At 44.3% G+C, this 54,818-nt stretch carries 66 protein-coding genes and 7 pseudogenes (2 of these 73 cut by a window edge); 20 read left to right on the top strand and 53 right to left on the bottom strand.

Features of this window, described 5'->3' with window-relative positions; all coding sequences use genetic code 11:
• The 3 genes from DJ533_RS01305 to DJ533_RS01295 form a co-directional block, all read right to left on the bottom strand.
• Positions 1 to 110 carry the 5' portion of a hypothetical protein gene (locus tag DJ533_RS01305; RefSeq protein WP_081406141.1) on the bottom strand. Its footprint begins 766 nt before the window's first position, so only the first 110 of its 876 coding nucleotides appear in the window; it begins with the start codon at positions 108 to 110; its stop codon lies beyond the left edge, outside the window.
• Between the two features lie 11 nt (positions 111 to 121).
• Positions 122 to 592 carry a hypothetical protein gene (locus DJ533_RS01300; protein ID WP_065995118.1) on the bottom strand — a complete coding sequence of 157 codons (471 nt, stop codon included), beginning with the start codon at positions 590 to 592 and terminating at the stop codon, positions 122 to 124.
• Between the two features lie 65 nt (positions 593 to 657).
• Positions 658 to 1,065: a hypothetical protein gene (locus DJ533_RS01295; protein WP_005005986.1), complete on the bottom strand. Its 408-nt coding sequence runs from the start codon at positions 1,063 to 1,065 to the stop codon at positions 658 to 660.
• A gap of 221 nt (positions 1,066 to 1,286) precedes the next feature.
• Between DJ533_RS01295 and DJ533_RS01290 the strand changes: the two genes are divergently transcribed.
• Positions 1,287 to 1,580, top strand: coding sequence for a hypothetical protein (locus tag DJ533_RS01290; protein WP_005005987.1), 294 nt, complete (start codon positions 1,287 to 1,289; stop codon positions 1,578 to 1,580).
• 194 nt (positions 1,581 to 1,774) lie between these two features.
• Here DJ533_RS01290 and DJ533_RS01285 read toward each other — a convergent pair whose 3' ends face one another.
• Both DJ533_RS01285 and DJ533_RS01280 read right to left on the bottom strand, forming a co-directional pair.
• On the bottom strand, positions 1,775 to 2,578 hold the full coding sequence (locus tag DJ533_RS01285) for a DUF4942 domain-containing protein (protein WP_005005990.1): 804 nt from the start codon (positions 2,576 to 2,578) through the stop codon (positions 1,775 to 1,777).
• A 317-nt stretch (positions 2,579 to 2,895) separates the two neighbouring features.
• Positions 2,896 to 3,060, bottom strand: a pseudogene (locus DJ533_RS01280) (IS4-like element ISAba33 family transposase); the annotation flags it as partial.
• Positions 3,061 to 3,130: 70 nt separating this feature from the next.
• Here DJ533_RS01280 and sdhC point away from each other — a divergent pair.
• On the top strand, positions 3,131 to 3,505 hold the full coding sequence (gene sdhC / locus DJ533_RS01275; protein WP_005005993.1) for a succinate dehydrogenase, cytochrome b556 subunit: 375 nt from the start codon (positions 3,131 to 3,133) through the stop codon (positions 3,503 to 3,505).
• 860 nt (positions 3,506 to 4,365) lie between these two features.
• Here the strand turns inward: sdhC and DJ533_RS18840 are convergent.
• From DJ533_RS18840 to DJ533_RS01245, 5 genes are all read right to left on the bottom strand, one after another.
• Entirely contained in the window at positions 4,366 to 4,632 is a 267-nt protein-coding gene (locus DJ533_RS18840; protein ID WP_003464988.1) for a hypothetical protein, read from the bottom strand.
• Between the two features lie 169 nt (positions 4,633 to 4,801).
• A complete protein-coding gene (locus tag DJ533_RS01260; protein WP_003464986.1) occupies positions 4,802 to 5,083 on the bottom strand; it encodes a DUF427 domain-containing protein in 282 nt (93 codons plus the stop codon).
• A 67-nt stretch (positions 5,084 to 5,150) separates the two neighbouring features.
• Entirely contained in the window at positions 5,151 to 5,423 is a 273-nt protein-coding gene (grxC, locus tag DJ533_RS01255) for a glutaredoxin 3 (protein WP_005005995.1), read from the bottom strand.
• A gap of 453 nt (positions 5,424 to 5,876) precedes the next feature.
• Entirely contained in the window at positions 5,877 to 6,623 is a 747-nt protein-coding gene (locus DJ533_RS01250; RefSeq protein ID WP_002118292.1) for a ferredoxin reductase, read from the bottom strand.
• Positions 6,616 to 7,218, bottom strand: coding sequence for a sulfite oxidase-like oxidoreductase (locus tag DJ533_RS01245; protein ID WP_033917448.1), 603 nt, complete (start codon positions 7,216 to 7,218; stop codon positions 6,616 to 6,618). Before DJ533_RS01245 ends, DJ533_RS01250 begins: the two co-directional genes overlap by 8 nt.
• Before the next feature lie 467 nt (positions 7,219 to 7,685).
• Here DJ533_RS01245 and DJ533_RS01240 point away from each other — a divergent pair, with 467 nt between their 5' ends.
• On the top strand, positions 7,686 to 8,156 hold the full coding sequence (locus DJ533_RS01240; protein ID WP_003464979.1) for a TlpA family protein disulfide reductase: 471 nt from the start codon (positions 7,686 to 7,688) through the stop codon (positions 8,154 to 8,156).
• 325 nt (positions 8,157 to 8,481) lie between these two features.
• On the opposite strand, the gene DJ533_RS01230 is transcribed toward DJ533_RS01240, so the two are convergent.
• The 9 genes from DJ533_RS01230 to istB all read right to left on the bottom strand — a co-directional run bounded on the left by DJ533_RS01230 (position 8,482) and on the right by istB (position 14,871).
• Positions 8,482 to 8,775, bottom strand: a complete 294-nt coding sequence (locus tag DJ533_RS01230; protein ID WP_010591688.1) for a DUF1330 domain-containing protein — start codon at positions 8,773 to 8,775, stop codon at positions 8,482 to 8,484.
• A 58-nt stretch (positions 8,776 to 8,833) separates the two neighbouring features.
• Positions 8,834 to 9,265, bottom strand: a complete 432-nt coding sequence (locus DJ533_RS01225; RefSeq protein ID WP_005006001.1) for a GlcG/HbpS family heme-binding protein — start codon at positions 9,263 to 9,265, stop codon at positions 8,834 to 8,836.
• Positions 9,266 to 9,337: 72 nt separating this feature from the next.
• Positions 9,338 to 10,351, bottom strand: a complete 1,014-nt coding sequence (locus DJ533_RS01220) for a zinc-binding alcohol dehydrogenase family protein (protein WP_002118279.1) — start codon at positions 10,349 to 10,351, stop codon at positions 9,338 to 9,340.
• 45 nt (positions 10,352 to 10,396) lie between these two features.
• A complete protein-coding gene (locus DJ533_RS01215) occupies positions 10,397 to 10,705 on the bottom strand; it encodes a hypothetical protein (protein ID WP_005006003.1) in 309 nt (102 codons plus the stop codon).
• 91 nt (positions 10,706 to 10,796) lie between these two features.
• Positions 10,797 to 11,765, bottom strand: coding sequence for a magnesium and cobalt transport protein CorA (locus DJ533_RS01210; RefSeq protein ID WP_002118270.1), 969 nt, complete (start codon positions 11,763 to 11,765; stop codon positions 10,797 to 10,799).
• The gene (locus DJ533_RS01205) at positions 11,762 to 12,466 is read right to left on the bottom strand and encodes a glutathione S-transferase N-terminal domain-containing protein (RefSeq protein WP_005006007.1); all 705 of its coding nucleotides are present in this window, start codon (positions 12,464 to 12,466) and stop codon (positions 11,762 to 11,764) included. Before DJ533_RS01205 ends, DJ533_RS01210 begins: the two co-directional genes overlap by 4 nt.
• Before the next feature lie 140 nt (positions 12,467 to 12,606).
• Positions 12,607 to 13,146: a peptide-methionine (S)-S-oxide reductase MsrA gene (msrA, locus tag DJ533_RS01200; RefSeq protein WP_023294902.1), complete on the bottom strand. Its 540-nt coding sequence runs from the start codon at positions 13,144 to 13,146 to the stop codon at positions 12,607 to 12,609.
• Position 13,147: 1 nt separating this feature from the next.
• Entirely contained in the window at positions 13,148 to 13,591 is a 444-nt protein-coding gene (msrB, locus tag DJ533_RS01195) for a peptide-methionine (R)-S-oxide reductase MsrB (RefSeq protein ID WP_003464965.1), read from the bottom strand.
• 521 nt (positions 13,592 to 14,112) lie between these two features.
• Positions 14,113 to 14,871, bottom strand: a complete 759-nt coding sequence (gene istB / locus DJ533_RS01190) for an IS21-like element ISPst3 family helper ATPase IstB (protein ID WP_074964445.1) — start codon at positions 14,869 to 14,871, stop codon at positions 14,113 to 14,115.
• 90 nt (positions 14,872 to 14,961) lie between these two features.
• Here istB and DJ533_RS01185 point away from each other — a divergent pair.
• Positions 14,962 to 16,127, top strand: a protein-coding gene (locus tag DJ533_RS01185) for an IS3-like element ISAba22 family transposase (protein WP_085944217.1) whose coding sequence is annotated in 2 segments (ribosomal slippage) — positions 14,962 to 15,220 and positions 15,220 to 16,127 — 1,167 coding nt in all. Because the reading frame shifts where the segments join, the coding sequence is not laid out codon by codon here.
• A 43-nt stretch (positions 16,128 to 16,170) separates the two neighbouring features.
• Positions 16,171 to 16,899: pseudogene (locus DJ533_RS01180) on the top strand (FAD-dependent oxidoreductase); the annotation flags it as partial.
• A 195-nt stretch (positions 16,900 to 17,094) separates the two neighbouring features.
• Here the strand turns inward: DJ533_RS01180 and DJ533_RS01175 are convergent.
• Positions 17,095 to 18,033 (bottom strand): annotated as a pseudogene (locus DJ533_RS01175) (IS5 family transposase).
• Positions 18,030 to 18,176: a transposase gene (locus DJ533_RS01170; protein WP_005028587.1), complete on the bottom strand. Its 147-nt coding sequence runs from the start codon at positions 18,174 to 18,176 to the stop codon at positions 18,030 to 18,032. Before DJ533_RS01170 ends, DJ533_RS01175 begins: the two are co-directional and overlap by 4 nt.
• A 75-nt stretch (positions 18,177 to 18,251) precedes the next feature.
• Here DJ533_RS01170 and DJ533_RS01165 point away from each other — a divergent pair, with 75 nt between their 5' ends.
• Together DJ533_RS01165 and DJ533_RS01160 are read left to right on the top strand one after the other, a co-directional pair.
• Positions 18,252 to 19,139, top strand: coding sequence for a DNA cytosine methyltransferase (locus DJ533_RS01165; protein WP_052146695.1), 888 nt, complete (start codon positions 18,252 to 18,254; stop codon positions 19,137 to 19,139).
• A gap of 105 nt (positions 19,140 to 19,244) precedes the next feature.
• Positions 19,245 to 19,931, top strand: a pseudogene (locus DJ533_RS01160) (DNA cytosine methyltransferase); the annotation flags it as partial.
• Here the strand turns inward: DJ533_RS01160 and DJ533_RS01155 are convergent.
• From DJ533_RS01155 to DJ533_RS01135, 5 genes and pseudogenes are all read right to left on the bottom strand, one after another.
• Positions 19,929 to 20,039 (bottom strand): annotated as a pseudogene (locus DJ533_RS01155) (peptide-methionine (S)-S-oxide reductase); the annotation flags it as partial. The pseudogenes DJ533_RS01160 and DJ533_RS01155 sit on opposite strands and share 3 nt — an antisense overlap.
• A gap of 110 nt (positions 20,040 to 20,149) precedes the next feature.
• Complete coding sequence (locus DJ533_RS01150; RefSeq protein ID WP_033917524.1) at positions 20,150 to 20,611, bottom strand: META domain-containing protein; 462 nt, start codon at positions 20,609 to 20,611, stop codon at positions 20,150 to 20,152.
• Positions 20,612 to 20,713: 102 nt separating this feature from the next.
• On the bottom strand, positions 20,714 to 21,763 hold the full coding sequence (locus DJ533_RS01145; protein ID WP_077170331.1) for an Lnb N-terminal periplasmic domain-containing protein: 1,050 nt from the start codon (positions 21,761 to 21,763) through the stop codon (positions 20,714 to 20,716).
• 23 nt (positions 21,764 to 21,786) lie between these two features.
• Positions 21,787 to 22,299, bottom strand: coding sequence for a trimethoprim-resistant dihydrofolate reductase DfrA41 (gene dfrA41 / locus DJ533_RS01140; RefSeq protein WP_004729503.1), 513 nt, complete (start codon positions 22,297 to 22,299; stop codon positions 21,787 to 21,789).
• Positions 22,300 to 22,461: 162 nt separating this feature from the next.
• Positions 22,462 to 23,227 (bottom strand): annotated as a pseudogene (locus DJ533_RS01135) (IS5-like element ISAba31 family transposase).
• A 131-nt stretch (positions 23,228 to 23,358) separates the two neighbouring features.
• Here DJ533_RS01135 and DJ533_RS01130 point away from each other — a divergent pair.
• Positions 23,359 to 23,949, top strand: a complete 591-nt coding sequence (locus tag DJ533_RS01130) for a DNA cytosine methyltransferase (RefSeq protein ID WP_227504911.1) — start codon at positions 23,359 to 23,361, stop codon at positions 23,947 to 23,949.
• Between the two features lie 57 nt (positions 23,950 to 24,006).
• On the opposite strand, the gene DJ533_RS01125 is transcribed toward DJ533_RS01130, so the two are convergent.
• Entirely contained in the window at positions 24,007 to 24,444 is a 438-nt protein-coding gene (locus DJ533_RS01125; RefSeq protein ID WP_038350010.1) for a hypothetical protein, read from the bottom strand.
• A 1,007-nt stretch (positions 24,445 to 25,451) separates the two neighbouring features.
• On the opposite strand from DJ533_RS01125, the gene umuD reads away from it, so the two are divergent.
• The gene (gene umuD, locus DJ533_RS01120) at positions 25,452 to 25,970 is read left to right on the top strand and encodes a translesion error-prone DNA polymerase V autoproteolytic subunit (RefSeq protein ID WP_033917549.1); all 519 of its coding nucleotides are present in this window, start codon (positions 25,452 to 25,454) and stop codon (positions 25,968 to 25,970) included.
• Positions 25,967 to 27,256 (top strand): Y-family DNA polymerase, encoded by a 1,290-nt coding sequence (locus DJ533_RS01115; RefSeq protein ID WP_043041780.1) that lies wholly within the window; start codon positions 25,967 to 25,969, stop codon positions 27,254 to 27,256. Before umuD ends, DJ533_RS01115 begins: the two co-directional genes overlap by 4 nt.
• 134 nt (positions 27,257 to 27,390) lie before the next feature.
• Here the strand turns inward: DJ533_RS01115 and DJ533_RS01110 are convergent, their stop codons facing one another.
• The gene (locus tag DJ533_RS01110) at positions 27,391 to 27,639 is read right to left on the bottom strand and encodes a hypothetical protein (protein WP_042893682.1); all 249 of its coding nucleotides are present in this window, start codon (positions 27,637 to 27,639) and stop codon (positions 27,391 to 27,393) included.
• Between the two features lie 686 nt (positions 27,640 to 28,325).
• The gene (gene intI1, locus DJ533_RS01100) at positions 28,326 to 29,339 is read right to left on the bottom strand and encodes a class 1 integron integrase IntI1 (RefSeq protein ID WP_000845054.1); all 1,014 of its coding nucleotides are present in this window, start codon (positions 29,337 to 29,339) and stop codon (positions 28,326 to 28,328) included.
• Between the two features lie 172 nt (positions 29,340 to 29,511).
• On the opposite strand from intI1, the gene DJ533_RS01095 reads away from it, so the two are divergent.
• The 5 genes from DJ533_RS01095 (at position 29,512) to DJ533_RS01070 (ending at position 32,634) form a co-directional block, all read left to right on the top strand.
• A complete protein-coding gene (locus tag DJ533_RS01095) occupies positions 29,512 to 29,964 on the top strand; it encodes an NAD(+)--rifampin ADP-ribosyltransferase Arr-3 (RefSeq protein ID WP_001749986.1) in 453 nt (150 codons plus the stop codon).
• A 105-nt stretch (positions 29,965 to 30,069) separates the two neighbouring features.
• Positions 30,070 to 30,657 carry an AAC(6')-Ib family aminoglycoside 6'-N-acetyltransferase gene (aac(6')-Ib, locus tag DJ533_RS01090; RefSeq protein ID WP_033917551.1) on the top strand — a complete coding sequence of 196 codons (588 nt, stop codon included), beginning with the start codon at positions 30,070 to 30,072 and terminating at the stop codon, positions 30,655 to 30,657.
• Positions 30,658 to 30,825: 168 nt separating this feature from the next.
• Complete coding sequence (locus DJ533_RS01085) at positions 30,826 to 31,173, top strand: quaternary ammonium compound efflux SMR transporter QacE delta 1 (protein WP_000679427.1); 348 nt, start codon at positions 30,826 to 30,828, stop codon at positions 31,171 to 31,173.
• Entirely contained in the window at positions 31,167 to 32,006 is an 840-nt protein-coding gene (sul1, locus tag DJ533_RS01080; RefSeq protein ID WP_000259031.1) for a sulfonamide-resistant dihydropteroate synthase Sul1, read from the top strand. The genes DJ533_RS01085 and sul1 overlap by 7 nt, the downstream gene beginning before the upstream one ends.
• Before the next feature lie 127 nt (positions 32,007 to 32,133).
• A complete protein-coding gene (locus tag DJ533_RS01070) occupies positions 32,134 to 32,634 on the top strand; it encodes a GNAT family N-acetyltransferase (RefSeq protein WP_000376623.1) in 501 nt (166 codons plus the stop codon).
• On the opposite strand, the gene DJ533_RS01065 is transcribed toward DJ533_RS01070, so the two are convergent.
• From DJ533_RS01065 to DJ533_RS01030, 7 genes and pseudogenes are all read right to left on the bottom strand, one after another.
• Entirely contained in the window at positions 32,603 to 33,595 is a 993-nt protein-coding gene (locus DJ533_RS01065) for a TniB family NTP-binding protein (protein WP_001381192.1), read from the bottom strand. The two genes, DJ533_RS01070 and DJ533_RS01065, sit on opposite strands and share 32 nt — an antisense overlap.
• 2 nt (positions 33,596 to 33,597) lie before the next feature.
• Positions 33,598 to 34,005 (bottom strand): annotated as a pseudogene (locus tag DJ533_RS01060) (Mu transposase C-terminal domain-containing protein); the annotation flags it as partial.
• A gap of 411 nt (positions 34,006 to 34,416) precedes the next feature.
• Complete coding sequence (locus tag DJ533_RS01050; protein WP_033917495.1) at positions 34,417 to 34,845, bottom strand: hypothetical protein; 429 nt, start codon at positions 34,843 to 34,845, stop codon at positions 34,417 to 34,419.
• A 22-nt stretch (positions 34,846 to 34,867) separates the two neighbouring features.
• The gene (locus DJ533_RS18835; protein WP_227504909.1) at positions 34,868 to 35,824 is read right to left on the bottom strand and encodes a hypothetical protein; all 957 of its coding nucleotides are present in this window, start codon (positions 35,822 to 35,824) and stop codon (positions 34,868 to 34,870) included.
• A gap of 335 nt (positions 35,825 to 36,159) precedes the next feature.
• A complete protein-coding gene (locus DJ533_RS01040) occupies positions 36,160 to 36,585 on the bottom strand; it encodes a hypothetical protein (protein WP_033917496.1) in 426 nt (141 codons plus the stop codon).
• Positions 36,586 to 36,623: 38 nt separating this feature from the next.
• Positions 36,624 to 36,779: a hypothetical protein gene (locus DJ533_RS01035; RefSeq protein WP_005006030.1), complete on the bottom strand. Its 156-nt coding sequence runs from the start codon at positions 36,777 to 36,779 to the stop codon at positions 36,624 to 36,626.
• Positions 36,780 to 36,962: 183 nt separating this feature from the next.
• Positions 36,963 to 38,111, bottom strand: coding sequence for a hypothetical protein (locus tag DJ533_RS01030; protein WP_058952573.1), 1,149 nt, complete (start codon positions 38,109 to 38,111; stop codon positions 36,963 to 36,965).
• A 339-nt stretch (positions 38,112 to 38,450) separates the two neighbouring features.
• Between DJ533_RS01030 and DJ533_RS01025 the strand changes: the two genes are divergently transcribed.
• The 3 genes from DJ533_RS01025 to DJ533_RS01015 all read left to right on the top strand — a co-directional run bounded on the left by DJ533_RS01025 (position 38,451) and on the right by DJ533_RS01015 (position 41,461).
• Positions 38,451 to 39,476, top strand: coding sequence for an IS30-like element ISAba125 family transposase (locus DJ533_RS01025; RefSeq protein WP_001988464.1), 1,026 nt, complete (start codon positions 38,451 to 38,453; stop codon positions 39,474 to 39,476).
• Positions 39,477 to 39,576: 100 nt separating this feature from the next.
• Positions 39,577 to 40,356 (top strand): aminoglycoside O-phosphotransferase APH(3')-VIa, encoded by a 780-nt coding sequence (locus DJ533_RS01020; protein WP_000422636.1) that lies wholly within the window; start codon positions 39,577 to 39,579, stop codon positions 40,354 to 40,356.
• A 79-nt stretch (positions 40,357 to 40,435) separates the two neighbouring features.
• Positions 40,436 to 41,461: an IS30-like element ISAba125 family transposase gene (locus DJ533_RS01015; RefSeq protein ID WP_001988464.1), complete on the top strand. Its 1,026-nt coding sequence runs from the start codon at positions 40,436 to 40,438 to the stop codon at positions 41,459 to 41,461.
• A 32-nt stretch (positions 41,462 to 41,493) separates the two neighbouring features.
• Here DJ533_RS01015 and DJ533_RS01010 read toward each other — a convergent pair whose 3' ends face one another.
• The 7 genes from DJ533_RS01010 to DJ533_RS00975 form a co-directional block, all read right to left on the bottom strand.
• Entirely contained in the window at positions 41,494 to 42,102 is a 609-nt protein-coding gene (locus tag DJ533_RS01010; protein ID WP_024160765.1) for a hypothetical protein, read from the bottom strand.
• Positions 42,103 to 42,437: 335 nt separating this feature from the next.
• Positions 42,438 to 43,570, bottom strand: a protein-coding gene (locus tag DJ533_RS01000) for an IS3-like element ISAba14 family transposase (RefSeq protein ID WP_223155595.1) whose coding sequence is annotated in 2 segments (ribosomal slippage) — positions 42,438 to 43,318 and positions 43,318 to 43,570 — 1,134 coding nt in all. Because the reading frame shifts where the segments join, the coding sequence is not laid out codon by codon here.
• A gap of 53 nt (positions 43,571 to 43,623) precedes the next feature.
• A complete protein-coding gene (locus DJ533_RS00995) occupies positions 43,624 to 44,253 on the bottom strand; it encodes a hypothetical protein (protein ID WP_228716460.1) in 630 nt (209 codons plus the stop codon).
• A gap of 12 nt (positions 44,254 to 44,265) precedes the next feature.
• Entirely contained in the window at positions 44,266 to 44,907 is a 642-nt protein-coding gene (locus DJ533_RS00990; protein ID WP_024160763.1) for a hypothetical protein, read from the bottom strand.
• 220 nt (positions 44,908 to 45,127) lie between these two features.
• Positions 45,128 to 45,658 (bottom strand): hypothetical protein, encoded by a 531-nt coding sequence (locus tag DJ533_RS00985; protein WP_024160762.1) that lies wholly within the window; start codon positions 45,656 to 45,658, stop codon positions 45,128 to 45,130.
• 200 nt (positions 45,659 to 45,858) lie between these two features.
• Complete coding sequence (locus tag DJ533_RS00980; RefSeq protein ID WP_227504915.1) at positions 45,859 to 46,332, bottom strand: hypothetical protein; 474 nt, start codon at positions 46,330 to 46,332, stop codon at positions 45,859 to 45,861.
• 88 nt (positions 46,333 to 46,420) lie between these two features.
• Complete coding sequence (locus DJ533_RS00975; protein WP_005006045.1) at positions 46,421 to 46,855, bottom strand: DUF6573 family protein; 435 nt, start codon at positions 46,853 to 46,855, stop codon at positions 46,421 to 46,423.
• A 152-nt stretch (positions 46,856 to 47,007) separates the two neighbouring features.
• Here DJ533_RS00975 and DJ533_RS00970 point away from each other — a divergent pair, with 152 nt between their 5' ends.
• Complete coding sequence (locus DJ533_RS00970) at positions 47,008 to 47,505, top strand: cold shock domain-containing protein (RefSeq protein ID WP_024160760.1); 498 nt, start codon at positions 47,008 to 47,010, stop codon at positions 47,503 to 47,505.
• Positions 47,506 to 47,574: 69 nt separating this feature from the next.
• Here DJ533_RS00970 and DJ533_RS00965 read toward each other — a convergent pair whose 3' ends face one another.
• The 9 genes from DJ533_RS00965 to DJ533_RS00925 all read right to left on the bottom strand — a co-directional run bounded on the left by DJ533_RS00965 (position 47,575) and on the right by DJ533_RS00925 (position 53,638).
• Positions 47,575 to 47,913: a hypothetical protein gene (locus tag DJ533_RS00965; protein ID WP_024160759.1), complete on the bottom strand. Its 339-nt coding sequence runs from the start codon at positions 47,911 to 47,913 to the stop codon at positions 47,575 to 47,577.
• A gap of 157 nt (positions 47,914 to 48,070) precedes the next feature.
• Positions 48,071 to 49,168 (bottom strand): adenine nucleotide alpha hydrolase family protein, encoded by a 1,098-nt coding sequence (locus DJ533_RS00960; protein ID WP_024160758.1) that lies wholly within the window; start codon positions 49,166 to 49,168, stop codon positions 48,071 to 48,073.
• Positions 49,169 to 49,344: 176 nt separating this feature from the next.
• On the bottom strand, positions 49,345 to 49,821 hold the full coding sequence (locus DJ533_RS00955; protein WP_065995438.1) for a hypothetical protein: 477 nt from the start codon (positions 49,819 to 49,821) through the stop codon (positions 49,345 to 49,347).
• Positions 49,822 to 49,893: 72 nt separating this feature from the next.
• Positions 49,894 to 50,208 carry a hypothetical protein gene (locus DJ533_RS00950; RefSeq protein WP_024160757.1) on the bottom strand — a complete coding sequence of 105 codons (315 nt, stop codon included), beginning with the start codon at positions 50,206 to 50,208 and terminating at the stop codon, positions 49,894 to 49,896.
• A gap of 12 nt (positions 50,209 to 50,220) precedes the next feature.
• Entirely contained in the window at positions 50,221 to 51,063 is an 843-nt protein-coding gene (locus DJ533_RS00945) for a hypothetical protein (RefSeq protein ID WP_024160756.1), read from the bottom strand.
• Positions 51,064 to 51,315: 252 nt separating this feature from the next.
• A complete protein-coding gene (locus DJ533_RS00940; protein WP_065995439.1) occupies positions 51,316 to 51,846 on the bottom strand; it encodes a hypothetical protein in 531 nt (176 codons plus the stop codon).
• A gap of 43 nt (positions 51,847 to 51,889) precedes the next feature.
• Positions 51,890 to 52,453, bottom strand: coding sequence for a hypothetical protein (locus DJ533_RS00935; RefSeq protein WP_005006063.1), 564 nt, complete (start codon positions 52,451 to 52,453; stop codon positions 51,890 to 51,892).
• A gap of 144 nt (positions 52,454 to 52,597) precedes the next feature.
• Positions 52,598 to 53,356 carry a Fic/DOC family protein gene (locus DJ533_RS00930; protein WP_005006069.1) on the bottom strand — a complete coding sequence of 253 codons (759 nt, stop codon included), beginning with the start codon at positions 53,354 to 53,356 and terminating at the stop codon, positions 52,598 to 52,600.
• Positions 53,357 to 53,425: 69 nt separating this feature from the next.
• Positions 53,426 to 53,638, bottom strand: a complete 213-nt coding sequence (locus tag DJ533_RS00925) for a hypothetical protein (RefSeq protein WP_005006071.1) — start codon at positions 53,636 to 53,638, stop codon at positions 53,426 to 53,428.
• A 197-nt stretch (positions 53,639 to 53,835) separates the two neighbouring features.
• Between DJ533_RS00925 and DJ533_RS00920 the strand changes: the two genes are divergently transcribed.
• Positions 53,836 to 54,291, top strand: a complete 456-nt coding sequence (locus DJ533_RS00920) for a hypothetical protein (protein WP_065995440.1) — start codon at positions 53,836 to 53,838, stop codon at positions 54,289 to 54,291.
• Positions 54,292 to 54,395: 104 nt separating this feature from the next.
• Here DJ533_RS00920 and DJ533_RS00915 read toward each other — a convergent pair whose 3' ends face one another.
• Positions 54,396 to 54,818, bottom strand: the 3' portion of a protein-coding gene (locus DJ533_RS00915; protein ID WP_228716458.1) for a hypothetical protein. 33 nt of this gene lie beyond the right edge of the window; 423 of the gene's 456 nt are visible here — the last part of the coding sequence; its start codon lies beyond the right edge, outside the window; its stop codon occupies positions 54,396 to 54,398.

The following is a 54,818-nucleotide window of genomic DNA, read 5'->3' as shown; positions in this document are numbered from 1 at the left end:
CGACTTTTTTGGTTAATGCGGTCGTTTTGGGTGTAAACATGGATGTTCTTCAGCTCCAACGTTTCACGTTTGAACACGGTCTTTTCAGCGGTAGCAGTAGCGGTCGTCATGGTGAAGTTCCTTATCGGCTTAAATACGTCTGTGCAAAAATTGCTTGCATGGTTTTAAAAATTTGGTCTGTTTCAAAGTAGTCAGAAATTTGCTCTTGGAATGGGCTTTGATGGTTGCGAACCAACGTGCGAATCGCAGAACTATTTAAGGTGTCTGAGTTGGTAAAACCATTTTTTAGTACTTTGATCTCAAAATATGGGCTAGTGGATGCAATCACACTGACAATAATGTTGCCGTCTTGGTCTGTCTTAACTGACAAATCAGCAATTGGGCTTAGCTCATGGCGTAAAAAATACATATTGTCGGGGTTATAGATTGCTTTAAATCTGATTCCGTCTTGGCATATAGCGCAAAACAGTTCATTCACCGACTCAGCAGTAAAGATCGCCCCAAACGTCACAACAACAGGCCCGACATTTTTTTGCTGTTTTTCATCATGTTTGATGGTTAGCTCGCAATGCGCTGTAATTAGGTTTTGCATGGTTTATATCCTCAAATGTGATTCAGTGGCATACGCACGTTATCCGTGCGTATGGGTGAATTGAATTAAGAAAGTTCGCGTGACCAACAATCTTCTATACGGTCGTATGCGTAGCCGTTTTGAGCCATTAACGTGCAAATGTCTTCAAGGTTTTTGCCAAAGATATTTACTGAGGTAACTTGGTCGAGTACTGATGTATGACCAAAGTTTTCTTTTAATGTTGCAACATAGATTTCAACGTCCATGAAGAAGAAATTTGTTTTATCAGCCAATGTCGGCATGTGCTGTTGAAATTGAAGTTGAGCATAGTCACTATCCGCTTGAAGATCCGCAAGGGTTAAATCACAGTTGTTGTCGATGTAATCTGAGATTTCATCAAACAATGTTTCCATGTGAGCACCGCTAAAAGTTTTAGGGAAACCGATGTATAAAGTGCCTTGTAACTGTACTGATTGAGCGTTTAAATTTGACATGCTGTTCACTCCAAGTTTTAAGCTTTCTGCTTTTGATAGTTTCATTTTATGGGAAAACACAACCTGGCAAACCTTTCTCGAAAAATAAGATTTTCAATCTTTTTTTAATCAATTAAAAAACATCGCTTGCGTACTAATATGATTTTTCTATTAGCCGTATCGCCGTAATGCATTAAGAATAATTTAACGAGCAATTAGTTAATTAATTAAGTTTAATTAAATTGTTAAGTTTTAAAACATATGAAGATGAACCAGCTCAAGACCGTCTTGTGCTTGAAAACATCACCATTGCTGAAGCGATGAAGTTAGCTGAAAACAACGGATTCTTTAAAGCAAAGTACCAGGTGCTTAAAGTGATTCAATATTTTGATGTTGAATTGGTACTCACGGCGTCTGATGTTGAGTACTGTGCTGAATTACACCAGTTTAGCGGTGGCTATAACGTGACGGTGCTTGCTGATACACCTGAACAAGATCTTATTGCAATTCTCAATTCATTGGGGATATTGAATTAGAGCCATCTCGTGATAAGAGAATGCAGCTCCGAAAAATGGAGTCTAAATTTAAATCTGCCTTTAAGGGATATGATTTATCCCAAGTATCCATAGTGATATGGTCAGTGTATGTTCACCAGTGGCACGATCGCAAAATTAGTACCGTATATATCTAAAAAAAACCACAATAACAATTGATGGTTTTTTAATGAGCTTTATAAAATGGGTTCATCATACGCACGGCGTTTGTGTTTTACATTTGGATCTATGCCAATTTGATTCGGATATAACAGGTTTAATACCTGGTTAATGCGATCAACTACGCATTGATTAAACAAGATATGACAGTTACCGTTTTCGTAGATCTTAATGCGTAATAAATTATCATCAATGCTATGCCAGATACCACGATCTAACCTGAGTTTATCTAATCTAGTGTGGTCTAAAGGCTTGCCAAATAACTGCCTTGCTATAAAGCGTACTTCTTCCACTAAATTATCTCGTCTGCAATAAGAATGGTAGCTATTGTGATGAATGATCACGCACGGGTTAATACCAGCACCAAGATTGGTTTTGTATTTGCTTGATAATTGGCAAAACAATGAATCAACTTTACGAGCATATGCCATGTGGCGCGTAGACCAGATAGATTCTAAAAATACATTCACGTTATCCATCGTGAAATCTTCAATTTCATGACGAGCAATTTTATCTGACAACGCATCATATTCTTTTTCAGATATAAAGTTTCTAAGATTGATGATCTCAGTTAACTTCCTCCAGAAGCATGACGATATTTGTTTTAAAGCAGATTCTTCAGTATTGAATGATGATGAATATGATTTTCGGGTGATTGCACTCACAATCTGGTAAGCATCAAGTTCAATATCTTTGATGCTTTCATAAATAACCTTTATTGACGATTTTGCTTTTTCGCATTGCAAAATTAGCTTTTCGACTTCAATAAAGTCTAATTCAGATGCTTGCACTTCTCTTTTTATATTTACCAACATATTCATAATTGCCCACCTAATTAGCTTAATTGTCTATATAGATATTTTAATAAAAACCATGGTCATTAATTTTTTTTTAAAATTTATAAGCTAACTTTTTCACTATAATTAAATTAAATAAGCACAACGCTTAAAACTTGGTGTAGTGGAATATGGCTCAACCTTTAAAATTCCTTATTACCTCTACTCATAAATGATGATGTCGATATGCTTATGAAAAAACAACATTCAGTTATGTTCTCAACTGATCGAACAAATACCAATGCTATAAAAATCTGTAATGAGGATATTGTTAAATGAAAAAACTCTGTACACGACAAATTTCACAGAACCCTTATCCTATCAGGATTCTGCCTTCTTAAAATTGCCAAAATTTCCTTAAACTCTTCTTTTTTCCCAAAACCAATTAAACGCTGAATCGCCATTTGAACATAGTCTAAACCATAGCGAAATAAACTCATTGAGAGTCGTCCATGCTTCTTTATTTTTGTTACAGCTGCTATGATGAATGAGATCGAAAACTGAAATCCCCCACTAGAATTGTTGACTGGAGTCAAAATGAATAAAAAGCGGCCGGTTAATCTTGATATTCGAACCATTCAGCTTCCTCTCACGGCGCTTACATCGATTCTGCACCGGATTTCAGGAATTATGCTCTTTATTTTTCTGGGACTGATACTGTATATGCTGAGCAAATCGTTGGAGTCAGAAAAGGGTTTTAATGAAGTCAAGGAGATTTTTTCTTCACCTTTCGGCAAAGTTAGTTTCTGGTTGGTATACTCTTCATTTATTTATCATCTCGTAGCCGGAATTCGACACCTAGTTATGGATGTGGGTGTTGGTCATACTTTGAAAGGCAGCAATCGCGCCTCTACTATTGTTTTAGTAGTGTCGGGTGTTTTAATGGTTGCTGGCGCCGTATGGATTTGGTAGCTGTGGAGTCGTAATGCGTATTTACAAGGACTAAAAGCGTCCTTTAAAGCTAACTTACGAAAGTATTTATAATCGACGGTTCACGCTTAAACGGTTGAATCCTTTCGGGCTTCCGAATAGCTGTTAGCTGAAAGCTATCATGAGCTAAGTTTTCTGTGCATCATCAAATGTGTTAATGGGAGCGCCATAGTACTAGGTACAAATATGGCTCTAGGACAATGTTAGATGTTTTGGATTTTGAGGCGGATCGCTCTTATCGAAGATCGTCTAATTCGCTCTGAAGCGCAGGTTTTTTGAAACTATCACCTGGTTGGCACACTGTGCGAATCAACATCAGATATGAGAAAGCCAATCAGGTGAACACTACCCTCGAGGGCTCATCTGTCCAGTTAAAGCCTCGAGTCTTTCTGGGTGCGCAAAAGACAAGAAGGTTATATGGGAAAATTATGAGGCCTGGATACCATGCGTCATGGGCGTGCCGATGCTGTGAGTGACAGAGCGAGAAGCAAGTGAAAGTCCCTGAAGTAGGGGCGGGATGCGCCCGAGTGGCATTTTTTGTCTTAAGGTAGATCGCGTAGCTGTTCTTCAGAATAATCTTCAGAGCGTTGACGACAGCCATCGCTGTGCATTCCTCAAGAATAGAATGTGTCGGAAGGGTGGCGTCATTGGTGTTAGTCATCGCTTAGGATTTCTCAATCTGGCTTACACGGGCGCCTGTACCGATATCCCCGCGGATGGCGACGTATCGATGTTGAATTCCTCGCCAGACGAAGTGCAATGAGCTGCGGCTATAGGCTTGCGCAGCCTTAGATAGCCGGCCGTCGCAGGCGCGCCGGTTGGCCGGGATCTTCTTCTGCCCGTCAGGTGTCCGGTCGGAACTCCAGCACGAACGCTACGACCTTTTCGGCGGACATTTCGCACGGCTTCAACAATGTCCTATCTGATGTAACGCGGAAGAGGTTGAAGCTGACAATGTCAGTCCCGTCCAACTCCCTGGCGAACAGACTGTTGCGACGTCCGTCCCCAGATCGCCGGACGATCAAGCTGAAACGCCGGCCTTCATAAGTCCCTTCTCTGTATCCCTCCGCAAGCTTCGCGAAAGCGGCATCGAACTCGGAATGCTCCATGTCATCCATCCTTATTGATAGAACAGAGGCGCGGCGGGTGCGAGACCGCCAGTGCCGGGTCGCGCTAAGGTGCCGGGCAGATTCCTGCAGCCGACGAGGCCCGGGGTGGGCAGGATAATTGAGATGTCGGCGCCCGCATGGCTATCAGCGAAGTCGTCCGTCCAGTCTGCTAGGCAACGTCCACGCCTTTCCAGAAAGCGATGTAATCCCGGATACCCTCGGCATCCGGAGTGGGGGCGGGATAGGTCCAAGCGGCGTTCACGTTGAGCGCGTCACCCGCGCGAACATGAAAGAAGCGCGCGGCGCCTTTGATCGGACAGACAGATGTGTGCGGGCTCATCTCAAGCAGGCTCAGGTCGACTCCTGACGGTGGGAAGTAGTGATTTCCCTCGACGATGACTGTTTCGTCGCTTGTGGCGATAGTAGTGTCTTTCCAGATGGCTGAGACCAACGGACTCTCCTTTTGTATTCATCAACCGGCGAAGGCTCGCGGGCTGGCTGCCCCAAGCCGCACCTCCTCAGGTGGCAGGCGGGTTGCGCCCGAGAAGTTTGTCGAGCTCGCCTCTGACATCGAGCGCGAATAGCTCATCGGAGCCACCGATAAGGGTGCCATTGATGAAGATCTGCGGCACGGAGCTTCGCCCCGACGCTTCCGCCATGGCCTGCCGGTGAGCCGGATCCGCCTCAATATCGAGCTCCTTCCATCGCACGCCCTTTTCCTTGAGGAGCGCCTTCGCTCGGCGGCAGAACGGGCACCAATTCGTGGTGTACAGCAATACATCAGTTGTCATATTGCATCTCCGGCAGTTGCACGCGGATCGCTGTCATGGCGTTGATCTCCAATTCGCGGCGTTCAAAGATGGCGACTGCACCTTGGCCGACATCGGAGCAGATGCTGACGATTGGCCGCTATCCAGGCGACATGGCCCAAAGTGCTTTCACCGCCAGGCAGAGGCCGCACGCGCCTCCTGTAGCGCCGAGCCGATGCTCTAAGGTAACCGAGCCTCGATTGGGACGGAAGCGGTCCCGCTCGAATCGCCCATCATGCTGGTCGAGCATATCAGGACGACGGATAGTGCAGGAACTTTCAAATTGAGCTTGATGTCGAGCCAGGTATCGCGAGCGAAGGCGTTCTAGAGGCCGGGGGGTACGAAGACTGTGTTCGGCAAAACGGTTCACGTTGATCGCCAAAGCTTCCCAGGGCGCACGTCTACGATCGGCGCGACGTGAGATAGCTCGCGCCGCTAGCCCCCGTAGCGCTCCGTCTTGATGATGGAGGCGTCCAAGCCCGCCAGCAGCGCGCTATCGGTTGCGATGTTGACGAATCCGTTAGACCCGCAGACGAACACTTGCGTCGGCTTTCCCTGAAGCCTGGTTAGAATTTCTTGGACCATCATGCCGTCGATCCGTCGCGCAAAGTCCGATGCGCGAACCGGTTTCTCGCGCGTAATCGCGAGCGCCAGGACGAACGCCGGATCGCTGATTTCGATGCAATGAAGTTCTTCTGAGAAGAGAACGTCCTCGGCGGTTCGTGCGGACAGGAGCAACGCTGTCGGAACGGCTTGGGCCAATGCGCGGCGCTGCCGGATCATTGCCATCAACGGCACGAGGCCGGAGCCTCCCCCGATCAACAGAACCGGATCTATGGCAGGCTCAGGCCAAAGGAAATGGCCACCGAGCGGACCGCGAACTTCGATTTCGTCACCAATCGCCGCGATGTCGTGAAAAAACGGCGAAACTTCGGCATCCGGCATGCGCTCGATAGCTATCTCGACGATCGGGGTCGAAACTGCCGATGACGCGATCGAGTAGCTGCGCATTGCACTGTAGCCGTCGGGCGCGGTCAGCCGGATATCGACGTGCTGACCTGCGGTGTGCGCGAACGGCTTGCTCAACCGAAGGAAGAAGCTCTTGATACTCGGTGTTTGCTGGATGATGTCGTCGATCACGCATGATTGCCACGAACGGACTTGCGCTTCGTTTTCAGTCATGGGTGTATCGTTGTTCGCGCCACGGATCGCCGTAGATGTGATAGCCGTGCAGCTCCCAAAAGCCGGCCTCGTCACGCGTCGTGAATTGCAGCGCATTCACCCATTTGGCGGATTTCCAGAAGTAAAGGTGCGGCACTAGAAGACGCGCCGGCCCCCCATGATCGCGGGAAAGTGGCTTGCCCGCATAACTGAGGGCGACCATCGCTTTCCCGGAAAGCAGATCCGTCAGAGGGACGTTTGTCGAATAATTATCGTAGCAGTGCGCCAAGACGAAATCGGTAGGCCGATCAAGCTCTGCATCTGCAAGGATGTCTTCAATGAGTACACCCTCCCAAACGGTATCCAGTTTGGACCAAGAGGTGACGCAGTGAATATCCTTTGTCACCTGGGTCTTTGGTAGAGTGTTGAATTCGCCCCAATTCCACGTTTTGACGGGCTTCGGACCAATTTTGACTGTGAATTTCCAGTCGGAGGGCTCTACCCTCGGCGTAGGGCCGGCCGACAGAACAGGGAAATCCTCCACCAGATGCTGACATGGCGGAATCCGATCGGACTGGTCGCCTGAACCGCGACCGGTGAAACCTCTGGTGACCATAGTGACCCCTCTTGCTCGATACGGCAGACCGAAGCCGGCCTTCATTTCAGTACTCTGCGTAAAGCATTTGCCCGCACATCCGCCGAATAAGCCAATCGACTAAAAATCAGATACAGATGCTCTATCATCGTAAAAAATCGCGTATCGAACATAGCGTCAGGCCAGCATGATTCCCAATACCCAATGGCTATAGGGTAGATAACCCCAAGGCTGCGTACGCTGATCTGCGGTATGCGGAGCGGAAGTTGCAGGTTCGCTCTCAAACGGATGGGCAGCGTGCAAAGCTCAAGGCTCACCAGCGCATGGTTGCCCAGTTCGCGCTCGCCGGCAGCTTGAGTATATTAAGGACGAAATGTCGATCTGATCTATTCTGGCTTCAGGAAATAGGGAAAATAAGGTCGGACGTTCGCGCACCGTCGCGACGCGCGATCATCCACTAAGCTTCTGTATCGGGGTTGGAGGATCAGATGAACGAGATCGAACGACAAGCGCCTGAGCTGCGGGTGCAAAAATGGATTGGCAAAGATGGGGAAAGTATCGCGCCGTTCAAACTGTCAGATATCGGGCCCGGCCCGAAAATCTTGTTTGCCTTCCAGCATTGGTGCCAAGGTTGCCATTTGCATGGGTTTCCGACGCTACAAAAGTTGCATGCAGCGTTGAGCTCAAAAGACGTGGGGTTCGCAGTGATCCAGACCGTCTTCGAAGGAACGCATGAGAATACCTTCGAGAAGTTGCGCGTGAACCAGCTCAAGTATGAGCTTCCTATCGTTTTCGGTCACGACGAGCAACCGACCGGCTCGCCGTTTCCAACCTTCATGGAAGACTACCGCACACGAGGAACTCCGTGGTTTACGGTTATCGACGCTGGCGGTAGCATTGTTTTCTCGGACTTCCATCTCGACGCGGAGCGACTAGTGAAGCAACTTGAGCAAGGTTAATCGTTGGAAGGTGGGCAATCATCCTGATTGCCACCCATCCCCTGATGCCCACTACAGGCGTTGCGCGCTGTAACTCTGTTGATCAGCGTGCGAAAACCCGGATCCGGATAGGAGGAGCGTCAACGATTGAATCAATCCGTTGGGAGAGGGCGGCTCCGCTCCGTCAGCTCGGCAATAGATAACCCATTCTCGCCGAGCAACTCTCTGATCCGATCGACGATATGAGCCCCTAGCGCCGCTGTCTTGGTCCCCCCCACAGATTCCCAAGATGCGAGTTCACACGCCGATACCTCGTGGTCAGCGCCGAAGTGCTTCTGTCGGTATGTCACCGCCGCCCTTCAATGATAAAGGCGCGGTAACGGGAACCGGCAAAGCGTTGAGCAGCGATGGTTTGGTAGGCGGGACTGTCATACCAGTCGCGAGCGGCCTGCATCGTCGGGAAACGCAAGATTACGGCCCCTTCGATGGGCGGCCCCTCCAAATGCTGGATCGCGCCATAAGCGGCGAGAAAGGTAACGTCGTGACCATCGAACGATGGTCCGACGCCTGCAGAATAGGTTGCGAGTGCATGTGGGTCGCTGGTTTCTTCCCGCGTAAAGACGACGAACGCTTCCATCATTAGGCCTCTCAAAGGTTGGATCTGTTGGCCATTACCACCGGTGATGGCCTCACAGTCGTCAGGCTGGCAACTGGAACCCGATTTTCATGAGTGCCTCGACGCACGCATCCTGATCCTGCTGATAGTTGCCTCCGGAGATGCCTATGCCGCCGATCAACTTCCCATCCTCCAGAATCGGATAACCGCCGCCGACAGCGACCATCCGAGGGCGATAGGCTAGCGGCGCCACTTTTGGATCGTTGGTCACATAGTCGTTCCAGACATGGGTCGGGAACCCAAACGAGGCGGAACTCCAGGCCTTGTCGATGGCAACATCGACGGTAAGGAACGGCGCATCGTCGGTGCGCTCGAACGCGCGCAGGTTACCGGTGGCGTCGACGACGGCGACGGCAGCCGGGATGCCGATGGCACGGGCCGCAGCGAGCGCCGCGTCGATGAGGGCGACTGCGGTTTCGCGGTTGATCGAGGCGGTGGCAATAGATTTGGTCATGGGATTCTCATCGCTGGGGCATAACCCGTTCGGCTTTTTGAGGTTGGACAAGATGTTTGGCGATCGCGGTCGTTAGAAGCCTTCGAGGACGATCTTGCCTTTAGCCGCGCCACTTTCGATCAGTGCATGCACCGTCTTCAGATTGGCGGCATTGATCGGCGACAGTCGCCGGGTCAGCGTCGTGCGGATTTTGCCGTCGTCAACCAGCGCTGCCATCGCATCCAGAATCTCGCCCTGCTCATTCATGTCGGGCGTGCCGTAGATCGACCGCGTGAACATCAGCTCGTGGTGGATCGACACCGCCTTGCGCTTGAAAACCATGATATCGAATGCCTTGGGATCGTCGATCAGTCCGAACCGTCCTTGTGGGGCGATCAGTTCGGCGATGTCGGCGACATGTTGCTCGGTATGTGTGGTCGAAAAGACGAAAGCGGGAGCACCGATGCCGAGTTCGGCGATCTGTGGCGCGAGCGGACGAGAATGGTCGATGACGTGGTGAGCTCCAAGCCCTCTTACCCACTCTTGGGTTTCCGGTCGAGAGGCTGTGGCGATGACGGTGAGGTCCGTGCGCTGTCGCGCGATCTGGACGGCGATCGACCCAACCCCGCCCGCGCCACCGATGATGAGGATCGCCTCCGCCGCACCGGGTACGGGCTTCGCCACGTCCAGGCGGTCGAACATCGCCTCCCAGGCCGTCAACGTCGTCAGCGGCAGCGCCGCCGCTTCCGCCCAGGAGAGCGACGCAGGTTTGTGACCGACAATCCGGGCGTCGACGAGATGGAACTCCGCATTGGTACCGGGCCGTGTGATCGATCCGGCATAATAGACCTCGTCGCCTAACTCGAACTGCGTGACGTCGGGGCCGACCTCGCGCACAATCCCGGCGGCATCCCATCCCAGCACCTTCCAATCGCCATCTGCCGGCGGCGTGCTGTTGCGGACCTTGTAGTCGACCGGGTTGACCGAGACGGCCTTCACCTCAACCAGGATATCGTATCCTGCAGCGACAGGCCGAGGCAGATTGATGTCGACCAGCGCGGCATCCGCGGCGATGGGTCCCGGAACCTTGTAACCAATGGCTTTCATAAATGTCTCCAGCTTGCTTGATCGGATGACGCGAATGCTCGTTAGTCAACTTCTTCTACATTGAGGTCCCGACTCTTGAACTGGGTCGCGGTAGCAGATTTCATCGAACACGTCGATCAACAGGCCTTTATGCTCTGTCGCCGGATCGGTGATCGCGTAGATGTTGGAGGCATCTTCGCCGTCGTCCCCGCTCTCGAGGCGCAACGCCGCATCGACGCGAATGCTGCATGCATCGAGGGTTGACCCTAGTTCGAGATCGACGAGATTGCCGTCCTTGACGCGGTATTCGCGGTCATAGCCGTTGGCGATGAATGACTGGACTGCTTCTAGAACGTCGGTCACCTGGGAGGTCATGGAAGCACCTTCATCTTGAACTGGATTGGACACGCTCGCGCACAAAGCGCGCTGTGACTCGGCGGACGGAGAAGCTCGCGAAGTGCGTTACTCATAGCCACTTGGCCTTCTTGAAGCGCATGAACAGGAGAAGGCAGAACACCGCTATGACTCCGAGCACGACGAAGTAGCCATATGGCGTGTCCAGTTCCGGCATGTGCTTGAAGTTCATGCCATATATTCCGGCGATCGCCGTCGGGACCGTCAAGATCGCCGCCCAGGCCGCGAGCTGGCGAGTGACCACACCGATCCTTTGCGCTTCCAGAAGGCTGCTGGCCTCGAAGACCGTGGACAGGACAAGCAGGAGGCCGTCGACCATGGACTGCACGCGGTGGACATGGTCCGCGACGTCGTGGAAATATGGTGTCATTTCGGCGCTGATGCAGGGAAAGTGGCCGCGAACGAGCTTTCGCACCAGCTCGGCCATAGCCCCGAGCGTGCGCTGGAACCGCGTGAGTTCGGACCTTAGTTCGAAGATTCGCGCCACCTCTTCTGGCCCGAGGAAATCGTGCAGCGACCGTCGCTCCATCGCCAGGACGTCGTCCTCGATCATTTCGAAGATGGGCAGATACTGGTCGACCACTCGGTGCAAGATCGCGTGCAGCACATAGTCGACACCCTTGCCGAACTGCGTCGGCGATGCCTCGAGTTGCTCCCGAAGTTTGCCCAGCGCTCCGGCATTGCCGTGCCGCACGGTGATAAGGTGATTGTGACCTGTGAAGATCGCCATCTTGCCGTAGCTGATCCGGTCGCCGACCAGCTCGGCGGTCTGGGCGACGACGTACAACTCATCGTTGTAGACCTCGAGCTTGGGCGGGCACAGCGGGTGCATGGCGTTGTCGATCGCCAAAGGATGGAGGTTATACGTCGTCTGGATCGCGCTGAGTTCGTCTGCGGTGGGCTCGCTAAGCGCGATCCAGCAGAAGCCCGAGCGATTCTCGTTTAGTTCGACGTGCTCATCGAGCCTGATTTCACGGACTCGCTTACCTTCGTTGTAATAATATGCGGCGATAATGGTCATGCAGGCCTCGCAGGAATTCGCAGGCCACGCTGTACAGCCGGTCGCGCCAGCCCGCGTTCGAGCCATGCCTGCACGTTCGAATAGCTGCTTAGGCCGAGGATGTCGCCCGCTGCGTAGAATTCGACCAGCGCATTCACCCAGCCAAACGTCGCAATGTCCGCGATCGAGTAATCATCGACAATCCATTCGCGGCCCTCCAGCCGGTGATCCAGGACCCCGAGAAGACGCCTGGATTCATCAACAAAGCGCTGCCGAGGTCGCTTGTCCTCATAGTCCTTGCCGGCAAATCGCAGGAAAAAGCCTAGCTGTCCGAACATCGGCCCGATGGCCGACATCTGAAAGAACACCCACGCTAGGGTCTCGTAACGCTGGCCTGGTTCGGTGGAGATGAACTGACCCGTCTTGTCGGCCAGATAGAGGAGGATCGCACCGGATTCCCATAAGGCGATGGGTCTACCGTCAGGGCCAGCCGGATCGATGATCGCCGGTATGCGTCCGTTCGGGTTCAGCGACACGAACGCCGGATCCTTCGACTCGTTGTTCGAGATGTCGATCAGGTGGGGCTCGTACGCCAGGCCAGTCTCCTCAAGCATGATCGAGACCTTGACGCCATTGGGCGTAGGGGCTGCGTAGAGTTGCAGGCGATCGGGATGAGATGCCGGCCAGCGCTGCGTGATCGGAAAGGACGAGAGGTCTGGCATAAATCTGCGATCCTGGTGTTGCGATGGCGACTGACTGGAACGAGCCGTCACTCTGAAGTAGGGTTCGATGACCGCGTCGCTGAACGACGCGGTCACGAAGATTGCGGACCGGACCGGCGCAGTGGCAACGGCAGTGAAGCCTATTCCGCCGCGGTCCCGGCCGCTGGCTGTACGTCGTCAACCTTTTGGCGCTTCGGAAGCACCCAGCCGGGACGGACGAAGTGGCAGGTGTAGCCGCCCGGGTGCTTCTCCAGATAATCCTGGTGATCGGGCTCGGCCTCCCAGAACTCGCCGACCGGCTGGACCTCGGTCACCACTTTGCCATCCCACAGCCCCGAGGCATCCACATCGGCGATCGTATCCTCGGCGACGCGCTTCTGCTCCTCGTCGACATAATAGATGCCCGACCGGTAGGAGAGCCCACGATCATTGCCCTGGCGGTTCAGCGTCGTCGGATCGTGGATCTGGAAGAAGAATTCCAGGATGTTCCGGTAGCTCGTCACTGTCGGGTCGAAGACAATCTCGATCCCCTCGGCATGCGTGCCGTGATTACGATACGTGGCGTTCGGAATATCGCCGCCCGTGTAACCCACACGGGTCGAGATGATGCCGGGCCGCTTGCGGATCAGATCCTGCATGCCCCAGAAACATCCTCCTGCGAGAACAGCGCGCTGATGCATGTTAAGCCTCCTCTACTTGATCGAGATATTCACCGTATCCCTCGGACTCCATCTCGTCGCGCGGGATGAAGCGAAGGGACGCTGAGTTGATGCAGTACCGCAGACCGCCGCGGTCGGAAGGACCATCGGGGAACACATGGCCGAGATGACTGTCTGCGTGTACTGACCTGACCTCCGTCCGGACCATGCCGTGTGCGCTGTCCCGCACCTCGTTCACGTTTGCCGAAACGATCGGCTTGGTGAAGCTGGGCCAGCCAGTACCCGAATCGAACTTGTCCGTCGAAGCGAACAGTGGCTCTCCCGACACTATGTCGACGTAGATGCCAGGCTCCTTGTTGTCGTTGTACTCGCCCGTGAAGGGCCTTTCGGTGCCCGCCTCCTGGGTAATTCGGTGTTGCTCGGGAGTCAGGTGGTCGATTGCTGTCTGTGACTTTTCAAACTTCATTACAGTCTCCAATACTTATCTAGAGGGCCAGGCACGCTACCGCTAATTTTTTATGTCTCCTGATTTGCTCCTACAATGGTAGTGGGATGGCAAACGAGGTTTTACTAAGTGTTGGAAAATTAGAGATTTAAATTTCGCGTCTATTAATTCTAGCGCAACTGAGTGGTTAAGCAAGTACGTAATCAGTAAATATTAAAAAAAATAACACAAAAGCACGATTATATAATACAGTGTCAGTGTTTTATGATAATCAACAACGCCTGTTTAGATGCTGGTAGATGCGAATTTTTTGGCGTACAGTCAAAATTTTCTGATGGTTGCTTAGTGTGTTGGCGCTGATGGAAAATTGACCCACCCTGCCGATTGAAATTTGACCCAGGGCGGATTGCTGATTTTGTTACCAGCAACTGTGGATAAGTCTACCAGCGCAGCTGCTGTTGCCCCCACTCCTTCGCTAGCCCAGTTCAGTTGTTTAAGACCTGCCACACGCAGCCATGTAGCAGGCCGTCGTCGCCATGAAATCAGAACGGCTCATCGTCCTCCGGTTCCTGGCCGCCCTTACGCTTTCGCTCCCGTGATTTGATCTTGGCCTGGGCCGCCAAGCTACTGTGTTGCAGGCGATAGGACTCGTTACCGGTTTCGACGATGTGGCAGTGGTGGGTCAGCCGATCCAGCAGGGCGGTGGTCATCTTGGCGTCGCCGAACACGCTCGACCATTCGGCGAAGCTCAGGTTGGTGGTGATCACCACGCTGGTGTGTTCGTACAGCTTGGATAGCAGGTGAAACAGCAACGCACCGCCGGCCTGGCTGAAGGGCAGATAACCCAGTTCGTCGAGGATGACCAGATCCATGCGCAGCAGAGCTTGGGCGATCCGCCCGGCTTTGCCGTCGTGCTTTTCGCGCTCCAGCAGATTGACCAGATCGACCGTGGAGTAGAAGCGCACGCGCTTGCCGTGCCGGGTGATGCCGGACACGGCCAGCGCAGTGGCCAGGTGGGTTTTACCGGTGCCAGGCCCACCGATCAGCACCACGTTCTGCGCGGTGTCGGTAAAGGCCAGACTGGCCAGTTCGCTGATCAAACGAGCGTCTGCGCTGGAGGCGCTGAAGTCGAAGCCGGCCAGGTCGCGGTGCATCGGCAGCTTGGCCATGTTCATCTGGTGGCTCACCGAGCGCATGGCGCGATCTGTGTGCTCTTGTTCCAGCAGGTGTTCGAGCAGCCACTTGGACGAGGCTGTGTTCGACTCACCCTGCGCAGTCAACTCCGCCCAGGCCGTGGCCATGCCGTGCAGGCGCAGCTCCTTGAGTGATGTGTGCTGAAAAAACAGGAGGTTTTAACTTGGTAAACTAAACACACTCATCAGGAGTTTACCATGAGCAAGAAACACAAGACTTACACCACAGAATTTAAAGCTGAAGCCATCAAATTAATTGAAGCCAATCAAGGCAATGTCTCGGAAACAGCTAGACAACTTAGCATTTCAATGCAAACTCTTTCAAATTGGAATACCAAAGCAAAGGCTGGAACTTTAGCAGGTACAAAACAGTATTCACCTGATCTAAACGCTCTACTCGAAGAAAATAAAAAACTCAAACAACAGCTCAAAATAGCTGAAATGGAACGTGAATTTTTAAAAAAGGCAGCAGCGTACTTTGCCAAAGAAAGTCAGTAAGGTACGCCTATATGAAACAAAAAAGATATTCTTTTCCAATTACCTTAATGGCTCGATTACTTCATGTTTCAGTTTCATGTTTTTATGATTGGCTCAAGAGAGGCGTGAGCAAAAGAACGATTCAACGAAATCAACAGACGATATTGGTGAAAATAGCCCATGAGGAGACAAGGCAGAGCTATGGTTATATTCGATTAACCAAATACTTACAAGCTCAGGGCATAAAAATGAGTATGTACGCTGTACGTCAGATAAAAGCGCTGAACCACCTGTATTGTAAGCGACACAAGCGTTTTAAAAGGACTACGAATAGTGACCATAATCGAGCGATCTATGAAAACCTGCTGGAGCAACAATTCTCAATGACTAGACCAAATCAAGCATGGTCAAGTGATATTACGTACATATGGACTGTTGAAGGATGGCTGTACTTAGCAGCGGTAAAAGACCTTTACACGAAACAAGTGGTTGGCTATAGCTTAAATGAGCGCATGACAGCACAGCTTGTTTGTAATGCGCTAAATATGGCTATTCACAATCAAAAACCAACCAAAGAACTGATTGTGCATTCAGACAGAGGAAGTCAATATTGCAGCCATGAATATCGAAATATACTTGAGCAATATGGTTTTCAAGGTTCAATGAGCAAGCGCGGAGACTGTTACGATAATGCACCGATTGAAAGCTTTTGGGGAATACTGAAAAATGAGTTAGTGCATCATTACAACTATCAAACCAGAGAAGAAGCCAAAGCAGATATTATAAAATACATTGAATTATTTTATAATCATCGAAGAATTCAAAAGGGTTTGGGTTTTAAGACACCAAATCAAATGGCCGAAGACTTTTATAAGTTGGCTGCCTAGAATCTCCCAAGGGAAAGTCTCCTGATAATTCAGCGTATATCATTTCCTTGGTAAAACACTATTAGAGAATATGCGCAGTGAAAATATTAACGTGCATACTCATAGTCAGATTAACAAAGTGACTAAAGTTCAAGATAACTCACTTGTATTACACCTAGAAGATGGTACAGAACATAGTGTAGATTGCTTGATTTGGGCAATTGGTAGAAAACCTGCAACTGAAGCGATCAATCTTAATAAGACTCAAGTTCAATTGAACGAGAATCGCTTTATTCATGTTGATGCATATCAAAATACAACACAGTCTGGCATTTATGCAGTGGGTGATATTACAGGTAAAGTCGAGTTAACACCTGTTGCTGTGGCAGCGGGTCGAAGACTGTCTGAACGTTTATTTAACAATAAGCCAAATGAACATTTAGATTATGAAAATATTCCGACTGTGGTGTTTAGTCACCCACCTATTGGAACAGTTGGATTAACCGAAGATCAAGCCATAGAAAAATTTGGTAAAGATGCCATCAAAATTTATAGTTCTTCCTTTACATCCATGTATACAGCGATAACAGAACATCGACAACTCACAAAAATGAAATTAATTTGTGTAGGAACTGATGAGAAAGTGGTCGGAATTCATGGTATTGGATACGGTATGGATGAAATTCTGCAAGGCTTTGCTGTTGCTTTAAAAATGGGAGCAACTAAAAAAGACTTCGATAACACTTTAGCAATTCATCCGACTTCTGCTGAAGAATTCGTCACAATGCGTTAATCATTGATCATCTAAAAGAGCATTTATTTATATATTTGCTCTTATTTTTATATTCTATATCCAAATTATGAACTTTCAACAACTTAGGATTATTAGAGAACTCACTCAACATAATCTCAATTTATCACAAACAGCACATGCTCGGCTTTGTTGCACAAAGATTTGAAATGCAAAGCGCCCCTAATTGAGCCAAATTTAAGGCGTAACTTGGGTAAGTGGTCGACCTAATTCCGTAAATCTGTTAAGGACTGCTACACGTGCATGGATCTCATTCACTTGGCTATCAAAACTCCTTGCACTGAGTTTATCTCCTAATAATTTGATGCAATGCATCTTAGTTTCAACCAAACTTCGCCGATGATAGCCTGACCATTTTTTCCATAGTGTCCTGCCTAAACTTTTAATTGTTCGAAGTAATTCATTTCGCTCTAGCGAGCTGCTTGTTCTTTGTATCTTTCCATGGTTTCGCATTTTTTTCTAGGTGGAATCATTGCATGCGCTTGCCGATCTGCAATGACCTGACGGCATTGCTTGGTGTCATAAGCTCCATCGGTATAAACAGAGTCAATCCGCTCATCTTGTGGAATCTGATTAAGTAAATCACCAAGCACCTGTGAATCACTGACATTATTGGTTGTAAGCTAAACTGCTCGTATTTGCAGGGTTTTATCATCTATACCAATTATGTAATTTAAGCCATTGGCGACGAAATTCAGGTCCATGTTTCTTGCGTTTCCATTCGCCCTCACCTAGAAACTTCATGCCTGTAGAGTCCATGAGTAGATGCAGTCCATCGCTACTTTTTTGGTAGCTAATTGCAATATCAATATGCTTTTGTCTTCTACAAAGCGTGGTGTAATCTGGAGCTATCCAATTTAATCCGCAAAGTTTAATCAGACTTTGCACAAAGCCAGTAACCATACGTAAAGACAGACGGAATAAGGATTTAATCATTAAGCAGCATTGGATGGCTGCGTCGGAGTAGGTTTGATTTCGCCCTTGTTTGCCTTTTGATGGCGCATACCATTGCGTAGCAGGATCAAACCAAATGGCAATATTTCCGCGACTCATGAGTGCTCGGTTATATGCGGGCCAATTGGTTGTGCGGTAGATTTTGTGTGTAGGCTTCTTCATTTGAAAATTATATCGCTGAAAAACCCTTTACAGATAGGTTTGTGCAACAAAGCCGTTTCCGAGACATTGCCTTGATTGGCTTCAATTAATTTGATGGCTTCAGCTTTAAATTCTGTGGTGTAAGTCTTGTGTTTCTTGCTCATGGTAAACTCCTGATGAGTGTGTTTAGTTTACCAAGTTAAAACCTCCTGTTTTTTCAGCACACATCAAATGGCTGGATGTCCAGATCTTCCGCATTAGAGCGTTTAGAACAATGGAAAAACGTTGCGTTTAACCAATATCTAGATCCAACGATCCGCAACCAAAACAACCAAAAAATTGTCATTTCTCTTTTTGATTTGTCTGGCACATGGTCTCAACCATGGGTTGATGCTGGCTATCAAGTATTTCGCTTTGATATACAGGCAGATCCTTATTTTGGCGATATTAATAACTTCAGCGTGGAATTCTTTAACGAGCTTTTTGCATGCTTTGATGGTTTGGACGTTCATGCGATTTTAGCTGCATGCCCATGTACTGACTTTGCTGTTTCTGGTGCAAGACATTTTACCGCCAAAGATGCTGATGGTCGCACGTTAAGCAGTATTGAGCTGGTGTACCAAACTTTAAGAACAATTGAATTTTTTAAACCGAATATTTGGGCAATTGAGAATCCAGTAGGGCGTATTGCGAGCTTAACCGGGTTGTCGCCGTGGCGTCTGTCGTTTGATCCGTTTCATTTTGGTGATACATACACAAAGAAAACATTATTGTGGGGCCGTTTCAATGCCGACCTACCAATTGCACCTGTTGAACCTGTTGAGGGCTCTAAAATGCACCGCCTATACGGTGGCAATAGTATTGCGACTAAGAATGCTAGAAGCGTAACGCCTGAAGGTTTTGCATACTCATTTTTCACGGCAAACAACGCACATAGCAATTCGTTAATGACGATTTGCAACAAGTATGATCGTTTAGATCCTGAGCTTTTGAGTCGCTGTTTAAATAGCGGTTTGAGTGACTACGACATCTCTAATTTGATCGATGACGATTATTACGACTGTGATGATTATTCAGCACATCAAACATTAGAAAGTGCCGTTGAAAGCATGGGGGTGGCTGTATGAATCTGAGCAAGGTTATTCATGCTTATAGGTATCTGTCTCCAGAAGATGTACCGCATGAATTAAGAGATCTAAGCCATAAAGGGGCATTTGTAAGAGGGAATTTCTATGTATAACTTGCTTCCACATGAATTAATCGTTGATAACTTTGCTGGCGGTGGCGGTACATCAACTGGTTTAGAACGTGCGTTCGGTAGACCGATTGATATTGCAATTAATCATGATCCGAAAGCCTTGGCCATGCATCGCATCAATCATCCAAAAACAAAGCACTACTGCGAGAGTGTTTGGGATGTTAACCCTGTAAAGATTACGGGCAATCAACCTGTTGGCTTGGTTTGGCTTAGTCCAGACTGTAAACATCATAGCCGTGCGAAAGGTGGCAAGCCGTTAAACAAGAAGATCCGCGGTTTAGCTTGGATTGCTTTAAGGTGGGCTGCAACAGTTCGACCACGAATCATCATGCTTGAAAACGTGGTTGAGTTTGTTGAATGGGGTGATTTGGATAAGAACGGTAAACCGATTTTAAAGCGGAAAGGGCGAACGTTTAACTGTTTCGTGAATGCGCTCAGGTACCAAGGGTACACGGTCGAATATCGTGAACTACGAGCATGCGACTATGGTGCACCGACATTGAGAAATAGATTTTTCTTAATTGCTCGGCGTGACAATTTACCGATCGTCTGGCCAGAACCCACACATGCTGAATTTGACTTTTTTGCACCTCAAAAAACGAAAAAACAACCATGGAAGACAGCTGCTCAATGTGTGGACCTTAATTATGAATGTTTAAGTTGTGTGCCCACCTGCGTAACCGCTGACGACTTGCTGAACTCCCTGAATCTGTAAAAATACGGCTTCAGTACACCAAAAGCATCCCCCACCGAAAAGTGCCTGTTGCATGGTTGATTCCTCATTCAATTAAATAACTCAATCGGGCTGATGGTTAAATTCCAGCTCATCAGTATGAAAGATAAAAAAGCCTGTCCATACAGGCTTTTTGTAGGGAAGTATTAACGCGGCTGAACAGCACTTTCCAGCTGGATCAAGAGATTTCCATGGCGATCCAGTAATTTTAAGGTTTTAGCAAATACCTGATAATGCGTCACTTTAGCTAAAGCTTCATTAAATTTCTGATCAAGCTGATCGTTGTTCATGCAAGCCATACGGGTAGTAGCCATTTGACTCAGGGTCAGCGTATCTTTTGCTGCTGTGTAGCTGCCCATAATCCGGTTACAGCTATCTGAACCTGAAACGCGCTGGGTACTGGCATCAAATTGCAGACTCGGAACATTGCGTGCGGTTGGCGCAGTCTTGATTTCAGTATTACCAATCTGGGTCGCAATCCAAGTACGATTTTGCAAAAGTTGTAAATGATTCGCGGTTTGTGTCGTGGCTGTATTGGGCACAGTTTCGCAGCCCATGACCGTTAGAACCGAGCCTAAAATCGCGATTGCAGTTAATTTTTTTAGCATGAGAGATACTCTGATCATTGACTAGCTATTTGTATATAAACAAAAAAATGATCAAGGTTCCAGTTGATTTTGTATCTTTATTGAAGTGGATTTGCTACACAGTTATCGCATGTCGGGTTTTGGTAGGCCCTGCCGGATCAGGCGTGAATAGTCCTGACTGGAGAGATTAGCGGTGCGTTCTACCCGTGGATTGACATGTGCCCGTTGATACCAAGTGTGCATATCCCAAGACTGTTCTAGTACTTTAAGATCATAGAGATAATTCGGTAAATAGCCGGAGGCCAGCAACCGGTAATCTGAGGGTAGCTGTTGTTGCGATATCGCCTGAACCATATCAAAGACTAGTGTGGTGCAATTACTGGTCAGGGTATTGTACCATTTTGGCTTTTGGGCCAGCTCATCGGCCTGACGCAGATATTCCTTGAATAGCGCTTTAGCCTGAGCTTGCGGCATTTTGACTGGGAAAAAATAGACCTGTTCACCACGGACATTGCTACGGGTATAGACAATATCCTTTTCATCCGATGCGACCAGACTCAGTTCATATTTTCGGAAAAAGCCACCAATCGCTGAAAACTCTTCATTCTTTTCCTTGCGGATTTCAATCGAGAAGGTGAGTGGCTTTTGATTGGCAAAATCGAAGCTGACCAGGGTATGGGCAATTTTAGGCCCCATCCAGTAGGAAGTAATGATGTTCACGCCAGTAATCTGATTCAGATCAAAACTGCGGCTTTCCCAGCGTTCGATATAGCGACCATCGGCCTGCCAGTCAAAGTTGCGGATATTGTGTAAGGTAACCTGATCGCCTTGCTGCTCATAATGCAGAAGCTGGGAAACCTCAGGATTCCACTCTCGATCCTGACGCGCTTCCAGACTGAAATATCCTAGCAAACAGAATAAAAAGGCCAGAAGATAAAGAACGCTATCCACTTGGCGGGAGATCAGATGCCGGGTGAAATAAATCCCGAGAACGACCAGCGCAAAGGTCAGCCAGAGTCCAATCAGTATCAAGCTGCCGATTTTGCCGATGGGAAGATGAACCCACAGCATGAGGCTGAGCCACAGGCTCGACAGAATGACGAATAAAGTAAACAGGCTGCCCAGCAGCCACAGACTCCAATGTCTGGAGATATATTCGCGTCCCTGCATCATCACTTTTTCATGAGAAATAGGTTTTATTTTCTGTAGGTTGCGAACTCAAAAGCAATGCCGGTTTTGTCATCAATATGTTGTTCTGACGCTATCTTCACAAAATCATTTGGAATTTTAGGATAAAAAATATCACCTTCAACATTTAAATCAACATGAGTAAGCTCTAGTCGATCCACAATATTGATGGTTTGCTTGAAAATCTCACCACCACCAATAATAAAAATTGTATTTGGTTTCTCTGATGCTTGAACGTCAGGAATAGATTTCTCTAAGGCTTCTTCGATTGAATGTGCAACTTTAACGCCGTCAAAATTCCAATTATGGTTTCGAGTAATTACCCAATTTACACGTTTAGGAAGCGGACGACCAATCGAATCAAAATTTTTACGACCAAGGATAATTACCCCACCTTGGGTAATTTCTTTAAAGTGTTTTAAATCAGCAGAAATATGCCAAGGCAGATCGTTATCCTTACCAATACAACGTTGGTTGTCCATAGCAACCACATGTACTACTTCAAAACTTTGGAAAGTCATAACTTAATTGTCCGGAACATATTGAATATCACATATAACAAAATCCCGCTTTATAAAAAGCAGGATTTGGTCATGGTAACTATAAAGGAAAATAAAGCTAATTTCAGCTTAATTTAAAAATCCATTAAAGCTAAAGAATTTTTAAGTAGGGTCTGTTGACATTTACTGTTCATAATTAACCCTATAAAGGTAGCCATAAAAATATACAGGCTAAAGCAACAGAACTTTGATAATTTCTTTTGAGCTTGTCATATCGAGTAGCTATTCCTCTAAATTGCTTTAATCTACAAAACATATTTTCAACTAAATGCCTGATTTTATATAAATACCAGTCCATATGGTCATTGTTCGATTGGCTATTTGTTTTCTTTGGTATATTCGCTTTAGTCCCTGTTTTCCTGATCTGTTCACGCAGTGGTTCTGAATCATAGCCTTTATCTGCACATACCACTTTTGTCTCTTTTAAATCTAATGTTGATATTAAATCAGGTGCAACTTTAACATCATGTGTGGTTCCATCGGTAATCATGAAATCAATAGGATTGCCATGTGCATCAACAATCAAATGTATTTTTGAGGAGTTTCCTCCTACACTTTTAGAAATAGATTGATTCGCTATACCGGCAGAATGTTGATGAGCACGTACATGAGAGCCATCAATAAAAATCCACTCCATATCGGGGCATGAGGCTAGTAATTTGAATAATCTAAGTAACTTACCGCTGCTTGACCAACGATTAAAACGTTTGAAAATAGAGTTGGAATGACCAAAACAAGAAGGAATATCTCGCCACGGACAGCCTGTTCTAATTCTATAGAGAATAGCTTCAATAAAATTGCGTAAATTTGAGTTGTGGTGAATGGATAAATTACGCAGAATAACTTTCAACTTTTGCCAGTGTTGATCTGTCAGCATGGTACGAGGCATAGCGAATAGTAAAATTGGGTTTGGCGATTTGATTTTACTACTTCGCTATTTTTTTAAACTAAAAGTGTCAACACACCCTAAGCATATTCAAGCGTAAAAAACCTTTAGCACCAGCTACATTAGAGCGAATTGTGAGGGGGATTTTAAAATATATCGTTCACAACCCAAAACCTTACATCGTGGACAATGTGGCGCCAATTCTTACTGAGTGTGCCAATGGTTCAAGTCGTAGATCCATGCCAATAAATGAGCCATTACGTACAATTACAGCAGAAACAAAAGGCGGTACACATGCGCTATACGTGTGTCACCTATCTAAAATGAAAAAGGGGTGCACTGGCCAAGAGCTATCAGAACCATTTCACACGTTAACGACCGTGAATCAGTTTGCGGAAGTACGTGCGCTACTTTTGAAATTTACCGGGCAATTCAACTTTAAGAATGACTTGTTTGAACGTTTCGGCTTAATCGAAATCAATAATGAACATTATTATATTGAAGACATTGGTTTTAGGATGATTCAACCATTTGAGTTGTATAAGGCTCAGGGCTTTCCAAGCAATTACATCTTTACTCATGGTGTAGATGAAAATAACCAAAAAATTAAGCTGACGAAAACTGAGCAATACAGAATGGTAGGTAACTCAGTACCTCCAGATCTATCCCATGCACTTGTCAAAGCAAACTTTAAACATGAAATGAAATATCAAATTGCATCGTAAAAAAAACCTAGCATTGATTGGTCAATGCTAGGTGGGTATAAGACTTTTCAGGGGCTCTTATATTGCAAATGCTAACTGTGCTACTGGTGGCTTTAACATGCCCATTGATGTTAATACATCAGTGTATGTACGTACAGACCAGGTATTCGTTGATATATCAAAATAGATACAACTAAAAATAGTTTTGTACTCAGCGTACAGGGTAATCAAGTCAAAGCTATCGATATTGGCATTTTCAACCCGTTCGCTATATGTTGTACTGTAAGAGACACGCGTTAGATCTTCAGGTGCAAAATAGACAATACGTGCTTTGTCGCCGTGTCGTTCGTGGTTGTATTTGATCGTATTACACTTTGATAATCTCTCAATGTAACGGTCAAAAGATGCAGAATTTTGAACCTCTTTGTAGAGTATTTCCGCTGCATGGTAAATAAAGCAGTTGCTTAACCCAATGCCGTGCGAACTAAGGACTTTTTCTCCATCTGTTTTAAACATCGTGTAGCGTAGATACATCTTGAATACTCCAGGTTTTAAGCAATGAGCTTGATGTATTCATTTTAAAGACTGTTTGGGCTTTAAAATTTTTTCAAAAAAAAACCTAGCTAGGCTAGGTCAAAAGGGTAGAAGTTAATTAAATAACCTGAAGATCCAAAGTCCTAATGCTAAAAATGCTTCTTCCAGCACTTCAATCTTGGTTGTGTATTCAAGTGAATATAGATGTCCAACTTCAGTAACACTCAGTTTCATACGATTAGATAGGTCCAAGTCACTCACATTTAATTTGATCAGTGCATTAAACAAATAAATTAACGAAAAAAAGTTTTTTGATAAAGTTTTTGTGGCTAATAGATTTAATATAATTATCTAATTGGTTAGGTTATAAAAGGTAAAAATTTTGTCTAAATCTGATAATGACAACCCGTGTAAAACCAAAGAGAAACCGTTTTGGAACCATGTCAATACAGATGACTACGAAGAAGAAAACGAATATAAACACCAAGCGCCATCGTTCTTTAAGTATTTATTCAATATGTGCAGAAGCTGGCTAATAGTCATTATCGAAGTGCATATTCTTATTGGTTTTATTCTACTGGTTTTGTACATGTGGAAAGGCGTTTTAGTTTTTAATTAATAACGCTGTTTTTGAACAAACCCAATTCATGAATCTGAAAGCAGTTTGCCGTAGATATTTAACATTCAACGCTATTAAATGCTCAATCTGTTTATGCGATGAATTCCCTCTAAACCATCTGCATATACAAGTGAGTCGGTTCCTGATCTCTGGCCATGGTCTGACCAGGCCTGGAAACCAAAATCACCGCGTCAAAATTTAGTACGCGCAACAGCCTTATATCACTTGAGTTTTTCTAAGATCTAAGTCAATTTTGAACTTCCAATACGACCAGTAGGCAAGTGGCATGCCTACTGGTTTTTATTTTTTGATTGATCATCAGACATGCAAGAAATAGAATTGGTATATATATTCTTTCACCGGTCTTGAGATGTCAGAAAAATCAGAAATACCGCTTAAAGCTGGTGATTTAGTTGAAATTGAAGCTCTTGCTCCTGGTGCACCTAAACGCATTCCAGTGGCGTTAGAGCTGCTGTCGGCTGGATTTGCATCACCAGCACAAGATTTTATTGAAAAGTCGGTCGATCTCAACGAAATGCTGATCACCAATGAGTACTCTACGTTTATTGGTAAAGTAGGCTCTCGTTCCATGCTAAATGCCGGTATAGATATTAACGATAAGCTCATAATCGATAGAAGCTTAGACGCCAAGCATCTAGATATTATTGTTGCTCAGCTAGAAACAGACTTTACCGTTAAGCGGTTGATGATCACCAAGCAAATGTCAGCTGGTGAAATTAATGAAATTTTTGGTCCAGATGCAAAATCTATCCCTCCAGTTTGGCTTAAAGCAGAAAACCAAGAGCACTCACATATTTTTCTAAAACCTGAACAGGAATTGATTGTGTGGGGCGTAGTGACTTACATCATTAAAGACGCACGAAAATGACAAACCGGGTATTTATTCATGTTGATATAAATTCGGCATATTGTTCGATGGAAGCATTTTGGAACCCTAAGTTAAAGGGTAAACCATGCGTTGTCTTAAGCTCTAATGATGGAACAATCATCGCGAGAAGCGCTGAAGCTAAACTCTTAAAAATCCCGATGGGTGCGCCACTCTTTAAGGTCCAAGACATCATCAATAAACATAACGTTCATGTGCTATCGAGCAATTTTGCGCTATATGGCGAAATGTCACGCCGTTTTCATGGAATATTATCTGGTTTTGTAGATCCAAGCTGTTACAGCATTTACAGCATTGATGAAGGCTTTATAGAATTTACTCAATTTACTAAAAACTTTGATGCTACTGAAATGGCACGGGAGATTCGGCATCAAGTATATAAGTTTATTGGCTTAACAACGTGCGTGGGTGTTGGTAGAACACTGACTGAAAGTAAAATGGCCAACAACCTTGCCAAAAAGAATCCAGAATTAAATGGAATCTGTAATTTAGTGACAATGAGCCTGGTAGATGTCGAAAGCTACTATCAAAGCATGCCAGTTGATGAAATATGGGGTGTAGGGCGAAAGTACGCTAAAAAGCTTAATGACATGGGGATTTTAAGTGTGCTGGATCTTGCAACATCCAACCCGAATCGAATGCGTGAACTCTTCAATGTGAATATGCAAAGTACGATTTTAGAATTGCTTGGCCAGCCATGCTTTGAATTTGAAAGTTCACCTAAGGCGAAACAACAGATTGTCTCGAGCAAATCTTTCGGCCAGAAAATTACTGAGCTCTCAATTCTTCAAGAAGCCATCAGCAAATATACCCATAATGCATTCAATCGGCTTGTTGCTGAACACCAGCTATGCGGATCTCTGATTGTTTTCTTGCAATCCAACCCATTTGACCAGTCAAAACCGTATTACAGCAAGTCGTTAACATACACGTTTACCCAACCTACAAACAATTTGATGCAACTGGTTAAAGCTGCCACATCACTGATTGATAAATTGTACAAAGAGGGGATAGAGTTTAAGAAATGTGGCGTGATGTTGTGTGAATTGATAAAAGAAGAACATCGCACGATCGGCCTACTAACTGACGTAGAGCAGCTTGAAAAAGAGCAAGCGTTAATGACGGCGTTTCAAAACATTCAAAGTAAGTTTGGCAAGGCTAAAATTGCTGCTGGATCATGTAATCTGAAAAATAGAGATTGGGAACCTAAGTCAGAACGTCAAAGCCGTAACTATTTTAGTGAGGCTGGTATGATTGTCTTCAATTGATTCATTTGAGGGAATTTGTTGGCAATGACGGGGATGGTCAGACTCGAACTGGCATTCAAGGAATCAAACCTTTGCCTTAAAGAGATTGATCAAATCTCAAAATCAATTGGCTACACCCTCGGAAATATAAGAAATTAAGATTGCTGATAGCTTCTTGGTGATTCAGCTGGTGTACCATCATCATATCGCCAAAATAAGAAGCTTCCACTCCATTCGACTTCACCTGAAGCATAGTCACGGATCTTATCGCTCCAGCGGATAGGTTTAATTTCATGGTCTAAGAATTCATCCCACACAATAAACGCCGTGCCATCTTTGTTTGGGATTTGGTTCTCTATGAAGAACCAGGGTGACTTCACATCAACAGAACAGCGTTTTGTCATTTTGTCTCTCTCACTCTTTTGAGTCGTATGCATATTCATATAAGCCTCAAATCAATTGAAAAGATCCTGGAAACTGTTTTGAACGTCAGATCGTGCGATCGGCGCTGTTTCTTGTTGCTGTGACTGACCATTAAAGTCTCAAAAATGACATTAATGTTCTAAACTTTAACAATATAGTTGTAAACTCAAAGAGGAAGTTTGAATGAATATTACGAAAAAATCAGATTCAATACTTGTGGTATTTTTTAAGTTGTTTCTTTGTAGCAGTGCATTTGTTGCATGTATTTTATTTGGATTTTGGTTGAGTCCAATGCAAGTACCATCCCCAATAGTCATTTTTATATCACTTGCAATCACCGTTTTATTTACTTATTGGATATTTGGAATAGGTAAACTCAAACATAAGTAAATTTACAACTATTATGTCATAAATGGATTGGTTATCTAAACTCAAAGTTCATTGAGTTTAGAACTATAATGTAAATTTACTGAATCATACCTAATGTAAGTTATTGATTTTATGATTCATCAGTTTAAGTCTTTAATGTGCAAAGACATCAGGCAACGACGGGCTGCTGCCGGCCATCAGCGGACGCAGGGAGGACTTTCCGCAACCGGCCGTTCGATGCGGCACCGATGGCCTTCGCGCAGGGGTAGTGAATCCGCCAGGATTGACTTGCGCTGCCCTACCTCTCACTAGTGAGGGGCGGCAGCGCATCAAGCGGTGAGCGCACTCCGGCACCGCCAACTTTCAGCACATGCGTGTAAATCATCGTCGTAGAGACGTCGGAATGGCCGAGCAGATCCTGCACGGTTCGAATGTCGTAACCGCTGCGGAGCAAGGCCGTCGCGAACGAGTGGCGGAGGGTGTGCGGTGTGGCGGGCTTCGTGATGCCTGCTTGTTCTACGGCACGTTTGAAGGCGCGCTGAAAGGTCTGGTCATACATGTGATGGCGACGCACGACACCGCTCCGTGGATCGGTCGAATGCGTGTGCTGCGCAAAAACCCAGAACCACGGCCAGGAATGCCCGGCGCGCGGATACTTCCGCTCAAGGGCGTCGGGAAGCGCAACGCCGCTGCGGCCCTCGGCCTGGTCCTTCAGCCACCATGCCCGTGCACGCGACAGCTGCTCGCGCAGGCTGGGTGCCAAGCTCTCGGGTAACATCAAGGCCCGATCCTTGGAGCCCTTGCCCTCCCGCACGATGATCGTGCCGTGATCGAAATCCAGATCCTTGACCCGCAGTTGCAAACCCTCACTGATCCGCATGCCCGTTCCATACAGAAGCTGGGCGAACAAACGATGCTCGCCTTCCAGAAAACCGAGGATGCGAACCACTTCATCCGGGGTCAGCACCACCGGCAAGCGCCGCGACGGCCGAGGTCTTCCGATCTCCTGAAGCCAGGGCAGATCCGTGCACAGCACCTTGCCGTAGAAGAACAGCAAGGCCGCCAATGCCTGACGATGCGTGGAGACCGAAACCTTGCGCTCGTTCGCCAGCCAGGACAGAAATGCCTCGACTTCGCTGCTGCCCAAGGTTGCCGGGTGACGCACACCGTGGAAACGGATGAAGGCACGAACCCAGTTGACATAAGCCTGTTCGGTTCGTAAACTGTAATGCAAGTAGCGTATGCGCTCACGCAACTGGTCCAGAACCTTGACCGAACGCAGCGGTGGTAACGGCGCAGTGGCGGTTTTCATGGCTTGTTATGACTGTTTTTTTGTACAGTCTATGCCTCGGGCATCCAAGCAGCAAGCGCGTTACGCCGTGGGTCGATGTTTGATGTTATGGAGCAGCAACGATGTTACGCAGCAGGGCAGTCGCCCTAAAACAAAGTTATGCAGCCAAATCCCAACAATTAAGGGTCTTAAAATGGTAAAAGATTGGATTCCCATCTCTCATGATAATTACAAGCAGGTGCAAGGACCGTTCTATCATGGAACCAAAGCCAATTTGGCGATTGGTGACTTGCTAACCACAGGGTTCATCTCTCATTTCGAGGACGGTCGTATTCTTAAGCACATCTACTTTTCAGCCTTGATGGAGCCAGCAGTTTGGGGAGCTGAACTTGCTATGTCACTGTCTGGCCTCGAGGGTCGCGGCTACATATACATAGTTGAGCCAACAGGACCGTTCGAAGACGATCCGAATCTTACGAACAAAAGATTTCCCGGTAATCCAACACAGTCCTATAGAACCTGCGAACCCTTGAGAATTGTTGGCGTTGTTGAAGACTGGGAGGGGCATCCTGTTGAATTAATAAGGGGAATGTTGGATTCGTTGGAGGACTTAAAGCGCCGTGGTTTACACGTCATTGAAGACTAGTCCTTTGCATAACAAAGCCATCAAACCGGACGCCAGAGATTCCGCGCCTGTTGCGCATGGCTTCGCCATTTTATGCGCAATAGGCGCGCCACCCTGTCGCCGTTTATGGCGGCGTTAGGCATCACAAAGTACAGCATCGTGACCAACAGCAACGATTCCGTCACACTGCGCCTCATGACTGAGCATGACCTTGCGATGCTCTATGAGTGGCTAAATCGATCTCATATCGTCGAGTGGTGGGGCGGAGAAGAAGCACGCCCGACACTTGCTGACGTACAGGAACAGTACTTGCCAAGCGTTTTAGCGCAAGAGTCCGTCACTCCATACATTGCAATGCTGAATGGAGAGCCGATTGGGTATGCCCAGTCGTACGTTGCTCTTGGAAGCGGGGACGGATGGTGGGAAGAAGAAACCGATCCAGGAGTACGCGGAATAGACCAGTCACTGGCGAATGCATCACAACTGGGCAAAGGCTTGGGAACCAAGCTGGTTCGAGCTCTGGTTGAGTTGCTGTTCAATGATCCCGAGGTCACCAAGATCCAAACGGACCCGTCGCCGAGCAACTTGCGAGCGATCCGATGCTACGAGAAAGCGGGGTTTGAGAGGCAAGGTACCGTAACCACCCCAGATGGTCCAGCCGTGTACATGGTTCAAACACGCCAGGCATTCGAGCGAACACGCAGTGATGCCTAACCCTTCCATCGAGGGGGACGTCCAAGGGCTGGCGCCCTTGGCCGCCCCTCATGTCAAACGTTAGATGCACTAAGCACATAATTGCTCACAGCCAAACTATCAGGTCAAGTCTGCTTTTATTATTTTTAAGCGTGCATAATAAGCCCTACACAAATTGGGAGATATATCATGAAAGGCTGGCTTTTTCTTGTTATCGCAATAGTTGGCGAAGTAATCGCAACATCCGCATTAAAATCTAGCGAGGGCTTTACTAAGCTTGCCCCTTCCGCCGTTGTCATAATCGGTTATGGCATCGCATTTTATTTTCTTTCTCTGGTTCTGAAATCCATCCCTGTCGGTGTTGCTTATGCAGTCTGGTCGGGACTCGGCGTCGTCATAATTACAGCCATTGCCTGGTTGCTTCATGGGCAAAAGCTTGATGCGTGGGGCTTTGTAGGTATGGGGCTCATAATTGCTGCCTTTTTGCTCGCCCGATCCCCATCGTGGAAGTCGCTGCGGAGGCCGACGCCATGGTGACGGTGTTCGGCATTCTGAATCTCACCGAGGACTCCTTCTTCGATGAGAGCCGGCGGCTAGACCCCGCCGGCGCTGTCACCGCGGCGATCGAAATGCTGCGAGTCGGATCAGACGTCGTGGATGTCGGACCGGCCGCCAGCCATCCGGACGCGAGGCCTGTATCGCCGGCCGATGAGATCAGACGTATTGCGCCGCTCTTAGACGCCCTGTCCGATCAGATGCACCGTGTTTCAATCGACAGCTTCCAACCGGAAACCCAGCGCTATGCGCTCAAGCGCGGCGTGGGCTACCTGAACGATATCCAAGGATTTCCTGACCCTGCGCTCTATCCCGATATTGCTGAGGCGGACTGCAGGCTGGTGGTTATGCACTCAGCGCAGCGGGATGGCATCGCCACCCGCACCGGTCACCTTCGACCCGAAGACGCGCTCGACGAGATTGTGCGGTTCTTCGAGGCGCGGGTTTCCGCCTTGCGACGGAGCGGGGTCGCTGCCGACCGGCTCATCCTCGATCCGGGGATGGGATTTTTCTTGAGCCCCGCACCGGAAACATCGCTGCACGTGCTGTCGAACCTTCAAAAGCTGAAGTCGGCGTTGGGGCTTCCGCTATTGGTCTCGGTGTCGCGGAAATCCTTCTTGGGCGCCACCGTTGGCCTTCCTGTAAAGGATCTGGGTCCAGCGAGCCTTGCGGCGGAACTTCACGCGATCGGCAATGGCGCTGACTACGTCCGCACCCACGCGCCTGGAGATCTGCGAAGCGCAATCACCTTCTCGGAAACCCTCGCGAAATTTCGCAGTCGCGACGCCAGAGACCGAGGGTTAGATCATGCCTAGCATTCACCTTCCGGCCGCCCGCTAGCGGACCCTGGTCAGGTTCCGCGAAGGTGGGCGCAGACATGCTGGGCTCGTCAGGATCAAACTGCACTATGAGGCGGCGGTTCATACCGCGCCAGGGGAGCGAATGGACAGCGAGGAGCCTCCGAACGTTCGGGTCGCCTGCTCGGGTGATATCGACGAGGTTGTGCGGCTGATGCACGACGCTGCGGCGTGGATGTCCGCCAAGGGAACGCCCGCCTGGGACGTCGCGCGGATCGACCGGACATTCGCGGAGACCTTCGTCCTGAGATCCGAGCTCCTAGTCGCGAGTTGCAGCGACGGCATCGTCGGCTGTTGCACCTTGTCGGCCGAGGATCCCGAGTTCTGGCCCGACGCCCTCAAGGGGGAGGCCGCATATCTGCACAAGCTCGCGGTGCGACGGACACATGCGGGCCGGGGTGTCAGCTCCGCGCTGATCGAGGCTTGCCGCCATGCCGCGCGAACGCAGGGGTGCGCCAAACTGCGGCTCGACTGCCACCCGAACCTGCGTGGCCTATACGAGCGGCTCGGATTCACCCACGTCGACACTTTCAATCCCGGCTGGGATCCAACCTTCATCGCAGAACGCCTAGAACTCGAAATCTAACGTCCGTTCGGGCATCGAGGTCCATGTCGGGGTGGGACGGGCCCGTGGCTTCAAGATCACTTGCAGTCCGACCGCGATGTCTTGGTTGCGCGAGAGGTTGTCGACAGGCCATGCTGAGTGTGCGATGGTTGATCGCTTCCTCGCCGCTCTCCACGGCGACGATGGCCGCCGCCATCAGCAAGTGCGCCAGTTCCCCTATGGTGCCCTCGCTGCGTGTGAGCAGGTAGCGAGCCATGTCCAGCGTGGCAATTGGGGAAGGCCGGCGCAGCGGGAGCGAAGCGGCGAAGCTGGCCAGCAGTGAGCAGCAATCGTCGTTGGCCTCCCATACCGGCAGCATCATCGGCTCGAAGCGATTTTCCAACTGGTCATCGGAGCGGATGGCTAGGTAGGCGTCGCGCGTGCCTACCCCAACCAACGGGATGCGCAGTTCGTTGCCGAGGAAGCGCAGCAGGTTGAGGAATTCCCGGCGGTTGACGCTGTTGCCGGCCAGCACGTTGTGCAGCTCGTCGATCACCAGCATGCGCACGCCGACCTTGCGCAGCAGTGCCAGAGCCAGTTGCTCCATTTCCGGCAACCGTGGGCGTGGGCGCAGCGGCGCGCCCATCGCGGCGAGCAGCGCGACGTAGAAGCGGATCACGGACGGCTCGGACGGCATCTGCACGACCAACACCGGGATGTGCTCCTGGTCGGCGTCGGAGCTGGCCGGGTGGGTGCGGCGGAACTTCTCGACGATCATCGACTTGCCATTGTTGGTCGGGCCAACCAGCAGCAGGTTGGGCATGCGTTGCTTGTTTGGCCACGCATAAAGGGCTTCCAGCCGGTTCAGCGCCTCGACTGCGCGCGGATAGCCGATCCAGCGGTCGGCGCGAAGGCGCTGGATGCGCTCGTCCGCCGGAAGACGGGCCAAGCCCTGGGCCGCCGGCAGCAGGTGGGACAGGTCGATGATGGGATATTCGTCCACGGCTACCACTCCTCAATCTGGTCGAACGGTTTGGCGGGTGGCAAGTTGTCTGCCTGCGGGTCGGCAATATCCGTATCCGGCGGAACGGGCTTGTCCGGCCGAGCTGATGTCTTGAGGTGCTGGCGGCGATCCGCGTCACGCCGCGCCTTGCGTGTGGCCTTCTGCGCGCTGGTCACAATCTCACGCATCTGGCCGATCATGCGGAACAGCGCCGACTCATCCACCTGTTCGCGCCCTTGCTGCCGCAGTTTCGCCAGCGCCTGCCGTTGTTCCCAGAGGGTGACAGCCGGATGCGACAAGGTACGGTAGGGAATTTCCAGGTAATGCTGTCCCTCCGGTTCCAGGACCCAGATACGGCTGATGTCGCGCGGATCGCGCCGGATCAGAAAGGACGGCCAGCGTTCACGCCGCTGTGACTGACCATTAAAGTCTCAAAAATGACATTAATGTTCTAAACTTTAACAATATAGTTGTAAACTCAAAGAGGAAGTTTGAATGAATATTACGAAAAAATCAGATTCAATACTTGTGGTATTTTTTAAGTTGTTTCTTTGTAGCAGTGCATTTGTTGCATGTATTTTATTTGGATTTTGGTTGAGTCCAATGCAAGTACCATCCCCAATAGTCATTTTTATATCACTTGCAATCACCGTTTTATTTACTTATTGGATATTTGGAATAGGTAAACTCAAACATAAGTAAATTTACAACTATTATGTCATAAATGGATTGGTTATCTAAACTCAAAGTTCATTGAGTTTAGAACTATAATGTAAATTTACTGAATCATACCTAATGTAAGTTATTGATTTTATGATTCATCAGTTTAAGTCTTTAATGTGCAAAGACAGTTGCACAACTTCATCAATCAAATAAGCAACAGGACTTACAGATTGGCTTTTTGTGAAAGTCGGTGCACCAGCTTCAGCGATAAACTTCTCGCTAATCGGTTTTTTGATTTCTAAGCGATACACACGGCGCAGCTTGTTTAAGCAATCAGACATTGAGCCATCGCCAATACCGTGACGGGCTTTCTTGTTATCACGAGTCTTAAACGTGAAGTATGGAAAATGTTTGGCCATGACTGCAGTAATGTCTTTACCAACCAAGTAAATGTGGCTGTGTGTTTCGTAGAAGTGGGTAAATGACGTCTCTACGTGATAAGCAGCCAACAAGCTTTTTGCTTGAGGGTCAGTGATAACCGATTTAACTTGGTTAATCATTTTTTTGGCAATTGTTTTGTTATTCATGATGAACACCCTATAAATTTGATTAATTAGATTGAGTTAATGCAAGTTGCGTAAAAATACGTTTTAGGCACACTTTACATGTAACAAGGTGCGGTACCGTGTCCACGGTAACTTCACCTACTTTCATTTTGAATTCTTTCTTTGCTTCATCTGCAGGGAATAAGCCTCCAGCTGAGCACAAGTACTGGTTTTTCTCACGAACTAATTTAGATCCTGAGTAGTCTTCATCAAAAACCAAGTGAGTCACTGTATTTGATTTTTCACCATCGCCCCATGATCCAGCTGACAAGCCTGACATTACAATTTTTACACCAGTGAACCATTTGAACGGTAAAGCACTGAAGTTTTTCTTCTGATCGATAGCATCAAAGATCGGTTTAGCTTGTTGCAGCGCATTGAATAATTCAAACAATGCAGTAATTTTTTTCTTAGCATCCTGTTCAGCCTGGTTCCACTTGGTTTGCGCCTCATACTCAGCACGGGTATACCAGACCACTTGCCCATTTTTTGCATATAGCCAAAGTTTTTTACCAGTCATGAGATGGTTCACCATCGCATCGGGCATATCAAACATGAGGTTGTTAAATGACATAACTTTGTCATTCAGGTTGATAAAAGACTTTTTATCTTCAGGTAGTAGCACCGGCACTAACGTAGAGCGTACTAATGCTTCGTAGTTGTCAGTAGACATGCTAGAACGTGGGAAACTATGACCTGTAAACACTGGCTTAAGATAAGGGTTGTATGGCAACTCAGTTGCTAAAACCTTGGTGGACCATTCTTCCCACAAATTGAACTTTTTAGCTTGTTCAACCATATGGTGCAGATCTGCAGTAGAAATTCTAACTGATGGCATTGAAGGGTTATTTATTGATTCTGGCGCACGAGTTACACGAACAAGTTCTATAACTTCATGCGCTTCAATTGGACCATATTTGCGATCAAGGTTTTTGCTAAGTAATTCATTAATAGTAACCATTTCAACTCCAAGTTTTAAGCTTTCTGCTTCAATATGTTTATTTTAAGATAGAACCTAAACCAAAAACTTTTTTAAAATTATTTATTTTTATTATTGTTTTACTGGTCCTTGCTGCGACTTTTAACAGATAGCAGCTAAAAATAGTAATGAGGATGCTATTAAAATGATGGAAGCAATTAAGGTACCATACAAATAAGCATTGATCCTGGTGCGCCAGATCTAGCGCTGGCCACAACCAAATTTCTAAACCTTTTTTTAATCAATTAAAAAACATCGAATGCGGTTTTCAACTGCCAACCAGTGAAGCAATAGACATGCTTCACTGGTTGTTGTTATTAAGCTTCAGTCAATTCATTAATATCTAGGATATGAACGCCGTTTGATGTCAGTAGCCAACATGAGAGGGTATGTGCTTCAGTGACTTGAAGTATGAGGCTGTTAAGAGTGTCACTAGATTTTTTGCAGTAAAGGCAATCAGGTTCAGGATTGCTACCATCATCATCAATCAATGGCGTGTCAGCAATTAAGCGGTATGAAGCATACTTAATGATGTCAATATCATCGGCATTGATTGGCTCTTTTGAGCTTAGGCGTACTTGCTCTAAACTGAATGCTTCAGGTTCAATCCATTTAACCTTACTGGTGTTTTCAATCTGGTAACTTAACTGAGTGCCATCAGCAAAAAACACGACAAATTGACCATCTTCAATGTGCTGTACTTTAAAATTGCATGGAATGGTGAATGTGTTGTAGTAATTCATGGGGTTTCTCCAAGTTGTAGGCGTTGAGCCTAAGTTGATTAATCGTTTAAAACAGATTCGATAAAAGAGAGTATTTCAGCTTTAAGAGATGCTGAAATGGTTGCAGTATTTAACTGGCTTAAATACATATCAGCTTTGTCTTTTATTTCTTTTGACGTTGCGGTTTTACGAATTAAAACTAATGTATTCCACATATTAAAAGCCCTTTAGGATAGTGATTAAATCTATATTCATTATACAAAGCGCAATAGCTGTTTAATTTTTCTTAAAATTTAAAAATTCAAAACCTTTTTAATCAATTAAAAAAACATCGAATGCATTTTAAAAAATACCCAAAAGAAAAGGGATAAGGTTTTACGCTTATCCCTGTTTGGGTTTTAGATATGGCAATCAACAATCGTGATTATATAGTCGCTTGGAAAGCTCTTGAGCAAGGCTTGGTTTTTGTTTTCCCAATCTTCTTCCTTGCGAATATCCAGTCCAAACATGCCACACTCTGAACCTGTCCAGTCGCCTATTTCATCACCACTGGTCGCATCTAAGAAACAGTATGTACCGAATGGGTTTGCTGATTTTTTAGCTAGGAATTCTTCACGGCTCACCAAAAATTCATCAAATTCATGTCCGAATATGCCAAACAGGTTATCCGTATCACTGGCTTTCATTAATAAGATTGCATCTTGGTTATGATAGAAATTACGCTTATCGTTCACTGATTCGATTGATTCATCAGACCAAACATCAGCCCATGACCGCCAAGTACGTGAAGCATCACCGATACACTTCTCAAAATAGTCATAAACACGGTTAGCTTCGGTTTTTAAGCGGTTGATTTCGGTTTCAAAATCTAGCTCACCAATCGGGCAGCTATCCACTTTTCGTCCATCAAGACGCAACAGCATGTTTTTCCAACGTCCTCCGATTTCATACCAATCGTATTTCGGATTCGGGTTGGTGGTGGTGAAGTAATCGACCACTTTACCGTCAGCATCAAGCTCTATCCATTCTGTCCAACTTTCATCAGGTTTTTCACCTGTCAAAACAGTCGGCGTAACTTTTTCGTTATACCAGTTAATGAACTGTTGAAGCTCAAACACTTCAGTACATGGCACATCTTTTTGATGCCATTGAATGAACATGCCTAAATCACGAATGCGACTTGAGTACGTACCATCATCGTTTTTGACCTGTACCACTGATAAATGCTTACCGCCGTTCGGGAAGTCAGCAAAAATATCACCTTTGTTGTTTTTGATGGCATAAAGCTCTAAGTCTGTTGCATCACGCACGAAACGAGGGTCGTCAAGAAACGCATAGCGTTCTTCACCATCATCTATGATAGGCTTTGAGTTTTTCATCAAAGTGATTTCTGTCGATTCGTATTGGTCTTTAATTTCGTCCAATGATGATTCTGAAATGCAATATTTGTTTTTAATGCCTGAGCATTCAAATTCGTAAAATGGTTCTAGGGCATCTACAACATCACCATCAGGGGTGGTAACTACTGCAACTGTGAAATGTGACATTTTAAAATCTCCAAGTTTTGAGCCGTGTGCTCTACATCTGAGATTCCATAATAGTTATTAAGTGGCGTTTATAATTTTTTCCTTAAAATATTAATGAAGCTGAATTTAACAACGGTAGTGGTTCAGTAATTAAAATATTTTAATCAATTAAAATCACCGTATACGTTGAATAAAACTAATATCAATTATTTATATTTAATTAAATAAAATAAGGCTCACATATTAAAATAACCTGATTACATAGATCTATATCAAAAAAAGATGGCAATAATTAATAGTTGCCATGGCAGAGTAAAACTTGAAGTGCGACATAAACCACCTAATTAATTTAAAGGGTTTATGGAGTATATAAAATTGTCATACCATCATCTTAACTTTGAAGATCGTACTGCATTAATGCTTGAGTCAAGAAAAGAAGGCTTTTCAGCCAGAAAATTTGCTGAACTTATTAAAAGACATCCTAGTACGATCTATCGTGAGCTTAAAAGAAATAGCATCAATGACGTTTATCAAGCTCAATATGCTTCTGATAACACTTTTGCTAGACGTAGACGTGGTCACAGAAAACTCAAAATCGATTCAATCCTCTGGAAATTTATTGTTGAAGCGATCCGTTGTTTATGGTCTCCTCAGCAAATAGCAAAGCGTTTAAAGACATTTCCTGATTTGGATCAAACAATGAATGTAAGCCATACAACGATTTATTCAACGATACGAGCATTACCCAAGGGTGAGTTGAAAAAAGACTTATTATCCTGTCTACGTCATGAAAATAAAAAGCGAAAAGCTAACGGTGAACCTAAAAAAGATTCTATATTACAGGATATTAAAACTATTCATGAGCGCCCAGCCGAAGTTCAAGAAAGAAAAATACCGGGTCATTGGGAAGCTGATTTAATTAAAGGTAAAGACAATAAAAGTTCGATAGCAACACTTATTGAACGAAATACACGGCTCTGTATCTTGGCAACATTACCTGATGCAAAGGCAGAATCAGTGCGCAAGGCTTTAACTGAAGCTCTGAAATATTTACCTGCAGAACTGCGTAAAACGTTGACCTATGACCGTGGACGTGAGATGTCAGAACATAAAATACTCGAAGAAGATTTAGGCATAGATGTATATTTCTGTGACCCACATTCACCCTGGCAAAAAGGCACATGCGAAAATATGAATGGTTTAATTAGGCAATATTTACCTAAAGGGATTGATTTAAATCAGGCAGATCAGCATTATTTAAATCAAGTTGCCATGTCACTGAATACTCGTCCTAGAAAGGCGTTAGATTGGCTTACACCATTAGAGAAATTTGCTCAGCTTGTTGATTATCATATGGCTTTTGAAACTGTCGCACCTCATGTTTGAATTCGCCCCATATTTTTGCTACAGTGAACCAAATTAAGATCATCTATTTACTAGGCCTCGCATTTGCGGGGTTTTTAATGCTGAATAAAAGGAAAACTTGATGGAATTGCCCAATATTATTCAACAATTTATCGGAAACAGCGTTTTAGAGCCAAATAAAATTGGTCAGTCGCCATCGGATGTTTATTCTTTTAATCGAAATAATGAAACTTTTTTTCTTAAGCGATCTAGCACTTTATATACAGAGACCACATACAGTGTCTCTCGTGAAGCGAAAATGTTGAGTTGGCTCTCTGAGAAATTAAAGGTGCCTGAACTCATCATGACTTTTCAGGATGAGCAGTTTGAATTCATGATCACTAAAGCGATCAATGCAAAACCAATTTCAGCGCTTTTTTTAACAGACCAAGAATTGCTTGCTATCTATAAGGAGGCACTCAATCTGTTAAATTCAATTGCTATTATTGATTGTCCATTTATTTCAAACATTGATCATCGGTTAAAAGAGTCAAAATTTTTTATTGATAACCAACTCCTTGACGATATAGATCAAGATGATTTTGACACTGAATTATGGGGAGACCATAAAACTTACCTAAGTCTATGGAATGAGTTAACCGAGACTCGTGTTGAAGAAAGATTGGTTTTTTCTCATGGCGATATCACGGATAGTAATATTTTTATAGATAAATTCAATGAAATTTATTTTTTAGATCTTGGTCGTGCTGGGTTAGCAGATGAATTTGTAGATATATCCTTTGTTGAACGTTGCCTAAGAGAGGATGCATCGGAGGAAACTGCGAAAATATTTTTAAAGCATTTAAAAAATGATAGACCTGACAAAAGGAATTATTTTTTAAAACTTGATGAATTGAATTGATTCCAAGCATTATCTAAAAATACTTGGCAGAGTAAAACTTGAAGTGCGACATAAACCACCTAATTAATTTAAAGGGTTTATGGAGTATATAAAATTGTCATACCATCATCTTAACTTTGAAGATCGTACTGCATTAATGCTTGAGTCAAGAAAAGAAGGCTTTTCAGCCAGAAAATTTGCTGAACTTATTAAAAGACATCCTAGTACGATCTATCGTGAGCTTAAAAGAAATAGCATCAATGACGTTTATCAAGCTCAATATGCTTCTGATAACACTTTTGCTAGACGTAGACGTGGTCACAGAAAACTCAAAATCGATTCAATCCTCTGGAAATTTATTGTTGAAGCGATCCGTTGTTTATGGTCTCCTCAGCAAATAGCAAAGCGTTTAAAGACATTTCCTGATTTGGATCAAACAATGAATGTAAGCCATACAACGATTTATTCAACGATACGAGCATTACCCAAGGGTGAGTTGAAAAAAGACTTATTATCCTGTCTACGTCATGAAAATAAAAAGCGAAAAGCTAACGGTGAACCTAAAAAAGATTCTATATTACAGGATATTAAAACTATTCATGAGCGCCCAGCCGAAGTTCAAGAAAGAAAAATACCGGGTCATTGGGAAGCTGATTTAATTAAAGGTAAAGACAATAAAAGTTCGATAGCAACACTTATTGAACGAAATACACGGCTCTGTATCTTGGCAACATTACCTGATGCAAAGGCAGAATCAGTGCGCAAGGCTTTAACTGAAGCTCTGAAATATTTACCTGCAGAACTGCGTAAAACGTTGACCTATGACCGTGGACGTGAGATGTCAGAACATAAAATACTCGAAGAAGATTTAGGCATAGATGTATATTTCTGTGACCCACATTCACCCTGGCAAAAAGGCACATGCGAAAATATGAATGGTTTAATTAGGCAATATTTACCTAAAGGGATTGATTTAAATCAGGCAGATCAGCATTATTTAAATCAAGTTGCCATGTCACTGAATACTCGTCCTAGAAAGGCGTTAGATTGGCTTACACCATTAGAGAAATTTGCTCAGCTTGTTGATTATCATATGGCTTTTGAAACTGTCGCACCTCATGTTTGAATTCGCCCATCTTTTTGAGTTCTAGTTAATGATTAAATATATTCTTCAACCGTACTGGTCATACGTTTTTTCATTTTGTAAGGCTTGTAATGAGGAACATAACAAGGCTTGCAAACTGCTTCATAGGTTTTGGTATCAGAATGATAATAAAAGCGATCCAGTGGTTCATAGCCATTGCAATGATGGCAATAACGCTCAAAACCCAATGAAGTGAAGATCATCTTCTGCACAAATGCTTGTTTTTTATGTTTTGCTTTAAGTGTAGGTGAGTTTTTGACTTCACAAGAACAGATATAATCTTGGTAGTTATCGAACTCTGGTGCTTCTTGGTGTATGTGAACAAACCGATTTATAACTTTTGGATCAAAAATATTCCATTGTTGGTCATGTTCTGAAAATAGGAAATATCCATCTGCACCTGATGGCATTTCTTTACTGTATTTCGAGTAATGGATAACATGTTTTTCCGTTGGCTCAAAGTCATTCAGGAACATTCTCAAGGTATTGAGGTTCGGGAATTGGACTTTCATTAACTGTGCTTGAGTCACCAGATTGGATCTTGATTCGTAGTTCACCAGAACCATAATTTTACGGCTTTTGTCGATTCTGCCGATGATGTAATTATAGATATGATCAGACATTGTATTTTCTCCTATTCTATAGAGATCCATGTTAAGAACATGGATCATTCCCAAAAAATGCAATGAGATCGTTGCTCTGGTAGCTAAACTGCAATTCGGTGTAGTCCATTTTCAGTGTGCTATCTAAGTACGGTGTAATGTCGAGTTGCACGAATGAATCAATAAATTCACTTTCTGCGCCATACGCATCTATTGAGCCTTTGAACAGCTCCAGTACATTGCATGTTACATAGTCGCCAATTTCTGATTTATGTGTCTTACATGATGGTAGTAGAGAGGTGGTCCCACTTGTTTGAACAACTAAAAGCGTATTTATAAGTGATATTCCGCTCTAGTTAAGCCACCTTGTTTTGTTGGGGTAGCTGATCATAGTAAAACTCATTTGGTGTCATTTTGTCTAGACTCGAATGAGGTCGTTTCAAATTATAAAACTCAAAATATGCACTTAATTGCTTTTTCGCATCTGTGACACTGCTATAAGCTTTGAGATACACCTCTTCATATTTAACGCTCCGCCATAATCGTTCAACCATCACATTATCTACCCATCGACCTTTACCATCCATACTGATTTGAATGCCATTTGATTTCAATACATCAATAAATGCATCACTGGTAAACTGGCTGCCTTGGTCTGTATTAAATATTTCAGGTCGACCATATTTTTCAATTGCTTCATTTAAAGCCGAAATACAAAAATCCACCTCCATACTAATCGATACCCTATGCGCAAGTACCTTGCGGCTATGCCAATCAATCACAGCACATAAATAAACAAAGCCTTTTGCCATAGGGATATACGTTATATCCGTAGACCACACTTGATTACTGCGCTGAATAGCCAACCCTTTGAGCAGATATGGATATTTACGGTGAGCTTGATTAGCCTGGCTTAAATTTGGTTTGCAATATAACGCCTGAATACCCATTTTCTTCATTAAAGTACGTGTATGACGTCGTCCTATATGATGTCCTTGACGATTCAACAAATCACGCATCATACGACTGCCTGCAAAAGGATATTGCATATGTAATTCATCAATACATCGCATCAGCTTCAGATCTGATGCACTCACAGGTTTTGGGCGATAGTAATAACAACCACGGGAGACTTTCAGCAGCTTAGCTTGCTTAGATACTGAAATCTGAAGTGAGTCGTCGATTAACTTTTGTGGTTGAAGCGGCCCAGTTTCTTCAACACACCTTCTAAAAAATCAATTTCTAATGCCTGCTCACCGATTTTTGCATGTAGTTTTTTTAGATCGATGGGTGGTTCTGTTGGAGCTTTTGATTGATCGAAAGCTTGCGAGGAAGCTGAGATCAATTGATTTTTCCAGTCAATAATTTGGTTTTGATGAACATCAAACTCAGCACTCAATTCAGCAAGTGTTTTTTCTGCTTTAATCGCAGCAAGTGCTACCTTAGCTTTAAAATCATTTGAATGATTTCTTCTTGGTCTACGTGCCATAAAATACTCCATATATTGATGTTTATAACATCATTTGAGGAGCAGAATATCACTTATAGGAGTTGTTCAAATTTACGGATCCATCTCTGTAGTGCCAAGTCATTCAGGATCACTTGAACATGAGTGCCATCATATGAGCCTTGATATAGGCTGTAATATTTTTCAGGATTCAAGATACATTCAAGAACTAAATCAAAGTTGTTGCTGTAAGAGTTACGCGTAGCGACATATACACTTTCTGCTACTGGCTTTTCGACTTTGGTGAGTGTGATTGAGTCTGAATGCTCATGAGCGAACAAAATAGGGTCGTCTACGTCTTGTTCTTCATCTGGCTCAATGTCCATTAACGCCAAGCGTCTATCTTTGGTTTCTTGGTCGAGAATTTCCCAACCATCGATAGATAAAGTACCGCCGTCAGCAAGTTGAATGAGAACAGGGGTTTCTTTGTCCTGATCTGTATTGTCCAGAATGGTGAAGATCCCTAGTAATCGAACCCATGAAGTGATTAACTGGCAAATGGGTAGGTTTTCATTAATTTCATGGCGATTCTTGCAAGACTCGCTAAACATCGCCAGATTTTCAGGGTGATTAATATCAATATAGACATTGTGCAAAACAGCATCAGCACTGGTGTTGTTTGGTGCTTCGTAGCTCAATTCAATCAATAAGTATTTTTTAGACATGATCAATATTCCTTAGTACAAAACTTCAGTGCCAACAACGCAATCCAAAAACTTACCTTGCAGATCAAATACTAAAAATTGTTGCAGTTCTTTTTGTGTCGAGTGGATGTTAAAAACAGGCACAATCAAGCTGTCTTTTTCAAATAGGTTATGGTTGTTAATGACGAAATCATGAGCTGAATAGCAATGACCTTGCAGATATACACCGCAACGCATCAGCTTATCTAAATCAAAAGATTGAGAGATGTAGTGAACATCTTCTGGTGCATATTCACTGGCAATATCTCGGCTATATGCAAGATTGACTTGCTTGACCAAGCTTTGTTGAAAAAAGTCGCTGTCATGCACTTCTGAACGTGCGATGTCAGTAACAACTAAAATGGGTTGTGTTTCCCAAAAAATGCTGAGTAATTGATTAAAATCAAGATGCTCAGGGAATTGAACTTTTGAAGTAATAACGCTCCAATCATCAAGGGTTAAAGATAGAAAGTTTCCGTAATGATCAAGCGGAATAACCGTTAATACATTAAGGTCTTGATGCAATTCTTCGTTATACGAAAAATCAGCAAGGGAATGACCTGTATTTAATTCAGGATTCACAATAATGTTTAATGTTTTAGAACGGTTTGTAAAAAAATCAAGTACGCTTTTCATATCTTCAACTCCAAGTTTTAAGCAATTGCTTAGGTATGAATTAATTATATTTGTGAAATATCCCTTAAAAACTTTTCTCAAATTACTTATGGAACTGGCAATGAAAAATTTCAATATTTTTTAATCAATTAAAAAACATCGTATACGTCATTAAATCTAATGGCATAAAAAAAAGAGGGTAGACCTTTATTGGATCTCCCTCTATTTGTTTAATGGTTTCTTATGACAGGTTGTTTTTAAAGTACTCAATCAGTCTTAAATAAACAGTGTTCGCCATAAAATGTGAGCTATGCAGCGCATTAAAATCTGCGACATCTTCAAAACATTCTGTCAGTAATGCACTGGCGAAACCTTTATTCCATGTATTGAACTTTTCCAGTTCTGCATCTGACAGCAAATCATATTGAATCATGTCATTAATGGCTTGGCGTTGTAAATTTATCGCCACATCCATGACTTCGCCCTCAATCAATGCATGAGAATCATCAGGACTGAATCTAAATGATTCGTGAGCGTCTGCGATGGCTTGAACCTGTAACGGTGCATTGACTTCAATGCAGTAGGCTTGTGACTTGTGTTGGTGAAATAAAATGACATCCAGTTCAATGTTAAAAATAAACTGCGGATCTGCTTTGGTTGCTACGCCAATCACATTGATGACGCAACTTGGTAAACCGTCATACGCTTGGGTGAAGCTTTGTAGCAAGTGGCGCACATTAGCAGTACCAGTATTAAATTTTTGTAGTTGCATTGTCGTATCTCCAAGTTTTAAGCAATGAGCTTTGATGTATTCATTATATCGGTGCATGTGGCCTGTATAACTTTTCAGTAAAAGTATTACGGCTGATAGGCTCATGGTTTCAAGTTATTTTTAATCAATTAAAAACACCGTTTACGGCCATCATCTTATGAAAGGAATAAGCTATGGGTGCTTATTCCTGGTGGGTGTGATTAGTGCGGTTCTACGTCATACGTGTTTTCATTTTCTTTAAGTCTGGCTTTTTCACGCTTCAGTCTTAAACGCTCCTGATGTTCCCTGTATAGGTTGGTGAGTTGACCGACTGGCAAATGTAGAAACTTTAGATCAATGTTTCTTACCCAACTATCAACAGCAAGCTTTTTGCTTTTTTTAACGTCTGGCACTTCGTAATGATCACGCTTGATTGCGCCTTTTACGGCATTTAACACGAGATCCGCGGTAGCTTCATTCCAGCACTTGAATAATTTAATGCCTTTAAACGCCTTATATTTTGCTGGTACTTTTTCACTGTACTTAAACAGCTCTCCAGTAGATGTCACGGCGATAAACCAGTCACAACGGACAAGCTTCATCGTTTCTATACGTTTTAATTCGTTTTTTTCTCTTTGTTGTTCTATTTCTTGCATATTTGCAAAGCCGAATAAGTCAGGGTTGTCAATTTTCATAGTCGCCATTTGAATTTTTTATACCTCTCAATGAACGTTCGGATCTCAAAAAAACCTAGCATTGTTTGGTCAATGCTAGGTGTTGTGTTTATTGGTCTTCAGGCATCATAAAAGTAATGATAGGCTCACCATTCACACCAGGCCCAACCGTAGCAATATTGGTGATTAAGGTGTCAGAAAAGGTATGCGGTGTATCTTGTAGAGCATATTTAAACTTAACGCTTTGGTCATTAAGTGCAACTGAACCACGAACGCTCATGTTCAACATATCAAAGATGGTATATCCCATTAAATCATTGATTTTTTCAGCATCAGCTTCCGTACCATTCGGAAAAATTGCTTTTGCAGCTGTCAGGTGCTTGTTATACAAGTTGCTTGTAATATAAACAGGGAACTTATAGAACTGTTTGCAATCTTTGGCATGTTCTTCTTTATCGCTAAGGCAAAGAATCACGCCCTCTTCTAAAGCGTCTTGTAAAGAAAAAACAGTGATGACTTCAGCACCAGCGAAAAAATTATTCATAATAGCTACTCCATGTTTTAAGCAATTGCTTTTGATGTTTTAATTATAATAAATCCATAAACCTTAAAACTATTTTTTAAAAAAAAGATAGTATTTATTTAGGTTTAACAAATATAATTAATATAGCTTTTAATATATATTTGGGGTTTTAGGTGGTACTAACAGGAACAATTAAAAAATATAATAATGAGCGTGGTTTTGGTTTTATATCTACGAGTAATTTTGGTGATGTATTTTTCCATATTAAGGATTTTCAGAAAGGCGAACAGCCAATAGTAGGTCGAGAGGTCTATTTCGAGGTAGTTAAAAAAGAAAATAAAAATAGGGCAATCCATGTTTACTATTCCGACCATGAACAAACGCATGACAAGCAAAAATCATTGCCACTATATCTATGGATAATTTTTATTAGCATAGCTATTGGGGTGGCATATCTAGGTAGCATTCAATTAAAGAAATATCTATATAAAGATAATCAAACTACAAATGCTATATATCAAAAGCCAGTAGCCTATAAGTGCGATGGTCGTAAGCATTGCTCTCAAATGCGATCTAAAGAAGAAGCTGATTGGTTTGTGAAAAACTGCCCAGATACCATGATGGATGGTGACGGCGATGGCGATGCTTGTGAAAATGATTCAAGGTGGTAGTTGTATAGTTTCAGACAATAAAAAATGAGCTATTAATACTTAATTAATAACTCATTCCTTAGGTTGATTTTAGATTTCTGCCAGTGTTTTACCGTCTTGTAATTCATTAATCTGCGCCAGTGTGACAGCTTGAGCGTCATATTCTTCTGTCACATACGATACAATTTCTTCTATTGAACATTCACCAACTACACCCCAAAGCACAAAATTGGTATGGGTTTTTTCATTCCAGATCTGCTCAACTTGTTCTAGATCCAGATGCCCAATACTCACAAAAAGGTCATAAGCCAATGCCCAATTTTCGTAACGGCTGACAGATTCATCAATGATAGGATCATCAGACATTAAATAGGTCATCATTGCCTTAGCTTTACAGAACTTTTGCATTGTTTCGTTTAAAGTTGTCATAAACATCATCTCATATTGATTGGTTTAAAATCATTTTATGCTGACAGGTGGTGTCAAAAACTTATTCAAAAACAAAATTATTCCAAACCATTTTTAATCAATTAAAAAACATCGCTTGCGGTTTTCATCCTAAAAAGGTGCCAAATGGCACCCTAATTTACAGCGATCCACAACCCTCCTTGTTGAATGCGCCTGGTGGAACCGTCCAGTTATCCGTGAACACTGGTAGGTAATAACTTTCAATTTTGGACTGTACCAGTGCTTCCATATCCTGAATGTCGAATGGCTCAATGCCATTGCTCAGACTGACGACATCGATCTTTGAGCGACTGATCGTACAATCAAACTTTTGTTCATAACCAGCGATCAGCTGAGCGCGTTCAGGGTAGTAGGTGCTGATGGTTGACCAGATTTTAGGACTGTTGAAGATACAGGTCATGCATGAGCTACGGCCCCAACCTAAGCGATATGGCACTGGTGGAGTAACCTTGTACTTCTCCAGTAACTCCCATACTTGCTCTTCAGTGAAGTGAAGCACGTTCTTCCACCAGTCAACGCGTCTTGCTTTCTTACCGCTTCTACGGTCGCATGGGTGCGGTTCTAGCTGGTTGTACTTACTGCGGTTTGGTGACTCTTCACGGCGTTCACCAGTGATAAAACAAATGTTCTTGCCGTCAAAGCGTTCTTGGTTGTTCAATGCTCTGCGTCCGACATCGATCTTTAACGCTGAAGAACACCAGCGCGTCATGAGGCTGGCTGCTTGTTGTGGGAACTTCAAGCGTGTGCCTGTTTTACTGCGGTTGTTGTCGCGTTCAAGCTTAATTAAGCCCTCTGGTGTTTCTACGAAGTGGGGTTTTGAGTAGCTGTTTTCTTTGAGCATTTCGCCAAGGAAACCGCCCTCGAGCCAACTGAAGTACAATGGTGTGTCGAATGCCTGAGCGAATGCTTTGGTATAGTTTTCCATGAACACCCAATCCATGAACGGCTGGTTTTCTTCATCAATTTTGTGGTGCCAAAGCTCAATTTTGCTTTTATCTACTCCAGCCTCCAGTAAGCGCAAATACGCTGCAATCGAATCCTTACCGCCACTTAAGCAGACAATAAAAATGTCATAGATACTTAGATCGATGTCTGGTGCTTCATGAAAAACATGCTCAGCCAGTTCTTTGTTTAGATCGGTACCAGACAGCAACTCCAGTTGCCCGGCTATTGTTGGGATGATGACTTGATCATCGTACTTATGCGCTGTATTCACTCGACTTACTCCAGATTTAAGGCTTTGTGCCTTGCTTGCTATGGATTAAGTATAGAGGGGTGTACCAGGGGAAAAACTTTTCTCAAAATTTAAAAATATTGAAAATATTTTAACCAATTAAAATCATCGTAAGCGGTTATAACGTCTAGCAAAACGGCATTGCGCCGTTTCGGTGGTTACTTATATTTTTGGATGATGCGTTCAATAAATCGAATCATTGTGTCCTTATCAATTTTGGCCTGGTCGTAATTGTCATAGCTAAACATCACCAAAGCATCTTCCTGAGTGATGCCAAAAAACTCACGTACTGCTTTCCACTGGTAAACGACTGGTACAGTGACAACAGGCGCATCTTTTAGCTCTTCATTGCTGAGTATTTTTTCATACATGAAGATTGGCCCAACACAACCATGAAAATTGAAACCTAGATTTTGGAAATACTCGACAGACGTAGCCCAACCAATCAGGCATCCTACAATATTTTTATCTAACAATTCTTCTGTGGTGAAACCTGAAAAGAAATCGGTGTGTTGTTCTGTATGGCTTGCGTCATAATCACGCCAAATGTCGAAATCAAAGCTTTCATCAGGAATGACCTCGATCACTAGCTCAATCAGCTTTTCTAAACGCTCAACGGTCGTTGCTTTGTTCATATCTGCTCCAAGTTTTAGGCGGTGTGCCAAAAGGGGTAGCGGTACATATTGGCGCACGTACCGCTGTTGGAATTACAAATCCAGTTGAATTAAGAACAGTGGTAAAGGTGCATCACTGTCTTGTGTAATGAGCATAGGCAAGAAGAAACTAAATCCCTCAAAAAACACGCCCATGTCGTAATCATCTTGAAAAGAAAAGGGCTGTGAAGTGATACTGACATTCTCAATAGCACTAATTAGTGCCTCGATGTTGGTATGTTTTGCTGTATCGATCACATACACACGAAAACCGGCTTCTGTGGTGTTCGGTATCTGTTGTACTTGCTGTGGCAAGTAAAAGCCAAGTTCGTTGATGGCACTGACGAGTTGCGGATTTTCAATTGTCATGGGTAGGTTTCCTTATTGAACTACTTTTGCGCTATTTAAATTTTGCAATGCGATATGCGTTAAACGTTGATTAATGATTTCGTCATACGGCGAAATGAAATCCTCTTGCCAGTTATGCATGAGATGTTCGATCGGGTATGTTTCCAGATATTCTTCTAATGCTTCATTCGGCTTAGGAACGAAAGCTAATGGCTCTTTAATGTTGTAATTGCTGGCGATGTATTCCAGTGGATCACAATCACCTGGTACGTTGACCGTAGCAACAAACTCAAGATAAGCACCATCGGGGAAAAACTTATTGAAGCAATCAACCACAACAGATATTTCACGGACTTCATCATCATTTAAAGTGAACTCACGGACTTCTTTATCCAGTGCAACAATTGAGCTAGATAACAAGTGGTCAAGGTCTTGTGGACGGATGTTCACGCAATTAATAACTTGGTTGATATGATGAATAATCTCGTCTTTGATTCGGTCTTCAAAAGCGTAGTTGCTGTCAAAAATAATATGATCGACATCTTCATAATTGAGTCCAAAAAACTCACGTACTGCTTCAGAACCGCGATAAACAACATTTGTTTTGAGTTCTTCATAAGTGAATGGCTCACCAGTATTCGCACGGAATGGTGCATAAAGGGGAACGCCGTCTAACATCATGAAGTTAAGTCTTTTAAATGTTTCATCAGCTGTCGCCCAACCTATGACGCAACAATTAGCATCACTATTTATAAGTTGAGCAAAAGTCATATTGTCGGTACCAGGGATCGTGCGCCATAAATCCAGATCAAAACGCTCATGTGGTACTTGCTTGATGATATTTTTTAAATGATTTAGCTTATCAAGTTGATTCATTACAGGACTCCAAGTTTTAAGCAATTGCTTTCGATAGAACCATTTTATTTAAAAAATACTAATGAATAACTTTATTGGAATTAATTAACCGACCTAAAACACGTAATGGATATTTGAAATATTTTTAATCAATTAAAATCATCGTATACGTTTTAAGCCATGCTTAGACGGCGTATATACCGGTCTATTTTTCTAATGCAAAAAAAAAGAGTACTTAAGTTCGGACTTAAATACTCTTAATGAGTTGGGGCATTATTTCCGATTGGCTAAGTTGAAAAATAGTGAATACATTGCATTCTTAAATAACCAAAAGGTGAGGGGATTATCCGCTTCATCTTTAGACTGGTGGCGAATGATATTCCAGTTGAAATACTTTTCTGAATAGCCCATGTGAGTGACATAAGCAAAATTACGAACGTCATTTTCTGAAACGTATTGGAATGCTTGTTTAAGCTCATTTTGGGTGTTTTGTTCGCCGTCATGGTCAAAAGCATCAGCTTCTAAGATAAGTTCGCGCATGCCGACCATAGCAAGGTATATGACTGCTTCAAAGTCATAGTTCATCATGCGTAGGAAGTGTTTTTTCAAAAAGGCTTCGTCAATGTGTTCAACTTCTTTGTAATTTTTAAGTGCGCTTAGACCATGCACACCAAAGATATATTTAAGTACACGAAATTGAGCGCATAACGGCAAGTTTTCACCCTCCACATGTGAGCAAAGGGCGGTGTAGCGGTTCATGTCGATGACTGAGCTTAGAGATTGTTTTAAAGCGCCTAATAGCATTGTTATATCCTTTTTCGGGTTTTGTTTATTGTATGGTGTACGGTTAAGCAAGAAATGTGTTAACTAAATGAGTTGTGTCATGGTGTTGAGATAACTTTTCGGCATCCATGTCGTTATGTTCTTCATAGATAGTTTTTAAGGTTTTGATGGTTTCATGCATCAAGGTTTCATGATGCTCAGTATTGAATTTGAACTTGTGGCACTCTTTAGCAAGGGATACACGAACTTTGAATTTTTCTAAAAATTCGATGGTTTTATTGGTGGTGTCGCTTTCACATCCAAAGTAACAAACATTATCAATATGCAATGTGGTTGTTTTCAGCATTAATGGATTTTTATCAAACACAAAATAAGCAAAAATGCAGTTTTCACGACTGTTGTAAGTAATGTAAGACTTCTCAACATTAATTGCGTCCACTGATTTAAACCAAACAACGCCATCGTCATAGGTTTCAGCATGGCTTGAGAAAAGCATATAAATTAAGGTGTCGATAATTTCTGCGGTGCTGTTGCCGATAATTAAATGATTCAGACTTGAATCACTTCCGTTTGTAAATTGGTATTGAGCGACCACTTTATTTGCAAATTGATGTGCTGCGTTATTCATTATTCATCTCCAAGTTTCGGACAATATTTTCCTAAGGTTTTATTTTAATCTGAGTCACTTCATTATAAATTTTTCTCAAAAAAAAGATTCTTTTTTCAAGAATCTTTTAATCAATTAAAAGCTATCGTATACAGATTAATCTAATTATCCGTAACTCGGTGAATCATCATCATTTGATTTATCCTGGTCATTTTCCTGTTCTTGCTCTTGTTCTTCAGTATTTTCAAGCTTCAGGACTAGATCGTATGGTTCAATGATATTGTCCATGACTTTTAAAAGGTAAGAGAGGTCTTGTTCCATCGGTTCTAGGTTTTCATAGTTTTCACCGACATAAAGCTCTTGATCTGTCAGTGAACGTTTAAACGCATAGTTCCAATCTGATACGGCGACCTTGCTATATACCATGGTGTAACCAGCATCATTCGCCAGCTGGTTCATCATCAGTTTAGCAGCGCGACCGTTACCCTCTTCAAAAGGGTGAGCTTCATTTAACTTGGCATAAAGCTGAGTGAACTCTTGCACAAACTGGTCTTTGTCCAAACCTTTCAGGTGGTCTTTTTCTTTAACCGCCTGTGAGAACTTATTCAGTTCATCAGGGATCAGGTTTTTATCTAGGAAATGACCGATTTCATAATTACCGTTCGGGTCGATCGCACGTTTAGAAATGTCGTCCAGACGCACTTCTCCAGCCCAATCGTAAATATGCTCAAAGATTTTTTCATGGATTTTAGAGAGGTGGTCGAGATCGTAATTGCCACGTAACGGCGAAATTTCCATTTTCGCTATTCGATGTTCCGTGATTTCTTTTTCCAGTGCCTTTTTATAGTCGCCTTGCGCTTGGCAACTGGTAGGTTGAGATAAGATGTCTTTCGCATCTAAATAAAACTCAAGTTTATCGTCCATATTGTTCTACTTATGAGTGATTGGGTTTGGTAATCCGCTGTAAGCTAGATTAGGTTGTATTCGCGATGATTAGGCTTTGTTTTTAAGTGCATTCCATTTCTTCATCAATGCAGCTTCTTCCTCGTCAAATGTTGTTTGACCAGTTGCTAAGCGCTCCATACGTGCGTTTGATGATGCTTCACATGCTTTAACAATGTGAGGGGAGAACTCTTGAGCTACATTGCCTTGAGCAGAACGGTATGCAGCACGTACACGGTCTTCGTATTTTACTTCTTCAGACATATCGGTTTCCTGTATCAACAATCTGTAAATTACAATAATTGTAACCCCAAACAAGGGGGCGATTCTTGCTAAATTGCGTATAAACAATCTTATTGGTATATACCGATTAACAAAATCAAATAAGATTAAAATTCCAAAAAAATCAAATATCGTATATTAAGTATATAATTTAAGTATATACAGGAAAGTCGTTAAACATGAACGTATTCAAAACACTAAAACTATCTGCAGTTGCAATAATCTCAGTGTCTATGTCGTGCGCTGTTTTAGCTAATAGTTCTTTAAATAACCTGAATACAAACAGCTTAAAATCTGCTGTTGCGCTTTCTCCTACTGCTGAAAACAAACGTAAAGTTGAGCGTTTACTTAACACTAAAACACCGTACCAGATTGAAACTGGTGCGGTACTTAAAAAAGTGAAGTATTCAAAACACTTTAATATTAACGTTCAGATGTCTAGCAAAACTGCAGATAAATACTCTTCTGATGAAACTGACTCTTTAAACCGCTTTGTGAATGAAAAGATTCATCCGTTTTATTGCTCTGTATTCGCCAATGCTCCAGTTAAACCAGATCTGTATGTAGACATCGTGGACAATCAGGGTAAATCATTCTTTGGAAGTGCTGAGCGTTATTCAGATACTTGCCAATAGTTTTAAGGGCTAAATATTACATAGATCTGTTAACGCCGTTTTAGGCAAAAACAAATAGACCGCTTAATTGCGGTCTATTTGTTTTTATACTGACACCTAAAACCTTATGGAAAGGTCTTAGGTAGCACCGCTGTATAGCCTACGATCTTGCGTATTTTGATCTGCATATCAAGATGCAACGGCTGTACTGTCAAACGATTGAAGTAAGACTTAATCTCGCGCATCCACGCATGGAAACGATCATCGCAATGACGCATAAGCTTCTTAAGGTGATTGCGGTCAGCTTCTTGTAAGAAACTGAGTTCGCTGTCGATTGACCAAAGATCAATATCCTGATCATCTATACATAACAAGTACTGCGTATCAACGACCAATGAAGATACCAACTTGCCTTGGTCTTGCTTGTAGATCAGCTCAAAATTAACTTGTGCATCTAAAGCGCCGTTGATGTTTTCGATTTGAATGTCACGGCGTAAACGTACTGGTAGCTCCAGCAGTACAGTATTCTTATTTGACTGGTAATAATC

The organism is Acinetobacter defluvii (assembly GCF_001704615.3).
Classification (GTDB): Bacteria; Pseudomonadota; Gammaproteobacteria; order Pseudomonadales; family Moraxellaceae; genus Acinetobacter; species Acinetobacter defluvii.
The sequence above is the reverse complement of the archived record's forward strand: the minus strand, read 5'-3'. Positions and strand labels throughout refer to the sequence as shown.

Coding starts and splice junctions, on each gene's coding strand:
- sdhC (WP_005005993.1), top strand. CDS start 3,131: ATGAATAAAAAGCGGCCGGTTAATCTTGATATTCGAACCATTCAGCTT.
- DJ533_RS01210 (WP_002118270.1), bottom strand. CDS start 11,765: ATGACCATTATCGCCGCATATTATTACAACGAAGGTAAGCGAGTCCGT.
- DJ533_RS00990 (WP_024160763.1), bottom strand. CDS start 44,907: ATGAAAAGCGTACTTGATTTTTTTACAAACCGTTCTAAAACATTAAAC.
- DJ533_RS01300 (WP_065995118.1), bottom strand. CDS start 592: ATGCAAAACCTAATTACAGCGCATTGCGAGCTAACCATCAAACATGAT.
- umuD (WP_033917549.1), top strand. CDS start 25,452: ATGTCAGAAAAATCAGAAATACCGCTTAAAGCTGGTGATTTAGTTGAA.
- DJ533_RS01010 (WP_024160765.1), bottom strand. CDS start 42,102: ATGTCTGATCATATCTATAATTACATCATCGGCAGAATCGACAAAAGC.
- DJ533_RS01095 (WP_001749986.1), top strand. CDS start 29,512: ATGGTAAAAGATTGGATTCCCATCTCTCATGATAATTACAAGCAGGTG.
- DJ533_RS01250 (WP_002118292.1), bottom strand. CDS start 6,623: ATGACTGAAAACGAAGCGCAAGTCCGTTCGTGGCAATCATGCGTGATC.
- DJ533_RS00935 (WP_005006063.1), bottom strand. CDS start 52,453: ATGAATAACGCAGCACATCAATTTGCAAATAAAGTGGTCGCTCAATAC.
- DJ533_RS01025 (WP_001988464.1), top strand. CDS start 38,451: ATGGAGTATATAAAATTGTCATACCATCATCTTAACTTTGAAGATCGT.
- DJ533_RS00980 (WP_227504915.1), bottom strand. CDS start 46,332: ATGAAAATTGACAACCCTGACTTATTCGGCTTTGCAAATATGCAAGAA.
- DJ533_RS00930 (WP_005006069.1), bottom strand. CDS start 53,356: ATGGACGATAAACTTGAGTTTTATTTAGATGCGAAAGACATCTTATCT.
- DJ533_RS01020 (WP_000422636.1), top strand. CDS start 39,577: ATGGAATTGCCCAATATTATTCAACAATTTATCGGAAACAGCGTTTTA.
- DJ533_RS01245 (WP_033917448.1), bottom strand. CDS start 7,218: ATGGTCACCAGAGGTTTCACCGGTCGCGGTTCAGGCGACCAGTCCGAT.
- DJ533_RS01125 (WP_038350010.1), bottom strand. CDS start 24,444: ATGTTTAAAACAGATGGAGAAAAAGTCCTTAGTTCGCACGGCATTGGG.
- DJ533_RS01110 (WP_042893682.1), bottom strand. CDS start 27,639: ATGACAAAACGCTGTTCTGTTGATGTGAAGTCACCCTGGTTCTTCATA.
- DJ533_RS01030 (WP_058952573.1), bottom strand. CDS start 38,111: ATGTCACATTTCACAGTTGCAGTAGTTACCACCCCTGATGGTGATGTT.
- DJ533_RS01115 (WP_043041780.1), top strand. CDS start 25,967: ATGACAAACCGGGTATTTATTCATGTTGATATAAATTCGGCATATTGT.
- DJ533_RS01230 (WP_010591688.1), bottom strand. CDS start 8,775: ATGATGGAAGCGTTCGTCGTCTTTACGCGGGAAGAAACCAGCGACCCA.
- dfrA41 (WP_004729503.1), bottom strand. CDS start 22,299: ATGACTTTCCAAAGTTTTGAAGTAGTACATGTGGTTGCTATGGACAAC.
- DJ533_RS00955 (WP_065995438.1), bottom strand. CDS start 49,821: ATGAACAAAGCAACGACCGTTGAGCGTTTAGAAAAGCTGATTGAGCTA.
- DJ533_RS01240 (WP_003464979.1), top strand. CDS start 7,686: ATGAACGAGATCGAACGACAAGCGCCTGAGCTGCGGGTGCAAAAATGG.
- DJ533_RS01050 (WP_033917495.1), bottom strand. CDS start 34,845: ATGAATAACAAAACAATTGCCAAAAAAATGATTAACCAAGTTAAATCG.
- DJ533_RS01145 (WP_077170331.1), bottom strand. CDS start 21,763: ATGATGCAGGGACGCGAATATATCTCCAGACATTGGAGTCTGTGGCTG.
- DJ533_RS00940 (WP_065995439.1), bottom strand. CDS start 51,846: ATGCTATTAGGCGCTTTAAAACAATCTCTAAGCTCAGTCATCGACATG.
- DJ533_RS01285 (WP_005005990.1), bottom strand. CDS start 2,578: ATGAATATGTTGGTAAATATAAAAAGAGAAGTGCAAGCATCTGAATTA.
- DJ533_RS00920 (WP_065995440.1), top strand. CDS start 53,836: ATGAACGTATTCAAAACACTAAAACTATCTGCAGTTGCAATAATCTCA.
- intI1 (WP_000845054.1), bottom strand. CDS start 29,339: ATGAAAACCGCCACTGCGCCGTTACCACCGCTGCGTTCGGTCAAGGTT.
- msrB (WP_003464965.1), bottom strand. CDS start 13,591: ATGAAGTTTGAAAAGTCACAGACAGCAATCGACCACCTGACTCCCGAG.
- DJ533_RS01295 (WP_005005986.1), bottom strand. CDS start 1,065: ATGTCAAATTTAAACGCTCAATCAGTACAGTTACAAGGCACTTTATAC.
- DJ533_RS01015 (WP_001988464.1), top strand. CDS start 40,436: ATGGAGTATATAAAATTGTCATACCATCATCTTAACTTTGAAGATCGT.
- DJ533_RS01150 (WP_033917524.1), bottom strand. CDS start 20,611: ATGCTAAAAAAATTAACTGCAATCGCGATTTTAGGCTCGGTTCTAACG.
- DJ533_RS00995 (WP_228716460.1), bottom strand. CDS start 44,253: ATGTCTAAAAAATACTTATTGATTGAATTGAGCTACGAAGCACCAAAC.
- DJ533_RS00950 (WP_024160757.1), bottom strand. CDS start 50,208: ATGACAATTGAAAATCCGCAACTCGTCAGTGCCATCAACGAACTTGGC.
- istB (WP_074964445.1), bottom strand. CDS start 14,871: ATGGCCACGGCCTGGGCGGAGTTGACTGCGCAGGGTGAGTCGAACACA.
- DJ533_RS01085 (WP_000679427.1), top strand. CDS start 30,826: ATGAAAGGCTGGCTTTTTCTTGTTATCGCAATAGTTGGCGAAGTAATC.
- DJ533_RS01040 (WP_033917496.1), bottom strand. CDS start 36,585: ATGAATTACTACAACACATTCACCATTCCATGCAATTTTAAAGTACAG.
- DJ533_RS01070 (WP_000376623.1), top strand. CDS start 32,134: ATGGACAGCGAGGAGCCTCCGAACGTTCGGGTCGCCTGCTCGGGTGAT.
- DJ533_RS01035 (WP_005006030.1), bottom strand. CDS start 36,779: ATGTGGAATACATTAGTTTTAATTCGTAAAACCGCAACGTCAAAAGAA.
- DJ533_RS01220 (WP_002118279.1), bottom strand. CDS start 10,351: ATGAAAGCCATTGGTTACAAGGTTCCGGGACCCATCGCCGCGGATGCC.
- sul1 (WP_000259031.1), top strand. CDS start 31,167: ATGGTGACGGTGTTCGGCATTCTGAATCTCACCGAGGACTCCTTCTTC.
- DJ533_RS01165 (WP_052146695.1), top strand. CDS start 18,252: ATGTCCAGATCTTCCGCATTAGAGCGTTTAGAACAATGGAAAAACGTT.
- DJ533_RS01205 (WP_005006007.1), bottom strand. CDS start 12,466: ATGCCAGACCTCTCGTCCTTTCCGATCACGCAGCGCTGGCCGGCATCT.
- DJ533_RS00975 (WP_005006045.1), bottom strand. CDS start 46,855: ATGAATAATTTTTTCGCTGGTGCTGAAGTCATCACTGTTTTTTCTTTA.
- DJ533_RS18835 (WP_227504909.1), bottom strand. CDS start 35,824: ATGGTTACTATTAATGAATTACTTAGCAAAAACCTTGATCGCAAATAT.
- DJ533_RS00985 (WP_024160762.1), bottom strand. CDS start 45,658: ATGCAACTACAAAAATTTAATACTGGTACTGCTAATGTGCGCCACTTG.
- DJ533_RS01215 (WP_005006003.1), bottom strand. CDS start 10,705: ATGACCTCCCAGGTGACCGACGTTCTAGAAGCAGTCCAGTCATTCATC.
- DJ533_RS01225 (WP_005006001.1), bottom strand. CDS start 9,265: ATGACCAAATCTATTGCCACCGCCTCGATCAACCGCGAAACCGCAGTC.
- msrA (WP_023294902.1), bottom strand. CDS start 13,146: ATGCATCAGCGCGCTGTTCTCGCAGGAGGATGTTTCTGGGGCATGCAG.
- DJ533_RS18840 (WP_003464988.1), bottom strand. CDS start 4,632: ATGGAGCATTCCGAGTTCGATGCCGCTTTCGCGAAGCTTGCGGAGGGA.
- DJ533_RS01170 (WP_005028587.1), bottom strand. CDS start 18,176: ATGAGCAAGAAACACAAGACTTACACCACAGAATTTAAAGCTGAAGCC.
- DJ533_RS00945 (WP_024160756.1), bottom strand. CDS start 51,063: ATGAATCAACTTGATAAGCTAAATCATTTAAAAAATATCATCAAGCAA.
- DJ533_RS00925 (WP_005006071.1), bottom strand. CDS start 53,638: ATGTCTGAAGAAGTAAAATACGAAGACCGTGTACGTGCTGCATACCGT.
- grxC (WP_005005995.1), bottom strand. CDS start 5,423: ATGACAACTGATGTATTGCTGTACACCACGAATTGGTGCCCGTTCTGC.
- DJ533_RS00965 (WP_024160759.1), bottom strand. CDS start 47,913: ATGACAACTTTAAACGAAACAATGCAAAAGTTCTGTAAAGCTAAGGCA.